The sequence below is a fragment of the Maricaulis sp. genome (assembly GCF_048269565.1).
Classification (GTDB): domain Bacteria; phylum Pseudomonadota; class Alphaproteobacteria; order Caulobacterales; family Maricaulaceae; genus Maricaulis.
In genome coordinates, this window is sequence record NZ_JBLXIK010000010.1 from 1 (window position 1) to 53,360 (window position 53,360).

The following is a 53,360-nucleotide window of genomic DNA, read 5'->3' on the forward strand; positions in this document are numbered from 1 at the left end:
AACCGGATTGCTTTCGGTTTCCGGCATGCCGTCGGCATAGAGATTGTCATCGATGCGCTTGAGGCGGGCATAGAGCGAGCGCGAGCGCTCGACCAGATTGGCCAGGATGTGCGGCGTCGTTTCGCCTTCCGGCCACAGCTGCTCGGTCGGGCGGTCGCTGCCGAGGCGGTATTTGCCGTCGGTGGCATCCTCGGCCGACATTTCGCCCTCGGCCACGGCGCGCTGGGCCAGCAGCCAAGAGGCGGCCTGCATCAGACGCGTGGTCAGCTTCATGCTCTCGGTCGCGTAGGACAGCGCACCGGCGCGGTTCAGCGATTTTGCGTCGTCGCGGCCGGCGCCATCGAGATAGCTCGCCGTCTCCTCGACCAGGTCCATGCCCTCGCGGAACAGCTTGCCGAACATCTCGGATTTGCAGAAGTCCATCGCCCGCGCTGCCGGTGCGGAACCGGCGGGGAAAAGGGTGGGTGTCTGGCTATCGGTCATCATGCGTCCAGTCGTCCGTCTATCATCAGCTTCCGGCGATTCGTAGCAAAGCTCGGGCCAGAGTGGCCCAATTGGTTGATCAAATCTTGAACACGGCGTCCGCAGCGCTCAGTCCGGCCCGTTTTTTCTCAGTGATGGCGTCAATCCGCTCAATTTCGGTCTCAAGCAGGGCGCGGCGCTCGGCAAGGTCCGACAGCGACAGGGCGCTGAGATCGGCGCCGGGAATGATGGCCCCGGTCTTGAGGCGGCTTGCCGCAGGCTCTTCGTCATGGAACATGATGACCTCCATCGCAGTTCTGATCCCAGCATAACCCGAACTCCGGAAGAGTCCCATGCCCGCCACCCAAACAAATCGTATCGTCACCGCCAATCCACCCGGCGGGCCTGAAGTCTTGCGGGTCGAGACGCGGGACATGCCACGGCCCGGGGCGGGCGAGATCCTGATCCGCAACGCCGCCTGCGGCGTCAACCGGCCGGACCAGATCGAGCGCATGGGTTTCTATCCGGCACCGGCCGGGGCGCCTGAAGGGCTGGGGCTGGAAGTGTCCGGCCATATCGAGGCCCTGGGCGAGGGGGTCAGCGGTTTCGTGATCGGCGACCCGCTCTGCGCCCTGGTCGCCGGCGGTGGCTATGCCGACCATGTCCTCGCCCCGGCCGGTTCTGTCTTGCCGCTTCCCGCCGGGATGGAATTGACCGATGCCGCGGGATTGCCGGAAACGGTTTTCACCGTCTGGGCGAATGTGTTCGAGATTGGTGCATTGTTGCAGGGGGAAACCATCCTGATCCATGGCGGGGCGAGCGGAATCGGCACAACCGCCATCCAGATGGCCAAGGCCGCCGGCGCCCGTGTCTTCACGACCGCCGGCACGCAGGAGAAGTGCGATCTGTGCCGCGCCCTCGGTGCCGACCGGGCGATCAATTATCGCGACGAGGACTATGAGGCGATCCTGACAGAGGCTGGCGGTGCCGATGTCGTGCTCGACATGGTCGGCGGCAGTTATGTCCAGAAAAACATCAATCTGGCCCGCCAGGGTGGCCGTCTGGTCTCGATTGCCTTCCTGCAGGGCAGCCGTGTGGAGATTGATCTGATGCGCGTCATGCTCAAGCGCCTGACGCTGACAGGGTCAACCCTGCGTGCCCGGCCTGATGCCGAGAAGGCGCGCCTGGCCGCGGCCGTGCGGCGCACGGTCTGGCCCTGGATCGAGACCGGCCAGCTGCGCCCGGTGATCGACGCCCGCTTCGCCCTTGCCGATGTACGCTCCGCACACGAACGGCTCGATTCGGGGGCGCATTCGGGCAAGATTCTGCTGATCCCCTGATGGGCGGAAGTGTAATCTGCTTTGCAGACCGGAGCGGCTGCGATATAGAAGCGGCAAATCGCTTGGCTGGACTGATACTCAGACCGCTAGCGTCGGAAGCCCAAGCCCGGCACCGCGTCGGGCTTTTTTTATTTCTCCGAAGGAGCAAGACATGACCGAGATCCTGATGCCGAAAGCCACGGCGGTCTGGCTCGTTGACAACACCTCGCTGACCTTTGACCAGATCGCGGATTTCTGCGGCCTGCACCCACTGGAAGTCAAAGGCATTGCCGATGGCGATGTCGCCGTTGGCGTGCGCGGTGCCGATCCGGTTTCGAACGGGCAATTGACCCGTGAGGAAATCGCCAAGGCCGAAGGCAAGTCAACGTTCCGGATGACGCCTGTTCAGCCGAAATACTCCGATCTGCACCAGCCGGCCAAGCGCCGTGGGCCGCGCTACACACCGCTTTCGCGCCGCCAGAACCGCCCGGACGCCATCGCATGGCTCGTGCGCAATCACCCGGAATTGTCCGACCCGCAAATCTCGAAACTGGTCGGCACGACCAAGACGACGATCGCAGCGGTACGGGATCGCACGCACTGGAACTCCGGCGGCATCAAGCCGACGGACCCTGTCTCGCTCGGCCTGTGCAGCCAGATCGATCTTGATGAGCAGGTCAAGAAAGCGTCCTCGCGCCGTCGCAAGATCGAGGAAGAAAGCCCTGAGCTCCTGGCTGACACGCTGAAGCCGCGCGAGCAGCTGGTTGCCGATTCGGATGAGCCGGCCCAGGGCGAAATCAATCTCGAGACCCTGTTCGGCAGTCCCTCGAAAAAGGACGCCGCAGAAGACGAGGAATAGGCCGCTTCAAGACCGGAACGGGCGAGGGCGCTGTGTGCCTCGCCCGTTCGGTCATGTGGCCGGCCCTGATGACTGCATCTAGTGGTCGGCGGGGACGGTGTAGTTGAGCGCCAGCCGTCCGCCATCGGCGTAGATCGTGGTGCCGGTGATATAGCTGGAATCCTTCGAGGCCAGGAATGAGGCCACCGAGGCGATTTCGTCCGGGTCGCCGATTCGATGCATCGGTGTGCGCGACAGGATCTTGTCCATCGCAGCCTTGTCGTCATTCACGGCCTTGAGCACGTCGGTATTGATGCTGCCCGGCCCGATCGCGTTGACGCGAATTCCGTATTTGGCGAGGCCGAGCGCCATCGACTTGGTCAGCTGGTTCAGCGCGCCCTTGCTGGTGCAATAGGCCAGCTGGTCCGGGATCGCCATGATGCCGTTGACCGACGACATGTTGATGATTGCATAGCGCCGGCGGGCATCATCGGTGCGCTCGCCGCTCTCTTCGATCTGCTCGACCATCTGCTTGGCGCATTCGCGGGCGACCAGGAAGGCGCCGCGCAGATTGACGCCGATGACGCGGTCAAACTCCGCTTCCGACAGTTCGAGAATATCGCCCCGCGCCACGACGCCGGCATTGTTGACGAGAATGTCGAGCCGGTCGAAGGCCGAGCGGGTTTCAGCCAGCAGATTGCTCACCGACAGCCGGTCGGAGACATCGCAGGGGACGAAGAGGGCGCGGCCGCGTTCGCCGCCCAGCTCGTTGGCCAGCGCTGTGCCGGCGGCGGTGTCGATATCGGCAATGACGACCTTGCAACCGTCTTCGCTCAGACGGCGGGCGCAGGCCTTGCCGATTCCGTTTGCTCCGCCGGTAATGATTGCGACTCGATCGCCAGAGGCCATGGGAAAAACATCCTGTAAATCCGGCGCATCGGGCGCCAATCAATTGTCTCCAGTCGCACAGGCAGAGGCGTTAGGCAACGCATCAGCCAGGCGGGCGGAATCGGTATCAGGGGTGGTGGGTGCGCTCGAAGTCGGCGGTGATCTCGGGATCCTCGGGGGCGAGCTGATGTGCCCGCTGGTAGAGCGGCAGGGCCTCGTCGAGCCGGCCGACCGCTTCAAGGGCGGTGGCATGCGAGTGGATGATCGCGCCGGTATCGGGTTCGATCGACGCGGCTTCCTCGCACAGCGGCAGGGCGGTGTCCGCGCGTCCGTCCTGGATCAGGGTCCAGCACAGCATGTTCAGGCTCGAACCATTCTGCGGCTCCAGTTCGACCGCCTGGCGCGCATCGGCGACCGCGGCCCCGGTCATGCCGGCGTCCAGCAGGGCGCCCGATCGGTTGAGCCAGGCGCCGACCCATTCCGGCTCAAGCCGGACAATGGCGTCATAGGACACGACCGCATCGGCGTGCCGCTCCATGCGCTGGTAAACGAAGCCCATGTTCAGGAAGGTGAGGACGTCATCGGGCATTTCCAGCGCGGCGTGTTGCAGGTCGTCCAGCGCCGCGTCCAGTTGGCCGAGCTCGGCCCGGGCGATTCCGCGATTGCGCCACAGGATCGGATTGGCGATGGCGGCGTGCTGGGTGTCGGCGATCGCGAAAGCCATATTGTAGGCAGAGAGGGCGTCCTGGAAGCGTTCCTCGGCGAGATAGGCTGCACCAAGCGCGGCATAGGTCTGGACTTCCTCTTCGGGCGCCTGCTCGGCGGTTCCGAGGCATTGTTCAAGCAATTCCGCAGCGCTGCCCGTTTCGCCGGCATCCATAGCCGCCCGGCCGTCAGCGCAGGCGTCGGCAGGTTTTTGCGCGGTCGCGGCGGCTGGCCAGGCCAGACACAGGGTGGACACGATCATGACTAGGATGCGCATTTCGATCTCCGATTCATCGACCGCAATCAATTCCTCCCCATCCTACAACGCAAAAGGGGCGGCCCGAAAGCCGCCCCTGGAGATTCCATCAGCCTGCGAGCGCTTTAAGCTCCGACGTTCGCAGACTTTCTATCTGTTCCTTCAATCGAAGCTTTTCCTTTTTCATCCGTGCGAGTTCAAGCGAATCCGCCGACGGGTGTTTGATCACCTCGTCAATTTGGGCGTCCAGACGCGTATGACGCGCGTCGAGCTCACGAATGCGGGCTGCGATTGGCATGGATAAAACTCCTCTTGGTGAAGTGGATGAATGGATTGAAGCAGGTTCCAGCGTTATGTCTATTCACGAAACGTTTCGGGGTTAGGTGATGGTAAAATCAGACCGCTTGATTGTCGGGGTCTCCGGGGCTTCCGGCATCGTTTATGGAATCCGTGCCCTGGCAGCCCTGCGCGAGCTGGGAGTCGAGAGTCATATGGTCGCCTCGAAAGCCGCCGAAATGACGCTTCACTACGAGACCGGGGTGTCGATTTCCGAGTTTCGCGCCGGCGCCGATCATGTGTACAGGATGCCCGATGTCGGCGCGGCCATCGCCTCGGGGTCTTTCCAGACGCGCGGCATGCTGATCGCGCCCTGTTCGGTCAGGACCATGTCGGAGATCGCCTCGGGCGTGACCTCAAGTCTGCTCACGCGTGCCGCTGACGTCGTCCTGAAGGAGCGCCGTCGCCTGGTTCTGATGCTGCGCGAGACGCCCCTGCATCTGGGACATTTGCGGACGATGACGGCGCTGACCGAGATGGGCGCGATCATCTGCCCGCCGATGCCGGCCTTCTATGCCAAGCCGGTGACGATCGATGATCTGGTCGATCAGTCGGTCGGACGGGCGCTGGATCTGTTTGGTCTCGACTGGGAGGCAACCCGGCGCTGGGGTGAGGATCTTGAAGGCGGACGCCGGCCGGCCCGTTGATAGAATTTCGCCCGAAACCGGCACTCGGCGATTTCATTGATCCGCGAAAAGCGCTATAATGCGTGCTTCGGCGCGACGGCTGCCGACGGACGCCTGGGCCTCCGCAGTATCCGCACGGCCGGTTTGGCCAGAAAAGAGACCGTACAGGAATGGACGGACAATCCTTCGACCCGCAGGAGCTGCGTTCACGCATTTCATCGATGCGCGAGCAGCATGAAGCTCTCAATCATGAAGTTGATGCGCTGGCCGTGAACGGTGTGACCGATCAGCTCAAACTGGCGCGCCTGAAAAAGGAAAAGCTGCGGATCAAGGACCAGCTTGCGGCCCTGAACGACCAGCTCACCCCTGACATCATCGCCTGAACAGCCGATCAGGCTTTCTTGCGCGCGGCGGCCTCGAGCTGGCGTTTCTGGTCCTGCTTGCGCGCATACATGACCGCATCGGCCTCGGCCATGGCTTCGGCGGCATTGCGCCCGGCCTCGAGCGGGTAGGCACCCCAGGCGACGCCAACATACATTTCGCGGCCGTCGTGCACGAAAGGAACCTTCTCCAGCCGGTCGACGAGCTCGCGGGCCTTGGTGTCGGCTCCGGCGGGGCCGGTCAGGGTCAGCACGACACCGAATTCATCACCGCCAAGACGACCGACAGCGTCGGTTTCACGCACATGCGCGGTCAGTTGCGCGGCGACGTGGTGCAGCGCGGCATCGCCGGCGGCGTGGCCATAGGTGTCGTTGATGTCCTTGAAGCCGTTCAGGTCGAGATAGATCAGGGCCGAGGGCGCATTGTGGCGCTCGGCGAGGGCGAGGGCGCGGCTCACTTCGCGCAGGAAGGCGCGCCGGTTCAGCACGGGCAGCAACACGTCGTGATCGGCCAGGGATTCGAGTTCGCGAACCCGGCCACGCAGACGCTCCGTATCCTTGCGCAGCTGGTCGACTTCGCCCATCAGCGACAAGAGTGCGCGCTGGACATTGGGGGTCAGCTCGGCTTCGGGAACACCCATGATCGAGGCCGCATCACGTGGCGCGTCGATCGCGCCAGCCGAGCTGGAACTCTTGGCCGCGCCGGCCTTGCCAGTGCGCGCGACGTCTCGCGCCGTATTTGTGGGTCCGATGCGCATGGAGTGGTTGTCCTGGGCGATTCTGTTCCGCTTCAGGCTCGCGAAGTGTGGTTAAGAAACCCTCAAAAACGAAAAGAAATCCATTGTCACGACTGGCCATCTTGACCTGTGGCCGGTGAAAGCTATGGTCCCGCGCTTCCTTTTCACGCGCAGGAAGCGTCATGAGCGATTTTTCGCCGAATTCTCCCGGTCAACAACCCGATGTCTCCATCATCATGGGATCGCGGTCCGATTGGCCGACCATGAAGAAGACAGCCGATATCCTGGCCGATCTCAATATTCGCCATGAAGTGCGCGTGGTCTCGGCTCACCGGACGCCGGACCGCATGGTCGAGTTCGCGAAGGCGGCCCGCGACCGCGGCATCAAGGTAATCATCGCCGGTGCCGGGGGCGCGGCCCACCTGCCCGGCATGGTCGCCTCGATGACGACGCTGCCGGTGCTCGGCGTTCCGATCAAGTCCAAGGCGCTCAGCGGCAAGGACAGCCTGCTCTCCATCGTCCAGATGCCCGGCGGCATCCCTGTCGGCACCCTCGCCATCGGCGATGCCGGTGCCAAGAATGCCGGCCTGCTGGCCGCATCCATCCTGTCGCTGTCCGATCCGGACATCGCCAACGCCCTGTCCGCCTGGCGTCAGGCCCAGACCGACAGTGTCGCGGAATCGGTCGAGGATTGACCCGGCCATGAGTTCACGCCCGCTCGCGCCCGGCTCGGTGATCGGTATTCTCGGCGGCGGCCAGCTCGGCCGGATGCTGGCGCTGGCCGGAGCCAGGCTCGGCTTCGACATGCATGTGTTCGATCCGGAGCCCGATTGTCCGGCCGCCCGTGTCGCGGCGCGGTCCTGGGCGGCACCCTGGGCCGATGCCGGCGCAGTCGAGGCGTTCGCGGACCGCTGTGACGCCATCACCTATGAATTCGAGAACATCCCCGTTGAAGCGGTCGAGGTCGCCGCGAAGACCGCACCGCTGCGTCCCGGCGCGCGCTCGCTCGAGCTGACCCAGGACCGCATCACCGAAAAGCGCTTCATCAACGCGGCCGGCGTTGCGACGGTGGCCTTCGCGCCCGTCGACAGCCTCGCCGACCTGCCGGATGCCATCGCCGTGACCGGTCTGCCGGCGCTGCTGAAGACCCGCCGCTTCGGCTATGACGGCAAGGGCCAGGCCTGGATCCGTTCGGCTGACGATGCCGCCGCAGCCTGGGGCGCGATTGGCGAACAACCGGCCATCCTCGAGGGCGCTGCCGCCTTCGTGCGTGAATTGTCCGTGGTTGCGGCGCGCTCGGTTGACGGTCAGGTGAAAGCCTGGCCGCTGGCGGAAAATGTCCACCAGGACGGTATCCTCAAGCAGAGCACGGCACCGGCACCCGGCGTCGATGCCGCGCTGCAGGCGCAGGCGCTGGAAATCGCGACGGCGCTCGGCAATGGCATGGCGCATGTCGGCGTGTTTGCGGTCGAGCTGTTTGACCTTGGCGGCGGGCAATTGCTGGTCAACGAGATCGCCCCGCGTGTCCACAATACCGGCCACTGGACGATGGATGCCTGTGGCTGTGACCAGTTCGAGCAGCACATCCGCGCCGTTGCCGGCTGGCCGCTTGGCGACACGGCGCCGCATTCCAGTGCCGTGATGACCAATCTGATCGGCCATGATGTCGATGACTGGCAGGCTCTGGCGTCGGACCCGCAAATGCGCATCCATCTCTATGGCAAGCGCAAGGCCCGCAAGGGCCGCAAGATGGGGCATGTGAACCGGCTCGGGCCGCTGCCGGCGCGGGATTAGGCCCGGTCGGGCCTTGTTCTTGCCCGCCGGTCGCCTTACCTACTGACCAGATGCTGCCCCAAAACACCCTTCACTTTGACCGCCGCCATGATCGCGGCCCATTCGACATTGTCGGCGATGTGCATGGCTGTGCCGGCGAGCTGGAAATCCTGCTGGAAAAGCTCGGCTATCGAATCGAGCGCGACGGCCCGGAGGGCTTTCGCCACTATGATGTCTCGCACCCGCAAGGCCGCCGCGTCGTGTTTCTCGGCGATCTGGTTGACCGCGGCCCGCGCTCGCCGGACGTGCTGCGTCTGGTGATGTCGATGGTCGAGGCGGGCCAGGCGCTGTGCGTCAGCGGCAATCATGACGACAAGCTGCGCCGCTGGCTGCTCGGCCGTGACGTCAAGATCAGCCACGGGCTTGGCGACACCATCGCCCAGATCCAACAGCAGCCGGACGGTTTTCGCGACACGGTGCATGGTTTTCTCGACCAGCTGGCCCATCATCATGTGCTCGACCAGGGCCGGCTGGTTGTCGCGCATGCCGGCCTTGTCGAGGAGATGCACTACCAGACCGGCGGCAAGGCGCGCGGTTTTGCGCTCTATGGCGCCACCACAGGCGAGCATGACGAATACGGTCTGCCCGTGCGGCTGGACTGGGCGCTCGATTATGCCGGCGAGGCGCATGTCGTCTACGGCCATATGGCCGTCACCGAGGCGGTATGGGTCAACCGCACCATCTGCATCGACACCGGATGCGTGTTTGGCGGCCAACTGACCGCCCTGCGCTGGCCGGAACGCGAACTGGTCGACGTCGGAGCCTTGGACACCTATTACGCGTCCCTGCGGCCTCGTTAGCGCCTTGCGGCGTCCTAGATGCGCGGGCCGGGGCCGTAGCGCATCTTGCCGAGCAGGCCGCCGATATCGGGCAGGTCGGCCGTCAGTTTGAGAATCTGGCCCTTGGTCTTCTCGAAATCCATCACATTCTGGATCCGCCGGTCGAGGAAGGCGCGCGCAGCCGGTTTGTCGGCACTGTCCTCATTGAGCCAGCTCGACAGGGTGGTGCCATAGACGCCGGAGAGAATCGCCCGCTTGGAGTAGAAATTGGCGTCGGTCGAGGTATCGCCGATGGCGCGCCAGATCGTGTCGGCCGTGGCCCAGAGCAGCTGCGGTGCCTCGGCTGCTGCATCGGGCAGCAGCAGGCGGGCGCGGGCCCGGCGGGCGGCTTCCTCATGCGGTGCGATGGCTTCCAGCCGGCACAGCACGCCGAATGTCACGCGTTCGCGGATTTTCATCTTGGCGAGTTCGGCCGCAACGATCTTGCGCCCGGCCTCACGGTCAAGCTGACGCGACCAGAAACTGATCAGGCCCAGATCCCCGCCAGGGCAGGCATTTCGGGCATCACCGGACGACAGGCCGATGTCCTCACAGGCCTTTTTGAAGGTCGAGGATGACCAGCCGTCGAAGGCCGCATGGGCCAGGGCAGCCTCGAGCAGCTGCGCGCGGATCGTCTCGTTATGTGTGCGGGGTTCGGTTTCAGCGTTGGTCATGTGCCATATGTACAGGACCGCACGCCCGCCGTCACCCGCGGCGAGTGCGCTGACAGAGTAGACTCTGCTTCGCGGCTCTGGTATCAGCCGCGCCTCTGGCAAACTAGCGACGTGGGGGTGGCCCTCGCGTCCAGCAATATGGAGAGAGAGCCATCGTTCAGATCGTTGTGCGCGATAATAATGTGGAGCAAGCGCTCCGCGCGCTGAAGAAAAAAATGCAACGGGAGGGTACCTTCCGTGAAATGAAGCGTCGGAACCATTACGAGAAGCCCTCGGAGAAGAAGGCTCGCCAGAAGGCTGAAGCCATTCGCCGTGCGCGCAAGCTCGCCCGCAAGCGCGCTCAGCGTGAAGGCCTCGTGGCCGTCCGTGGTGGCACCGTTCGTCGCTAGGGTTCGCCAGAGCCTGTAGAATTCAGGAAAACGCCGCGCCCCTTCAGGGACGCGGCGTTTTCTTTCGTTGCTGATCCGGGTGCGCTGGGCCTCAGCCCGCCTTGCCCTTGCCGCCGAGGCGGAACCAGCCCTTGACCGTGTCCTGGTTGGCCTGGTTGAGCGCGCCCATCCTGAACATCACACCGGCACCCCAGATGACGCCCGCGGCCGTGACAATCATCACCAGCGTCGTGCCGATGACATCGAACAGCGCCGGGTCCTGGGGCAGGCGCGCCAGCATGATGAAGGGCGTCCATAGCGGGATCCAGCTGGCGATGACGATGATCGGCGAATCGGGGGCATCGGCCGCGACCATCACCAGGAAGAGCGGCACCATCATGATCAGCATCATCGGGCTCATCAGGGTCTGGGCATCCTGCAGCGTCTCGCACAGCGAGCCGATGGCGAGGAAAATCGCGCCATACATCAGATAGCCGATGATGAAATAGCCGATCGCCGGGAAGATCAGGGCCGGATCGAGCACGGCGGCCATGATCTCGCCGAGCGGCAGGCCTGCGGCGAAGGCGAATTGCTGCACCACGAGGCCCACCGTGGCGGCCAGTCCGCCCCAGGCCAGCAATAATGTGGTCGACACGCCGGCGACGCCGAGCAGCTTGCCGGTGAGGATTTCATGATGCCGTGACGAGGCGAGCATCATCTCCAGCACCTTGTTGCCCTTCTCCTCGATCATCGCGGTGAGCAGCATGTTGACGACAGAGAAGATCACGATCCACAGCCCGAAAGCGACCGCGATGGCGACAATGATCGGCAGGCGTTCCGCAGTGGTCACCTCGGCAGCCTCGGCGCTGCGCTCGGGATTGAGTTCGCGCACGGTCGGGGTCAGTTCGCCTGCCGCGGCCACCAGTTCGGGCGAAACGCCATTTTCGAGCAGCCGGTTGAGCTGCATGTATTCGCGCAGCGTCCGTCGGATTCCGGATCGCAATTCGCCATCGGTGAGGTTGGTGCTCCAGTATTCGATCTCCACGGCGCCTTCGGCGTCCTGGCGCAGGTAGATGGCAGCAAAGAGCGGTTGCGGGCCCTCGTCGGTCTCAACATTCTGTTCGCCGAGCAGATAGGGCCGCAGGGTTTCGATATCGGTCGCCTCGGGATAGACGCGGATATATTTCTCTGCCGGCGCAGGGGCATTGGCGATTGCAGCCTCGACGGCCGGGCCGTCGCCAAGCATTTCGGTGGCTGCCTGACGGGTCGCCGCGGCCTGGGCCTCGCGCGATGCCGCACCCTGGCTTTCGATCGCCGCATCAAGCACGCCGCCGGACTCATCGATCAGCGCGTAATAGCGCGTCGGCTGTGAGCTCTCGATCAGGGCCGGCAGGCCAAAACCCAGCGCCATGAACATCGGCATCGAGGCCAGCGACAGCCAGAAGCCCCAGGTGGCGACATAGGAGAGGTATTCACGGCGGGCGATGAGATAGATGGCGCGCATCAGACAGCCTCCCCTGCAGGTGTTTCGTTTTCAAACTGGCCACTGGTCTCGACCAGATGGACAAAGGCATCATGCAGATGCGCCCGTGCCGGCTCGAAGCGCAGCAGACGGATATTGCCGTCGACACAGGCCTTGAGCACGTCCTGGGCGTCGATGCCCGGGCCGAGATCAATCTGCCAGCGTCGGGCGCCGTCAGCCGTGCCGGCCTCCTGCACGACGTCACCGAGTGGCGCGAAGGTTGCGGTCAGGTCGTCCTCCGAGACGGTCTCCAGCACGACACGGCGCGGGATCATGCCCAGCGCGGCCTCGACGGTGCCGTCAAACACCTTGCGACCCTTCGCGACCAGCACGATCTTGTCACACAAGCGCTCGGCGTGCTCCATCACATGGGTGGAGAAGAGGATGGTGGCCCCCGCCTCGGCGCGGGCACGGACGATCTGTTCCAGCGCCTTCTGGTTGACCGGATCGAGGCCGGAGAAGGGTTCGTCGAGAATGATGAATTCGGGGTCGTGAATCAGGGTCGAGATGATCTGGATCTTCTGCGCCATGCCCTTGGACAGGGTCTTCACCTTGCTGTCGGCGACATCGGCGAGGCCGAACTCCTCCAGCATGGCGAGGCCCCGGCGGCGTGCCTCATCGGGGGCGACGCCCTTCAGGCGGGCAAAGAAGATGATGACATCGATCACCTTCATCTTGCGATAGATACCGCGCTCTTCCGGCAGAAAGCCGACCCGCTCCAGGGCCCGGGCACGTGGTCGGCCGCCAAACAGGCTCACCTCGCCGGTGTCCGGCGTGAGAATGCCCAGTGCCATGCGCAGGCTGGTCGACTTGCCGGCGCCATTGGGGCCGAGAAAGCCGGTGATTTCGCCGCGCCTGACGGTGAAGCTGAGATCTCGGACGGCAGGCTTGCCGCTGAATGTTTTGGAGACGCCGTCGAGCGCCAGGATGATTTCGGACATGGGACCCCCAAGTGTGAGCCGTGAACTTAGGCAGACAGGTCGTTCCAAGCTACCGGTATTGAGCAGGCGACGATCCCTCGTTTGACACAGCACTGCCGCTGGATCGCGCCGGGCCGCCCACAATGCGCTATGTTGTGCCTGCTGCGCTATCGCCCGCCTGGCGATGATGACGAAAAGTGAGACCCAATGGCGCAAGACCCGCGCGCATGCCTTCTGTCCCTGAAAGCCGAACTGGTCACCCTGTCGCAGGCCACGACCGGTGATCGCGACCCGGTCGAGCTGGACCAGCAATCCATCGGCCGTCTGTCGCGGCTGGACTCAATGCAGGTCCAGGCCATGGCCCGGGCGTCAGATGTCCGCCGCACCCAGGAAATTCGCCGGATCGAGGCGGCGCTGCAACGGGTGGATGAGGGCGAGTATGGCTGGTGCGTCGAATGCGGCGAGGCGATCGACCCAAAGCGGATCGAGATCGACCCGGCTGCGGCACGGTGTGCCGACTGCGCCTGATCCGGTTGCCAGCATCGCCGGCGCTGTGCGAAACCTGTGGGGCCGGGCGAGACGGTCCGGCGCCGATCTGTTGAAGCTTGCCCATGCGATTGTCCGATAAGCTTGATCTTGAGCCGGCCCGCAACGGCTTGCGCGCCGATGGCCGGGCCCGGATATCGAACCTCTTGGCCCCCAAGGCCCTGCGCCAGCTGACCGCAGCGATCGATGATGTCTCGAAATGGCTGCTGGTGACGCGATTGGCCGAGAAGCATCTCAATCTCGATGCCGCCGCGATGCGCGATCTGCCCGCAGCCCAGCGTGCCGAATTTGAAGGGCGGGTCGCCGCGGCCGCGCGGGCCGGGTTTCAATATCTCTACGAGACTTATCCGCTGTACGACAAGGCGCATGCCGGCGTTCTCGAAGGCGAGGCACCGGTGCTGGCCAGGCTGTTTGCATTCCTCAATGGCGAGACCTTCCTGGGCGCGATGCGCGATGTGCTCGACGCGCCGGAAATCAGCTTCGCCGACGGGCAATTGACCTGTTATCGCGGCGGGCATTTCCTGACGCGCCATGATGACGGCGTCGCCGGCAAGAACCGCGTCGCGGCTTTCGTGCTGGGCCTCACCGCCGGCTGGCAGGGCGATTGGGGCGGGCAGCTGCAATTCTACGATCCCGACGGCAATGTCGAGGCCGCCTACGTACCGCGCATGAACACGCTGTCGCTGTTCAAGGTGCCGCAACCGCATGCGGTTTCGATGGTCGCGAACTATGTCACGACGCCGCGCCTGGCGATCACCGGCTGGCTGCGCTCGGGCGAGGATCCGGGTATCGACCTGTAGCGGCGATCAGGCCTTCACGGCGATGCCGGCATAGTTGAACGACGCGAATTTCGGGCTCTTGGGCAGATACATCGCTTCCAGCCTTTCGATCCCGAACCCGGCCGCCTGCATCATGGTGTCGGGATGGCGCGTCAGGTGACAGCCGCCGGCGATCGGTTTCCAGACCGGCTCTATCCGCCGCTGCCACTTCGCGACATCGGCATCGGGTGCGCCGCCATGCTCGGAGAACAACAGCTTTCCGCCCGGCTTGAGCACGCGGCGCATCTGCGCCAGTGCAGCCTCGGCATCGGGAATGGTGCACAGCGTATAGGTCAGCACCACGGTATCGACGCAGGCGTCTTCCAGCGGGATTTCCTCACCCGGCAGATCGATCAGCTCGACGCTCACCGGGCAGGCGGCAATCGCATCGGCCGCCTTGCGCCGCATGCCCTCTGAGGGCTCCAACGCATAGAGATGGGAGACCTTGCCCGGATCATAGAAGGACAGGTTCGGGCCGGCGCCGAAACCGACCTCAAGCACCCGGCCCGTGGCCAGGGGCACGATCTGGGAGCGCTTCTTCATGATCTGCGGCTGGCCGCAGGCAAAGCCGATCAGGTGCGGCAGGATGTGTTCGTGGTAAAAGCTCATGCCCGCCAGCCTAGGGCAGGCCGGGGAAACTCTCCACGTATTTGATCCGCACGTCCGGGAAGCTGTCGACGAACTGGATGGTGAAATCGGCAAAGCTCGTCACATAGGTCCATTCACCGCAGCTGTCGGCGAAGCTGGTGACGCGTTTGACCTTGAGATCGGGAAAGCTCTCGACGATCTGGACGCGGATGTCGGGCAAGCTCTCCACCACCTGGACCTCGCCATAGAGCGGAATGCCGTTCCAGGTGCAGTCCTCGGAAACGGAACCGATCTGGGCAAGGATGAGTTCAGCAAACATGGTCTCACAGTGTGGCGGCGGTGATGAATACAGCTTGAACGTCAAACCCTGGCGGGCGCGAGGGCAAGCCAGGCGCAAGCGAGGCCGAGAATGAGGACGAGCGGCGAAAAATAGGCTGCGTTCAAGGTCGCGAAAGGCTCGGTGGCCCGGCTGAACGGGCCGGGCATATAGGCGTAGATACCGCGTGCCAGCATCACCAGCGCGATCACGGCCAGCGGGATGCGTGTGAAGATCAGGCTGTCAAAGCCAAGCACGCCGCGGACAAACGCGAAGCCGGCAGCCGCGAAAATCAGGAGCGCAACGACAAATGTGGTGGCGCTGGCCGGCATGGTCGGCGACCGGCTGATGCCGATGACGGTCCTGACGAGATCGGCCTCGGTCGCCGCCGGCCATAGCCCGCCCGCACCCCAATAGGCATGCAATGCGGCGATCAGGCTCAGGGTTATGAAGACGAACCATCCGGCCAGCGTTATCAGCATCGACGGTTCACTCCAGCGCGATCAGACCGGTACCGGCTCACCCCATCGCCTTGTTGATCTCTTCCGCCATCTTCTTTGCATCGCCGAGCAGCATCATCGTGTTGTCGCGGAAGAAGAGCGGGTTTTCGACACCGGCATAGCCGGACGCCAGCGAGCGCTTGACGAAGAAGACGGTCTTGGCCTTCCACACCTGCAGCACCGGCATGCCATAGATCGGCGAGGACGGATCATCCTCGGCGGCCGGATTGGTGACGTCATTGGCGCCGATCACGAAGGCGACATCGGCATTGGCGAAGGCCGAATTGATGTCCTCCAGCTCGAACACCTCGTCATAGGGGACATTGGCCTCGGCCAGCAGGACATTCATGTGTCCGGGCATGCGCCCGGCGACCGGGTGGATGGCGTAGGAGACCTCGACGCCCTCTTCCTTGAGGATGTCGGCCATTTCCTTGAGCGCATGCTGGGCCTGGGCGACCGCCATGCCATAGCCGGGCACGATGATGACCTTGCCGGCATTTTTCAGCACGAAGGCGGCGTCTTCCGCCGAGCCCTGTTTGGCATTGCCCTGCGGTCCGGCCAGGGCGGCTGCGCCACCATCATCGCCGAAGCCGCCGAGGATGACCGAGATGAAGGAGCGATTCATGCCCTTGCACATGATGTAGGACAGGATCGCACCGGAGGAGCCGACCAGGGCTCCGGTGACCAGCAGCGCGGTGTTTTCCAGAGTGAAGCCCAGCGCGGCGGCGGCCCAGCCGGAATAGGAGTTGAGCATCGAGACCACGACGGGCATGTCGGCGCCGCCGATCGGGATGATCAGGGTGACACCGAGCACGAAGGCGGCGAGCGCGATCATCCAGAAAGCCACCTTGGCGTCGCCGCCCGAGGCCATCAGGAAGGCGATCATGACCGCGATGAAGACGCCGAGCGCGATGTTGATGGCGTGGCGCATCGGCAGCAGGATCGGCGCGCCGGACATGTTGCCGTTGAGCTTGGCAAAGGCGATCACCGAACCGGAGAAGGTGATGGCACCGATCGCCGTGCCGACGGAAAGCTCGAACAGCGACAGCTTGTGCAGGTTTCCGCTGACCGGGTCGGCAATGTGGAAGGCTTCCGGCGCAAACAGGGCCGCGGCCGCGACCAGCACGGCGGCCATGCCGACGAGCGAGTGAAAGGCGGCAACGAGCTGCGGCATCGACGTCATCGAAATGCGACGTGCGATCACGCCACCGATCCCGCCGCCAACCATCACGCCACCGACGATCAGGGCGATCGAGGCGCCGTCGAGTTGGGCGGCCAGCAGCGATGTGACAATGGCAATCGCCATGCCGGCCATGCCGAAGAAATTGCCCTGACGGGCGGTTTCCGGGCTCGACAGGCCGCGCAGGGCGAGGATGAACAATATCCCCGAAAGGAGGTAAAGCAGTGCGGCGAGATTTGCAGACATGGCGCTCTCTTGCGGGTTGTGGCGATTAGTCGGTGTAGCGGATCGTGTAGCCGTTGATGTCCCGGACGACGATGCCGCCGTTCAGCTCCAGAGGGCCGATCAACAAAATCAGGTTCGCCCCTGGATCATTGCGCGTCATGTTGACCGCCTCGACGAGGCGTTCGGCGCGCACTTGGCGATCCTCATTTGTGCCCGCAGCGTCCTGGGGCGGGAAGGGGTCCATGTCGAGCCAGAGAAAGTAATAATTTTGCCCGTAGGGGTCATTCCTGTCGCAGGTGATCCTGAAATCCGTGACGTCGAAGCGCAATTCGGTCACTGCATGGCACTCGACTTCATAATACAGGGGCCGGGGCCCGGCGGCGCGGCGCCGCTCTTCTTCCTGGGCTTCCCGATACAGTTCGAGGGTGCGCCGAGTCACGACAGGGGCGTTCGATGCCTCGTCCTGGGCTTCCCGATACAGTTCGAGGGTGCGCCGGGTCAGGACAGGGGCGTCCGATGCCTCGTCCTCGTCCTGGCCATCCTGCTCCGCGTCCGGCCGCTGCAGGAGGGCCGGGTTGCGCAGGGTCGGCAAAGTGGTCCGGGTCTGGGGCTGCGGCTGGACCTGAGCCTCGACGCCCGAAATGCCGACGGCAAGCAAGGAGAGGGCTAACAGGGCTCTCATCATGCCTTGCGCTCCTTTTTCTTGTACATCGCCAGCATGCGCTGGGTGACCATGAAGCCACCGAAAATATTGACGCTGGCGAGCACGATGGCGAGCGTGCCGAGGCCGCGCGAGAAGCCGGCCCCGCCGCTGCCATCATCGGCACCGCCAGTCGCTGTCGCGGCCAGCAGCGCCCCGACGATGATCACCGAGGAGATCGCATTGGTGACGGCCATCAACGGCGTGTGCAGGGCGGGTGTGACCGACCAGACGACGTAATAGCCAATGAAGATCGCGAGGATAAAGATCGCGAGGCGAAAGATGACGGGATCTACGGCTTCCATGAGATTCTTCCTCCCTGGTTCAGGGCTCTAGTTTCGCGTCGGTAGGGCGGTGTTGGTCATGATCATATTGAGCTGGCGCACGTCCGGCGAGTCGACCAGCGTGATGCGAACGGCATCGCCGACCGGCTCCACCCGCAACGTGACGCCGAACAACGTGCAGAGCTCGGGGTTTTCGGCCAATGGCTCGCACGCATAGCTTGATGTCAGCCGCTCCGCGTCGATGTATTTTCTGAAGACGGCCTGACCATTGCGCAGTCTTTCAAAGACGATGGTCGAAGTGGTTTCTAGCGCATCGGACGGCTCGACCGGCTCATAGGGCACCGGTACCACGCGATCGAGTGCGTGGACGATATTGGCGAGAAACTGCGTGTTGATGCTGCTGTGCCGGGTCAGATAGCCGCCATCGAAAACGCCGTCATCGTTGAAATCGCGAAAGCATTGTACCCGCGTCACCGGAGCGTTGAAATCGATGCGCGGGCAGTAGGTATAACCACCCGTAACCCGCATGCCGAACAAAAGGCTTCCAGCCGGCACGACCGCACCATGTTCGGGCCGGATCCGTGCCGCGGCATCTCCGAGCAGACGCACGGCATATTGCGGCCGCACGGTTTCCAGCCAGGCGGCCTCGCCGGGATTGACGAGGCGTGGCTGGTCCAGACCTTGCGGCGGATAGGCCAACAGATCGACACGGCCATTTTCTGCGCGGGGGACGCGCTGGGCATCCGCCGTCGGGCCGAAGGTCAGGACGGCAATTAGTGCGACGCCGAGCGCTCCCAGAGCAATCTGGACGTATCCGGCAAGACGGGTCACGCGCTTTCCTTCACCAGGCTCGGATGCACCACCTCGCCGCCCTTGGTCAGCGCCATGCCCTGGATGATTTCATCATCCCAATGCGGCGCCTTTGCCCCATCTTCGCCGACCAGAAGCGGCAGGAGATTGGCGAGGTTCTTGGCGTAGAGGGCCGAACTGTCGGCGGCGAGACGGCCGGGCAGATTGGAGAATCCGGCAATCATCACGCCGTTATGGGTGACGATCTCGTCGGCCTTGGTCAGTTCGCAATTGCCGCCATTGGGTGCGGCCAGATCGATGATCACCGAGCCGGGCTTCATCGCTTCAACCATCGCCTTGGTGATCAGTTTTGGTGCCGGACGGCCCGGGATCAGCGCCGTGGTGACGACAATATCCTGCTTGGCGATATGGGCGGCGACGAGCTCGGCCTGCTTGGCCTGGTATTCCGGCGACATCTGCTTGGCATAACCGCCCGCGGTTTCGGCCTGTTTGAATTCCTCATCCTCGACGGCGACAAATTTGGCGCCGAGCGAGGCAACCTGTTCCTTCGAGGCCGGGCGGACATCGGTAGCCGAAACGACGGCACCGAGGCGGCGCGCCGTGGCGATCGCCTGCAGACCGGCGACGCCGGCGCCCATGATGAAGGCCTTGGCCGGGGCGACGGTGCCCGCGGCGGTCATCATCATCGGGAAGGCGCGGCCATAGATATAGGCGGCTTCGATAATGGCGCGATAGCCGGCGAGATTGGACTGGCTCGAGAGCGCATCCATCGCCTGGGCGCGGCTGATGCGCGGCACGAATTCCATCGCCAGCGCATCAATCCCGGCCTTGGCCAGGGCCTCGGCGCGCGGGCCGGCATTATGGGGATCAAGATGTGCGACCAGCAGGATGCCCTTGGGCAATTTGGCCAGCGTTGCCTCGTCAGGCATCTGGACGGAGAACAGCGCGTCGGCGCCTTTCAGCGTTGCGGCCAGCGTGCCCATTTCGGCGCCCGCGGCGGCATAGGCATCATCGGTCACCGAGGCGGTGAGGCCGGCACTTTTCTCGATCGCGACCGTGTGGCCGGCCCCGACAAATTTCTTGACGGTATCGGGCGTCGCGGCGACGCGTGTCTCGCCCGCATGTCGTTCTTTAAGAATGGCTATTCGCATATTGTCCCACCGCTCAGTCTAGCAGGCGGACACGATGCGCGAATTTGCCGTTAAGGGGAAGGCCTGCGGTAGAAATTCCTGCCGGACAGGCCGGGCCGCAGGGCGGACGAACGCCGCCTGCAGGCGTCAGCCGGCGAGAAAAACGTTGAACAGCTGGGACAGAAGGCCGCAGGCCAGACCGAAGACGAACAGGCCACCGACCGTCACATACCAGCTGGTCTTCATCGAGGTCAGCAGGCCGAGCACAACGCCGATGATCGCAACGCCGAACAGCGAGCCCATCCAGTCCATACCGACGGCGAAGACAAGGGTAAGATAGAAAAGCGTCAGGCCCAGAAGCAGCGAGGACCAGAGGGTGATCGCCATGAAACCGTCAAACGTGCTTTTCTGGCTGGCGATATTCATTTCACCGCGCGTGTAGTCAGCTGCCATGAGGACTGCCCCTGTTTGAGTCACTGATAGTGATCTGCCGATAACACGCGGCGGCGCGCAGGCCAAGATGCGCGACTGCCGCAGTGCAGGCGCGGCGCCGGTCGGGCGCGGCATGATTGTTGCGGCGACGCCACGCTACGGGTTTTTCCCGGGCGGATGGTTGTGACGCGGAACCGGTTTCAGTATGGGTTGCGCCGGAATGGGGGATATATCCGATGCGCATACCCTTTGCAGTCTGGTCCGGCCTGTTGGCCCTGCTGATCTATGCGGGCCTGGCGGGTGTGGAATATCTCAATTTCGGTGCCTTCGACCCGATGTGGCCGGCCGTGCGGCTGATCGGCGGCATCTGGCTGGCCCTTGTGGTACTGGTCGCGATATTCGGAGCGCTGCGCCGCTCGATGACTGTGCGTCCGTCAGCCCTGCCCGAGGATGTCGCCCAGGAATTGCGGCGGCACCAGGACTAACCCCAGCCCGGCCCGGTCAGAACTTCCAGCGCCGCTGCAACGGCGATCGGCTGGTCGAGGATCAGATGGTGCTGGGCGTCGGGGATCGAGACCATGGTCGTATTGGCTCCGAAGGTCTCACGCATGAAGGCCCAGACCTCATCGGTCACCAGCGCTGAATCCGCACCGCGGAACAGCGCGATCCGGCATTTCAGGCTGGCCGCAATCTCGGCCGGCGACTGGCGGTCATAGCGCATCTTGCTCCACAGATGTGGATCGAATTTCCAGGTCCAGCCCTCGCTGCCATCCGGCCGCGCCATCGGCTTCAGCGATTGCCGCGCGATATGGTCCATCAGGAAGGCATTGGCGCATTCCTGTTCGGGCAGGAGGCGGAAGCGCTGCAGCGCATCGTCGAAACTGGCATAGACGCCGCCGCCGCGTCGCGGTGGTGGGGTGTTGCGTTGTTCATTCGGGGGTCTGACAGGGCTGTCGAGCACGGCGATGCCGGCCAGGTCGGCGCCGAACTCTGTCGCCGTCGCCAGCGAGACAAAGCCGCCAAAGGAATGCCCGACCACGAAGGGGGCGCCGGCCGCAAAGGCACCGCCGGCCCGGCCGGCCGCCATGACCTCGAGCGCATAGGTGTCCATGCTGTAGACGTCGCGATGATCGCTATCGCCCATGCCGGACAGGTCCAGCGCCACGACGCGGCGGGTCGCGGCCAGGAATGGACCGATCGAATCCCACCAGTCCTTGTGCGCGACGCCGCCATGCACCAGCACCAGGCCGGGCTGCCCGGTCTCGCCCCAGGCCTTCCAGTGGATCATGGCGTCTTCGACCATCACGGTGCCGGTGTCGGCCGGCACGGCGAGTGCGCGCTCGAACCAGGCTGGTGCGGGTGGCTTGGCGCCTTTGAACTGGACGAGCGGGGCGGGCGGACGTTGCGGCCGCGGGGAGGTCTTTGTCATGATCCAGCGCTAGCGCCGATGCTGCGCTGCGTCAATCTCAACCCGCCTGCATTCCCGTCAGAAACGGGATCGCGAATACAGCCCATGCATTATTGGCGATGTGTCCGAGCACCGATGCGGCCACCCGCCCGGTCCACAGGCGCGCCAGGCCCAGCGCCACGCCCAGCAGCGCGGTCGAGATCATCACCATCAGCCCCTGGCCGATATGGATCGTGCCGAAGGCGGCGGCAGAAATCAGCACGGCAAACAGGCCGGGAACGCCGCGGGCGACCAGCATGGGCAGCATCCAGCCGCGAAACAGGATCTCCTCGACGACCGGCGCCGCGACCAGGGTCAGCAGGATGATCGCCCACAGGGCTGCACCGCCGTGGACGAAATCATCGACATTGGAGACATCCTCCAGCGGCGCGCCGCCGGCCAGCGTCAGGCCCGGGTCGAGCATGGCCAGCTGGTGCAGCCACAGCGTCAACGGACTGGCGGTCGTCAGCATGAAGATCAGCACCAGAAGGCCGGCGAGATAATCGCGCACATGCCCCGGGATCACCGAGAAGGCGGCGCGATGGGCGGCGTAGATCCCGAAATGATGCCACATCAACAGCGCCAGTACGCCATAGGCCATCGCCGAGCCGGCGAACTGGACGGTCTCCACATTCAACCCGGCGCTCTCGCCGTCGAACAGGGTCCAGGCGCCCTGGGCGAGCAACTGGAACAGTATGGCGAGTGCGAACAGCAGGCCGGGCCAGACCAGCATTCCCGGCAGGGAGTGAATGAAGAGCAGGCGTTGATGTTCCTGCAGACCGGCATAACCGTCCTCCGGGGGGAAGGGCCAGCGTACGCTTCGCTCTGCCATTGCGCTCAAAGTGTCGGTCATCTTGTCTCTCGCAGGCCGGAAACGCCCCGTCGGCAAGCTTATGCTTAACCGGACCTTGCCGCCTCTTAAACGTGAAATTTAGAAGACTGTCCCATAACGGTCCGCATAGACGCCCTGTCGGAAACGGCAGCGAGGTCAAAAGACCCGGCGAAAACAATGCGACCGAAAAGGCGTGGGTGTGATGGTGAAATCAGTGCTGATCGTTGATGACGATCCGACGCAACGCCGCCTTCTTCAGGCGGTGATCGAGAAGCAGGGTTATCGCGTAGAGACCGCAGAAAGCGGCGACGCGGCCCTGGACCGGGTGGCTGCATCGCCTGTCGATGTAATGCTGCTCGATCTGATCATGCCGGGGATGGACGGCATGGAGACCCTGGAAGCGGTCAAGAAGCGCTTGCCGGACCTTCCGGTGATCGTGCTGACCGCCAGTGGCGGTATCGAGACCGTCGTTGCCGCCATGCGGGCCGGTGCGTTGGACTTCTTTGTCAAACCGGCCAGTCCGGAACGCATCGCGGTATCGATCCGCAATGCGCTGAAGGTCCAGAATCTCAGCGGCGAAGTGCAGCGTCTGACGCGCAAGGCGGCGAATATGTCCGGCTTTGCCGACATGATTGCCGAGGCCGCCGCGATGCAGCAGGTCGTCCGGCTCGGTGAACGCGCCGCGCAATCGGATATTCCGATCCTGGTCACTGGCGAATCCGGTGTTGGCAAGGAATTGGTCGCCCAGTCGATCATGGCCGCCTCCAAGCGTGCCGGCGGCCCCTTCGTTGCGGTCAATTGCGGCGCCATCCCGGAAAACCTGGTGGAATCAACCCTGTTCGGTCACGAAAAGGGTAGCTTCACCGGCGCGACCGGCAAGCATATGGGCAAATTCCAGGAGGCCGATGGTGGCACGCTTTTCCTGGATGAAGTCGGTGAGCTGCCGCTCGACATGCAGGTCAAACTGTTGCGCGCCCTGCAGGAGGGCGAGGTCGACCCGGTTGGCTCCAAGCGCCCGGTCAAGGTCAATACCCGCATCATTTCGGCGACCAATCGCGATCTCACCGAACGCGTCGCCGCCGGGGCCTTCCGCGAGGATCTGTTCTATCGCCTGAATGTCTTCCCGATCGAAGTGCCCTCCCTGCGCGCACGCCGCGATGATGTGCCCGCCCTGGTGCGTCACTTCATCGGCCGCTTCAATGCCCAGGAGGGCAAGGCGATCGTCGACGCTTCGCCGGAAACCCATGCCATGCTGAGCAGTTTCGACTGGCCGGGCAATGTGCGTCAGCTGGAAAACGCGGTCTTCCGCGCCGTCATTCTCGCCGATGGCGATTATCTGACACCGGCGGATTTCCCGCAGATTTCCGGCCTGGTGCCCAATGTCCAGAGCCAGACGGCGCATTCCGGCGAGATTTCTCCGGCCGCTGTCGAGCTCATGGCCGGGAGCGGCGAAGCCGCTCCGGTCGAGATCATGGATGCCGGCGGCAATCTGCGTTCGCTCGAGGATATCGAGCGCGACCTGATCGAATTCGCGATCGAGACCTATGCCGGCCGGATGAGCGAAGTCGCGCGCCGTCTGGGTGTCGGACGCTCGACGCTGTACCGCAAGGTTCGCGAATACGATCTCGATGTCGACGGCGTCCGCGCCACAGGCTGAGCGTCTCCACAAGCTTCCCAGCCACGGGATGCCGGCTGCGTGTTGTGCGGCGGGCTGTGAAGCGGGCCGGTTCCCCTCGGGGGCCGGCCCGTTTCTATTCCGGTCTGGTCAGGTCGCTGGATAAACAGACAGGCGCACAAACAAAACGGGCCGGATCCTGGGGGATCCGGCCCGTTTTCCGTGTCGCGGCGCAAAGGGGGGAGAAGCGCGGAGACCCGGTGCTCGGGGCTGAATTACATGTGGGAGCTGACCAGACGCAGTGCAAGGGGTGGCGGCGCGTGCATGCCTTCGCGCGCCTGCCAGGCTGCATAGACCGGCATCAGGGCGGCCTCGCGATTGAAGGCGACCCGCAATTGCTGCAGCAATGCCTGCAGTGAATCGCGCATGCCCGTCTCATTGTCGCTTCCGGTTTCGAGGCCCAGCTCGACATGGGTGCGTAGCAGGGATATCCGCGACATCAGGTCCAGCAATTGCTCGTCGAGATGGGCGACATAGTCGCGCGCCAGCGGATCGGCCGATAGTGGCGCATAGATCTGGTCGGCCTTGATCTCGCTCAGCCGGTCGAGCCAGTTGATGCCCTGCTGGAAGGCGGCGGCGCCGCGCACGGTCGCAAGACCGTTCTCCAGCGCACTCTCGAGATATCGCAGCACATCGTCCTGCAGGACTTCAATCTGGACCATCGGGTCGAAGGTGGTGTCGAACATGGTATCGGGCATCGCTCTGATCTCCTCGGATCTAAGGGCGATGATACGCATTTGCCGCTGCGGCGCGCGCAGTGATTGGGAACAGATTTAACGCCGCGATAACAGGATCGCTCAAAGGCGAGGTTTGCCGCCTTCGATCACGCGTGGCGTAAAGCCGCTGGCCGGGCGTGGCGCCGGTTCCGCCGGCGCGTCGGATGGCGTGTCCACCAGCCTGGGCGCGGCGGGCGGCGCGGCGGGCGGGGCAGGCTCGATATCCTCGTGGATATCGCGCGAACGGGGGCCCGGGCCCGGTGTTTTTCGTTTGAAACCCTTGCCCTGCGACATCGGTTTGCGCGCCTTGCCGGCAGCTTTTTTCTCGATCTCACGCAATTTCAGGGCCTGGCGCGCCGAGAGCGCTTCTTCGGTATCGCCCTTTCCCGGATCATTGAAGGCTGAGCCATAGGTCTCCAGCCTTTCTTCCAGCGAGCCGAGAAACTCGCCCTCCCAATCCGACAGTGAGGCGTCAGGCGTGTCGGCCTGCTCGGCGGCGCGTTTGGCACGCTCCAGCCGGCGCAGGGCCTTGCGGGTCTTTTTCTCGTCGATCTTGCGGGGCACGCAATCCTCCGTAAGGGGAGGCTCGTAGTTTAGCTCTCGACAGCGCCGAGATACAATTCCAGAAGCGCTTCCATTTCCTGGCGCTCATTGCGGTCGATCTTGCGCAGGGAGATCACCTTGCGCATCACCTTGGGATCGAAGCCCATGGATTTGAGCTCGGCGTAGACTTCCTTGATGTCGGCCATGACATTGGCCTTGTCTTCTTCAAGCCGCTCGATCCGCGCGACAAAAGACTTCAGATGGTCGCGCGCAACCCCTCCCATGGCGTCAGAATCGTCAATCGGGCCAGTCGGGGCGGTGTCGGTGAAAGCCATGTCGGTAACCTTTGCTGCGGCGGAGCGCGACACTAGGCTGGCCAGGCGAAGGCCTCAAGCCGGTCGGCCAGTGATTTCCACCGGATTTCTCAGTTATTCCGCGCGTTCGCGGACGGTGATGACCGCTTCGAGCACGGCTTGCGGATGGTGGTGGTGGAGATTGTGTCCGGCGCCGGAAATCAGGCGCAGTTCGGCATTGGGCATGCGCGCCGCGACCTGGCCGGAATGGCGATGGGTCCACAAGACGGTGTCGGCCTTGCCGGCCAGGAAAACCGTGTGCAGCGCGATGTCCTGATAGTGCACCTCCTGCGCTTCCAGATGCGTATTGACCTGTGTCATGTCGCGCGCATTGGCGATCCAGTTGCCCGGACGCAGGATCAGCGGCAGGCGCGAGGCGGCGACATAGTCTTGGGGCACGGGCTCGGGGTGGAAGGCCTTGGCCGCGCCGCTCTCGAGCTGGCCCGGGCCGACCAGCGGGATGATGATCCGGGTCAGAATAGGTCCGAGCAGGGGCCAGCCACTGGCCGCATTGAACCAGGCCGCCTCGCCGATCCAGGCCGACAGTGCCGGCGCGATCAGCACCAGGCCGCTGACCCGTTCGGGATGGTCCATCGCCAGCCGCATCGCGATCGCACCGCCCCAGGAATGGCCAATCACCACCGCCTTGCGGATCTCAAGCCTGTCGAGGACTTTGACGATCAGGGCTGCTTCCCCGGCCGGCGACCAGCGTTTTGACTTCGGCCGCCCGCTCCAGCCAAGCCCGGGCCGGTCGAGCCAGATGACATGCTCCTGCGCCAGCGCTTCGCCCAGTGCCAGGCGGGGTTCTTCAAGATTGGAGGCCGCGCCGTGCAGGACCAGGATGGCAGGCCGGGAGGGGTCGCCGCTGCGGCGGTAGTGCAGCCGGGTGCCGTCAATCTCGAGGAATTCGCCTTCCGGCGGGTGTGCCCGGGCAATCCGCTGCGAGACCAGCCAGCCGCCAAACGCGCCGAGCAACAGCCCGGCCAGCGCGATGATCGCGGCGATTGCGGCTGGCGTCACGGGTCAGAGCGCGCGGCCGGCCTGCGCCGCGTCGATGCGCGCCTTGGCCTCGACCGCTGGCGCATAGGTCGGATGGATGGCCAGCGCCTCTTCATAGGCATCGAGCGCCGCGCCGATCGCCTGGGCGTTTTCCAGCACCCGGCCGAGCGTGACATAGGCGTCGAACCGGCGTGGCTCGAGCGTCAATGCGGTGTTGAGGGTCTCGAAGGCATAGGTCCAGTCTTCCAGCTGCGCCGCGACACGGCCGGCAGCCAGCCAGCCCTCGGCGAATTCCGGCGCCAGTGCGGTGACATGGTCATACATGCGCGCCGCGATATCGAGATCACCGGCCGCTTCGGCGGCATGGCCGCGATCCATCAGCAGCGAGATCGTGTCGCTGCCCGAATGCGACCAGAGCGCAAAGATCTCGTCGACCAGCGGCCGCGCCTGCGCCTCATCAGCGGTGGCCAGCGCATCGAGCCGGGCCGTCAGCCGCTCCTGCGGTGTCTGGAACTCGACCTGCGGCGCGATCTCCAGCGGCTCCGCCAGGGGCGGCGTCTCCTGCGCGGCGGCAGTGGCAAGCAGGGCTGAGGCGAGCAGGATCATCATGGTCACAAGGATAGAGGCTCTTGCGGCGGCGTCCAGAGGCCGCCACCGCATCTTGCCAGGATTTAAGATCGAAGCGTCGCCGCGATCAGCCCGTGAACAGGCCCCACAGGATCAGGCCGGTCGAGATCAGGAAGGGGATCACCAGGGCGGCGAAACCGATCAGGAAGCCGACAGTGCGCTTGGCAGGGTCAGCCATATAGGCCGCGCTGTAGAGCACGCGCCCGATCACCCAGACCAGCGCCGCGATGCCGGCCGCGAGATCGCCCATCTGGTTGGCGAAGATCCACAGCACGGGCAGGAACATCACCAATTGCTCGACCGTGTTGAGGTGGACCCGGTTGGCGCGCTCGAACTCTTCAGAGCCGGACATCGCCGGCGCCTTGACGCCGGTCTTGCCGCGCGCCTGCCCGGTGCGGGCCGCGAAGATCAGGGTGATCAGGACAACGGCGAGCGTGCCGAGCATGGTGAGGGGGTAGGCTGCCATGGAAGCTCTCTTTTTGATGGCTGGATAGTGGTCTGGACGATGAGAGTTCTAGCTCTGCCCTGCGCGTCGGGGAAGGTCAATTCGACCATTGGCCCCTTCGCGGATCATGATGGGGCTCCCGATGCAGCGGAGCCCAGCAATGCCATCACTTCCGCGTCGGAAACCTGGCCAAAATCGCGATAGTACATGCCGATGGCCCCGAAGCCGTCCGGCTGTTCCAGACACACCAGATCGTCGACCTCGCGCCGCAGCTGCGCCACCATGTCGGGCGGGGCGACGGGGATGGCGAGGACGATCTGTTTCGGGCCTCGCAGGCGAAGGCCCTTGAGTGCGGCGCGTACGGTGGCACCGGTGGCAATGCCGTCGTCGACGATGATGGCGATGCGGTCCTTGATCCCTATGCCGGGGCGGTCGCCCAGATAGGCTTCGCGCCGGCGTTCCAGTTCGATCAGTTCGCGCTCGCGGACCTCTTCGAACACATCCTCGGAAATCCGGCACATCCGGATCACGTTTTCATTGCGCACGATAACTGGATCGCTGCCATCGAGAATGGCGCCCATCGCCAGTTCCGGCTGCATGGGCACGCCGATCTTGCGCACCAGCAGCAGATCGAGCGGCGCGCCCAGATACCGTGCCACCTTGGCTGCCACCGGCACGCCGCCGCGCGGCAGTGCCAGCACGATGACATCCTGCCCCTTGTACAGCGTCAGCGCCCGGGCCAGCTGTTCGCCGGCATCGGTTCGATTTTCAAACGGCATTGTCTCGACCTTTTCTGCCAATAGCTGGCCCTGCAAGATGGTCCAGGAACCAGTCGCGCGTCGCTGCGACTACGGCATCGAGTGCGCCCGGCTCCGGGAAAAGATGTGTCGCGCCGGGAATGATGGTCAGTCTAGCGATATCCCCGAGCTGTGCGGCGGCAGCTTCATTCAATGTCACGACCTCGCCATCGGCACCGCCGACGATCAGCAGGGTCGGGGCGCGAACCGCCGGCAGTGCATCCCGGGCCAGATCCGGCCGCCCGCCGCGCGAGACGACGGCAGCGATCCGGTCGGGGCGCTTGGCAGCGGCCATCAAGGCGGCGGCACTGCCGGTGCTGGCGCCGAAGAGGCCGAGGGGCAGGTTGGCCATTTCCCCGATTCCGCCAGTCCAGTTGATCACATCCGTGAGCCGACCGGCCAGGACCGGGATGTCGAACACATTGGTACGGTCGGCCTCTTCGGCCGGGCTCAAGAGGTCGAACAGCAGTGTCGCCAACCCCGCCTCACTCAGTGCCTCGGCAACATGGTTATTGCGCGGGCTGAGCCGGCTGGAGCCGCTCCCATGGGCGAAGATCACCAGGCCAACGGGATTGTCCGGCCAGCGCAATATGCCGCGCAGGCCCAGTGGCGGAATCGTGACCTCCGCAGTGGCACTCGCCGCCGTGCGATGGGGGTGAGGTGAGGGTGTCATGGTGCCGTTAACCTTAGATGGGTCACGTCCGGATTCCAAACGGAAGCGGGCGGCACGGTCAAAAGGTCGCGCTTGCGGGAGCGTGTTGCCGGCCCGACATCCCTTCCAAGGCGGCGTTGCAGGATGTTACCATCGCTGTCTGTCTCATGAAGAAACTCAGGGAGGATGGCATGGACACTCCGCTGCAGATCGACTTCCAGGGCATGGAGCCAGACCCGAAATTGCAGGCGAGCATTCACGAGCGCGTCGGCGAACTGGAAACACGGTTCGGGCATATCATCGCGGCGCGGGCCGTACTCAAGGGCCCCGGCGGCCACCACCGCACTGGCACGGCTTATGAACTCAATATTCATCTCTCCCTGCCCGGCGGACATGAGGTCAATATCAGCCGCACGCCGAATCTTGACGAGCGCTATGGCGATGTGACCTTTGCGATCAATGACGCCTTCAAACGCGCCCGGCGCCGGCTGCAGGACCGCGCGCGCAAGATCCGCGGCGATGTCAAACACCACGAGCCCGCGCCGGCGGCCACTGTGCGCAATATCGATGCCTCGGGCGATTTCGGCTTTCTCGACACCGATGACGGGCGCGAGATCTATTTTCACAGGAATAGTGTAGTGAACGGCCAGATGTCCGATCTGGAGCCCGGTGTCCGCGTCACCTTTGCCGAAACCGTCGGCAACCAGGGCCCGCAGGCCAGCACAGTAAAAGTCAGCGGCTGACGGTGCGGCGGGGTGCGCCGCTTGTCGTCCTAGACTTGCGCCGCGTCCAGCCGTGCCAATTGCTCCGCGCTCAGCTGCAGCGTCAGCGAGCCCAGCAATTCGTCGAGCTGTTCGAGACTGGTGGCGCTGGCGATCGGGGCGGTGATGCCGGGCTGGGCGGCGATCCAGGCGAGGGAGATCTGCGACAGGCTGGCGCCGGTCTCGGCCGCGATATCGTCCATCACGGCGAGCACGGCCATGTGCGCATCGGTAAAATAGGCGGTCATCCGGTCGCCGCGCGAACTTTTGCCGAGATCGGCCTTTGAGCGGTATTTGCCGGTCAGAAACCCCGAGGCGAGGCCGAAATAGCTCAGCACGCCGATATTCTTCTCGATGCACAGATCGCGCAGCGCACCGGCAAAGCGGTGACGGCTGATCAGGTTGAATTCCGGCTGCAGCACCGAATACGCCGCCCAGCCGCGCGCCGCGCTCATCTCCAGCGACTGCCCCAGTCGCTCCGCCGTGAAGTTCGAGGCCCCGAGCGCCTTGACCTTGCCGGCATCAACCAGTTCGGAAAACGCGTGCAACACCTCGTCCATCGGCGTGTCGGGGTCGTCCTGGTGGGCGTAATAGAGGTCGATATAGTCCGTCTGCAGCCGGTTCAGCGACGCCTCGACATGGCGCGCGATCAGGTCCGGGTCGAGCGGTTTGGGCCCGTCGATCGGCAACATGCCGACCTTGGTCGCGATCAATACATCATCGCGCCGCCCGCGCCGCTTCAGCCATTCCCCGATCACCGTCTCGGATTCGCCGCCAACATGGCCCGGCACCCAGGCCGAATAGACATCGGCGGTGTCGATCATCGTCCCGCCGGCCTCAATGAAACGGTCGAGCACGTCGAAGGCCTTGGGTGTCTGCAGCGTCCAGCCAAACACATTGCCGCCGAAGACGAGGGCCGGCGTGGACAGGCCGCTGGAGCCGAGGGGGCGGAGCTGGGTCATGGCGGAGGTCCTGTGCGGCCGGGGATAGGGACATGTACCTCTGGTACGTGTCGCGGGGAAGACTCCCCGCTATTCGCTGCGCCGGATGCGGTGAATAGAGGTGCGATTTGCCGCATCGACCGGCGGGCGGGACGAGGATCTGGCAGTCGTGTCGGTTGCCCCGCATTCTCCGCCGGCCTGTGTCGACGGCAACCACCCTTTCTTCCCCCGTTTACGGGGGAAGTGGCCGCGAAGCGGCCGAAGGGGGCCGAAGGCCGCGCAAATCGGCTGCGCCGCCCCTCCACCACTGCGTGGTCCCCCTCCCCGGTGAACCGGGGAGGAAAGTGCGCCAAGATCGGGTTGAGCTTGGTGTATGACCCGCCCTAGGCCGCCATCAGCTCCATCACCCGGCGCAGCTGGTCTTCCGTATCGCCCAGCTGGGCGTCGACCATGATCAGGCGTTTGGCGTAGTGGGAGCCGGCATATTCCCAGGTCATGCCGATACCGCCATGCATCTGCACGGCTTCCTCGCCGACCAGCTTGCCGGCGCGGCCGATCAGGTTTTTCGCTTTCGCCACGGCCAGGGCGCGGCCCGGCGTGTCGAGGGCGCCGGCGGCGTGGATGACGATGGAACGCGCCTGCTCGATCTCGATCGACAGGTCGACGAGGCGGTGTTGCAGCGCCTGGAAGGTCGCGATCGGGCGGCCGAATTGCTGGCGCTGCATCAGATAGTCTTTCGTCATCTCCTTGAGCACGTCCATTGCGCCGACGGCTTCGGCGCAGAGCGCCAGGCGGCCGGCATCAAGGGCGGCTTCGATGGCCTCGCCTGCGTCCTCGGAGAGACAGGTGGCGGCGGTGTTGTCGAGCCCGACTTCCGCCGCGCCGCCGCCATCAATCATGGCATAGCCGTGGATATCGGCCGCCGCAGCATCGACCTCGAACAGGCCGATCTTGCCGGCCGGCGTGCGGGCCGCGACCAGGAGCGTATCAGCGGCATGCCCGCCATAGACCAGGCTCTTGCGGCCGCTCAGCGTCCAGTTGTCGCCGGATTTGGTGGCGGCATTGCTGATCTCGCTGATATCGGTAAAGGCTTCCGGCTCGAACACGGCCAGCGCGGTGCGCGCAGTGCCGGCGATGATAGCCTCGACCTTGTCGGACTGGCCGAAGGCGCCATAGAGGCGCAGGCCCATCAGATTGCCGAGCATGGGCTCCGGGCACAGCGTGCGGCCGAATTCCTCGAACACGACGGCGATGTCGAAACCTTCGCCGCCGAACCCGCCCTGGTCTTCCGGGATCAGCGCCCCGAGAATGCCGAGCTCGGCCAGTTCGCCCCACTTTTTGGGATCGTGGAAGGGCGCGTCATAGGCGATCTTGATACGGTGCTCGACGGGATACTGGTCGGCAAGATAGCGGCGCAGGCTGTCGGAGATCATGCGCCGGTCGTCGGTTTGATTGAAATTCATGGCTCAGGCTCCGAAAATGTCTTTGGCGATGATATTGCGCTGGATCTCGTTGGACCCACCGAAGATCGAAAGCTTGCGATTGTTGAAATAGCTGGCGGCACTGGCGGCCGCTTCCGGCGGCGCGACAGTGAGGTTGCCGGCCAGTGCGTCCATCGGGAAGGGCGCTGCAGCCGGGCCGAGGGCGCGGCGGGCGAGGTCGTCGAGATTTTGCCGGATCACCGTGCCCTTGATCTTGAGCATGGAGGCGATGGTGTTGGAGGCGGCACCACCGGAAGCATCGACCAGCACCCGCAGATTGGTCATGCGCAAGGCTTCCAGATCGATCTCGGCCTCGGCGATGCGCGCCGCGAAGAGCGGGTCCTCGATCAGCGGCTTGCCGCGGCGTTTCAGCTTGCGCGCCAGCGCCTTGAGTTCGTGCAGCGCCTGGGTCGAGGCGCCGACGCCGGCAATGCCGGTGCGCTCGTGGGTCAGCAAGAATTTGGCGATGGTCCAGCCTTCATTCTCGACCCCGACCAGATTGGAGACCGGCACGCGGACATCGGAGAAGAAGACCTCATTCACCTCATAGCCGCCCTCGATCAGCTTGATCGGGCGCACTTCAATGCCGGGCGTCTTGATGTCGACCAGCACGAAGGAAATCCCTTCCTGGCGCTTGCCCTCGGTGGAGGTGCGCACGAGGCAGAAGATCTTGTCGGCATACTGGCCGAGCGTGGTCCAGGTCTTCTGGCCATTGATGATGTAATCATCGCCCTCGCGGATGGCGCGGGTCTTCAGGCTGGCGAGATCGGAACCGGCACCGGGTTCGGAATAGCCCTGGCACCACCAATCCGTGCCGTCGAGAATGCGCGGCAGGATGTCGGCTTTCTGTTTTTCGGTACCGAATTTGATCAGGACCGGGCCGAGCATCCCCAGACCGAAGGGCACGATGCGCGGCGCATTCGCCATGCAGCATTCCTCGTCGAAGATATGGCGTTGTACGGCATTCCAGCCGGGGCCGCCATATTCGACCGGCCAGGTCGCGGCGAGCCAGTTGCGGCTTTGCAGCGTCGCGTGCCAGCTTTCAATATCGGCCTTGCCGAGTTCCTCGCCATTGCGAACCTTGGTCGCAAGCTCTTCAGACAGATTGTCCTTGAGAAAACTGCGGACTTCCGCGCGGAAGGCGTCTTCCTCGGGCGTGAAGTTGAGATCCATGGTGTTCTCCTCGATATCGACCAATGGGCGGGGCCGGTCTGGTGCCGGTCTCCGGTGCTTTCGTGTTTTCGGTATGTATTTAAAGCCAAGCGGGGCGGGATGGATAGGGGGTTGCTGATTCTCGCGGTCTGGAATCTTGTCGCACCGGTCGAGTGCTAGAGCAGGCCGCGGGCCGCCAGGTCTGAGCGCAGCTTGGTTTCGTCAGTGAACAGCTCGGAATCAAAGCCGAATTCGCGCGCTGCGATGACATTGGCCTCGCGGTCGTCGAAGAAGATCACATCGGCTGGATCATGCGGCAGACGCGCGGCAGTGATCTCGTAAATGCGCCGGTCGGGCTTGATCACGCCCTCATGCGCCGACACGATCGTGTCGCGCATATGGCGCATCGCCGGGTAGAGCCGGTTGACGGGCTCTACCCATTCGGCGGGAAGATTGGTGAGGGCGTATTGCGGCACACCGCGTGCGGCGAGGGCGTCGATCACTTCGGCGGTGCCAGGGACTAAGCCATTGAGCATTTCCGGGAAACGCGTTTCCCAGGCGGTGATGGCGGCCTCATGCTCGGGGTATTGCGCAATCAGGGCGCGGCGATTCTCGGCCATCGGCACGCCGCGATCATGCGCGCCATGCCAATCCATCGTGCAAACACGGCCCAGGAAGTCCTGGACCGCGTCTTCAGTGTCGAAAATCTTGCGATAGAGATAGGCGGGCGACCAGTCCAGAAGGACATTGCCCAGATCCCACAGGACAGCCTTGCGAGCCATCGACTGTGAAAGCCTAGCCGGCACGGGCTTTGAAGCGCGGGTCGGTCTTGTTGATCACATAGACACGGCCGCCACGTTTCACGACCTTGCAATCACGGTGACGATTTTTCAGCGACTTGAGAGAGCTGCGGACTTTCATGACAAGGCCTTCGTGTTGACACGCATTGAATAAGGAGGGCGCGGAGTAGCGGAGGGGCGTGGCAGTGTCAACGGGGACGTGCCGTTTCGGGCGGTGCAGCGCAGGAAACCGGCCGCTTGCCGCACCTGCGATGCCGCAGATGCGAAAATTATTACACATGGTTAAGAAAACTGCATTACGGAGCCGCAAAATCTGCTATGTGAGTAGCGTCACAAGGAGAATGACATGCGTTTTGAAATGATGATTGCGGCATCTGCCGCTGCACTGCTGCTGGCTGCCTGTTCCGATGGCACCGGCGATACCGCTGAAGACCAGATGGATTCGGCTGCCGAGCATATGGAAGACGCCGCTGATGCAATGGGCGATGCTGCTCAGGACGCCGGCGATGCCATGGGCGACGCCGCCGATTCAACCGGCGACGCTATCCAGGGCGCGGCTGACGCAACTGGCGATGCCATGGGCGACGCCGTCGATGCTGCTGGCGATATGGTCGACGACGCGGCTGATGCGGTCGGGGACATGATGGACGATGCGTCTGACGCCGCCGACGATGCTGCTGACGCTGTTGAGGATGAAGTCGAGTCAAACGACCCGCAATAAGCTGGTCCTGTGTCTTGAATTCTGCTCGTTCACGCCCGGTGCTGTTCGCCCGGGCGTGAATTGGCGGTTGATGGCGAGTCCGTCCGATGCGGCGGACGGGTTTCGCCGATTGGTCTGAGCCGGTCTCGAAAATTCCGGCCGACTGGAATCTCGGTCCCGTCAGTGAGCGTGATCTTGCGCGAATTCCCCTCTGCAATCACCTCTTGAATGTCGTGTAAATTGATCATGTGCGAGCGGTGTACACGCCGGATCGCGGTGCCCTCAAGTTCGCGCTCAAGCGTAGCCATGGTGGTTCGCACCATGTGTTTTCGTTGATCGGTGTGGATGAAGACATAATCCTTGCACGCCTCAATGCGCCGGATGCTCCTGACGTTGATGCGCAGGGCGCGATTGCCGACCTTGGCCCAATAGACCTGATCCGGCTCCGGAGTTTGCGCGGTGTCCGGCGCGGCTGGCAGCGCATGGCGCGCGGCGTCGTGTACCGCGTTCATGATCGGTGCGACGAGCAAGCGCTGCCGGGCGCGCTCAACGGCATCGCCGAGCCGTACCGGCTCGACCGGTTTGAGTACAAAATCCGTAGCCTCGACATCGAAAGCCCTTGATGCAAAGCGGTCGAATGCGGTGACGAAAATAATCTGTGGCCTGCCGCGACAATTCAGTTCATGCGCGAGGGAAAGCCCGTCCATGCCAGGCATGTCTACATCGATCAGAAGGAGGTCGGGCTTGCGGGCTTCAAAGGCGTGCAGTGCCGCAAGCCCGGTCTTGGCTGTTCCCACGACAGAGATCCCCTGGATATCCGAGAGAATGTGCTCGAGATTGGCGATGGCGAGAGGTTCGTCGTCAACGATCAGGACTTTCATCACACGGGCTTCCCTGGCTTGCTGTCGCCAACCTTCGGAGTGAAGGGTATGCAGAGTTTGCATTCATAATGTTGGTCATCAGCTGGCCCACAGATTAATTTCCCGACAGCCGGGAAAAGGATCTCCGTGCGCCGTTTCAGATTGGCGATCCCGAGGCCGGTGGGTCCGGAAGTGTCGGAGGGGGCGGACACCGGCGGCTTGTAGCGGTCATTTCGAACCGAGATGCAGCAGGTGGAGCCGGGTCCGTCTGTGGCTTCGACGGTCGCCGTGACGAGCTGGTCCGTCTTGGAAACGCTGTGCTTTACGACGTTCTCCATCAGTGTCTGAAGGGCGAAGCGGGGAACAAGTACGTGCCGGAAGCGGTCATCGACCCTCCATTCAACGCGTAGCCGCTCGGGAAATCGTAACGCTTCGATCTGCAGATAGACCCCGGCGGACTCCATCTCATCGGCGATCGTTGTGACCGGGTCTGCATCGTGTTTCAGGCTGCGCCGCAGCAGGTCGCCGAGCGCGACCACGGCGCCGCGGGCTTCCGGCTTGCGATCAAGATTAATCAACGCACCGAGCGTATTCAGTGCGTTGAACAGGAAGTGCGGGTTGATCTGGCTCTCCAGCTGCGACAGGTGAGCCTGCGTGACAGCGGCCTCAAGATCGCGAAGCCGGTCACGTTCATGCTGCCGTCTGAGTTGATGAATCAGCACCAGCATGACTGCGAGCCAGAGCACGACCCGGGGGCCGCCGGTGGCGAGCAGGCTGAACAGAACGGAGCGCCCAAACCCGGCTGCCGAGTCCATCACATCGGGACTGATCGTGAGCCAGAACAGGAAAGCCTCGGAGAAGCCGTTGACCAGGACCGCTGCGGCGGCGGTCAGGAGGCCGCGGGTGACTGACACGCCCGCGATGAACGGGGTAAGCGCGAGTTGGCAAATGGTCAGGCTGGCCAGCATGTAAAGACCGCTGAACATCAGATAGTCGAGATCGAACCGCTTCACGTCGAACTCGAAACCGCTCAATACGCTCAACGAGTCGGTGATTGTGAGCGTGAGCGTCAGCCCAGCGCCCCATAATCTTAGCTGCACGAATGGGTCGAGCCGCCGCAGTGCGGACGGGATTCTGCTTGGCAAGGTCGTTGTCACTGGCGTTTATCTCATTGCTGCCGTCCCTCGAATCTACAGCAATCCGGCGCGAATGGATGGGTGTTCGTGCGCCAGGCGCGCGATTTGTCGAAAAAGCCGACCATCTGTCCCGTCATTCATCGATTCCGTCGCAGGCCCCGCTGACGCGAATATTGCTGTCTCTACGAAGGCTCCTCTTCATCGCCCGCAATTGTTTCGTGCGGGCATTACGCAAGGGGAATTCAATGATCCGCATCAAGAAGGTTTTGCTAAGCTCGACCGCCTACGCAATGGCATTGGCGACGGGGGTTGTCGCGGTGCCGATGCTGGCGCCTGTTGCCAGCGCACAGGATTATACGACGGGCGCTATTTCCGGGACGGTCACCACGCCGAGTGGCGAGCCGGTAGCCGGAGCAAGTGTGACGATGGTGTCGCAATCCCAGGGGTTCACGCGCGAACTGACCACCGGTGCCAATGGCGTGTTCCGCGCGACATTGCTGCCGCAGGGCGATTACACGGTCATGATCACGGCGCCGGGATATTCCGACATGTCGGACACGGTCCGCATTACTGTCGGCGGCCAGTCGAACTACAGTTTTCAGGCCATGCCGGCCGGCTCGTCCGATGTGATCACGGTTACCGGAACCGCTGTTCAACAGCTTCAGTTCCAGCAGACCACATCAGGTCTCAACATGGATGTCGGCGAGATGCTGGCGACCATGCCGATTGGTCGGAATATCGAGTCCCTGGTCCAGTTGACGCCGACGGTCGTCCAGGGCGACGGGGCATTTGAAACGGTCGGCGGCGGCGGGGCGTCTCCGGCGATCGGCGGTGGCTCGGCTGCAGAAAATGCCTTCTACATCAACGGCCTGAACATCACCAACTTCGATACCTATCTGGGTGCTGCGACAGTGCCGTTTGATTTCTACCAGACGGTGGAAGTCAAGAATGGCGGCTATCCGGCTGAATTCGGTCGCGCAACGGGTGGCGTTGTGAACGCTGTCACCAAGTCGGGCACCAACGAGTTCATGTTCGCTGTGCACGGCAACTGGGCACCGGGTGATCTGGCATCCAACAGTCCGGACACATACCTCGAACGCAATGAACTGGCCGATGGCAATTCATGGGATGTCACTGTGGAGGCAGGCGGGGCGCTGATTCCCGATCGCCTGTTCGCCTACGGGCTCTACCAGTTCCGCGACACCCAGTCTGACACTGCGTCCATTGCCGACGGCGCTGTTCATCTTGATGAGTCCGATTCTCCATTCTTCGGCTTCAAGCTGGATGGCTATGTCACCGACGACCATCATCTCGAGTTCACCTATTTCGATACGACTCGGGAAACAACCCGCTCCGATCTCGCCTTCGACGGTGTTGATATGGTCGGGGGTCCGATCGGCGGTGAGGTGTATGAGAATGGCGGTGCCAGCTATGTCGCCAAATACACCGGCAACATCACCGATTTCTTCACACTGTCGGCGGCTTATGGTGTCAGCGAAGACCGCAATTCGACGGTCGCTCTCGATCCGGACACGCCCTACATTGTTGACCAGCGCTCCGGTACGGCCGTGCGGGTCGGGCCGCAGACCTCCGCTTCAAATGATCTCAACGAAACACGACGGGAATTCTACCGGATCGATGGAGATTTCTTCTTCAACGTGATGGGCGAGCACCATCTGCGCGTCGGTTATGATAACGAGCAGCTTTCACTCGCTCACGTCTCCGCCCGGACCGGCGGGGCCGACTGGCGCGCCTATACGGTGTCGACCAGTACGGAAGCGATCTATGGCCTGCCCGCGGGATCGGAGATCATCCGTTCGACCATCGCCCGCTTCGGCGGCAGCGTGGAAGGCGAGAATGAATCCTTCTACATTCAGGATTCCTGGGACGTCTCTGACCGGCTCAACCTGCAGATCGGCCTGCGCAACGACCGGTTTGTCCTTCACAACCTGGTCGGCGAGACACCGGTTGATCTCGACAATAACTGGGGCCCGCGTTTCGGCTTCAATTACGACATTTTCGGCGATGGCACGACGCGGCTCTTCGGGAGCTTCGGGCGCTATTACATCCCGCCGGCTCTGAATATGAGCTACCGCGGAGCCGACTACTATGTCCGCGAGTATCACGAGCTCCTCTCGCTCGACACGACCGCCGGCACCTTTGTGCTCGGCGACACCCGCACCGACGCCAATTCCGGCATCACTGCGCTGGGTGCCAGTGCCTGTCCGGGCGGGGCGATCTCGCCGGCCGGCGATGTGGCCTGTATTGTCTACGGCGCAGGCATTCAGGAACCGGCGATCTCGAAAACCTCGCTTGGTCTTGAAGCGACCAATGAGGATGAATTCTCGATCGGGATCGAACACCAGGTTGATGATCTGTGGACCCTGGGTCTGCGGGCAACTTGGCGGGTGCTGGATAATGTCTCCGAGGACGTCTCGATCGATGCTGCCCTCGTGGCCTATTGCGACGAGAACGGCATCGCCGGATGTTCGGACACCTGGTACGGCGATCACCAGTACGTCATCATGAATCCCGGCGAGGGTATTGATGTCTGGACGCGTGGTGCGCTTCCGGGCGACAGTGATATCAGCCTGATTCACCTGACGGCCGAGCAACTCAACATTCCCGTTGCGGAACGGGAATACGCAGCGCTCGAATTGTCCTTCAGCCGTGAGTTTGACGGTGTGTGGGGCCTGCGCGGTTCCTACGTCTGGTCAACCTCGATCGGCAATTATGAGGGCACCGTCCTGTCCGACAATGGTCAAACCGATGCCGGCACCACGATCCTCTATGATCACGCCGGTCTGACGGACAATACCTACGGCTTCCTGCCGAACCACCGTCGTCATGCACTCAAGCTGTGGGGATCCTACCAGCTGACCGAGGATGTCTTGCTCGGCGCCAATTTCGCGGTGACTTCGCCGCGTCAGTTCGGTTGCCGCGGTGTTCACCCGACAGACTCGGCTGCAGCGGCTTATGGCGCATCATCCTGGTACTGCCAGGGCGTTGCATCGCGTCGGGGGTCCGAGTTTGAGGCTGAATGGGAGACGCGCCTCGACATGTCCGCGCGCTACACAGTGCCGAATGCCCAGTTTGGCAATCTGGTACTGCGGGCTGATGTGTTCAATCTGCTCAACAGCAGTGCGGCAGTCGACTTCAACGAGAATGGTGACACCGGAGCCGGCACGCCGAATCCGAATTATCAGTCGCCAACGCGCTATCAAGCCCCGCGCTCTGTGCGGATTGGTTTCGACTGGGCGTTCTAGACAGCGCTGCCGCCGGAAACGGTTGGCGGATGCGTGAGAGAGGGCGGGCCATAACGGTCCGCCCTTTTTTGTGCACTGTTCGGCAGAGGGCCGCGGCGCTCGTCGCGCAATCCTGTTGCCGGTCGCGGCACCGTCGCATGCAGATCGCCGCGTGGTTAGTTACGGGGCGTGAGAATTGGACACACGAGGTTGGTCCCTGCCTGGTCCAGTCCGCGAAGGGCCCGATGCTTCCACCTCACAGCAGTCCTCCGAGACGGATTGGCCGGCGTTCGCGCCGGCCAATTTTCTCTCTTACAACATCGTCAGTTGCCCTCGCCCTGCAGCGCCCATAGTTTCGCGTCCATGACACATCTGGGTAATTGCGTTTCGGCCGCACTCGCGGCCGTTTGTGTGACCGGGCTGGCGGCCAATGCCGCAGCACAGGATGGCCGTGTCGATGTCGATGTCGAGCTCGTGCTGGCCGTCGATATCTCCTATTCCGTCGATGAGGAAGAGGCGCATCGCCAGCGCGAGGGCTATGTTGCGGCGCTGGCGCATGAGGACGTGATCCGTTCCATCCAGGGCGGCCCGCTGGGGCGGATCGCCGTCACCTATGTCGAATGGGCCGATACCGGCTTCCAGCGCGCCGCCGCCGACTGGACCGTGATTGCCAGCGAGGATGACGCGCTCGACTTTGCCGCCCGTGTGGCCTCGGCGCCCTTCGAACGCGGCCACTACACCGCGATCGGCTCGGCCATCGCCGATGGCGTGCGCCGGATCGACGAGAATGATTACACCGCGCCGCGCCTGATTATCGATATTTCCGGCGATGGTCCGCAAAACCAGGGCCTGCCGCTGGACAGCGCCCACGCCCTGGCCGACCGGTCGAACATTGTCGTCAACGGACTGCCGGTGATCTCGTCCAGCGAAGGGCGCTGGGTGCGGCCGGTCGAGGTCAATCTCGAGGGCTATTTTCGCGAGAATGTCATCATCGGGCCGGGCGCCTTCGTACTGCCGGCGCGGACCGAGGATGAATTCCGCGTCGCCATCCTGCGCAAGCTGGTGCTCGAGATCGCCGGCGCCATGCCCTCGGGTCCCGAACTTGATGTTTCCGGCCTCGGACGGGCGCCGTGAAACCGCTCATTGCCCTGGCCTGCCTGGTGATGGCACCGCTTCTGTCCGGCGCCAGCAGTGCGCCACCGGAGGAGCTCGTCCGCCCGATCGAATACACGGTCGATGGCCGCGAATATGTTGATCTCGAACTTGTGCTTGCCGTCGATGTCTCCTCCTCGATCGACGAGGTCGAGGCGCGGCGCCAGCGCGAGGGCCATGTTGCGGCGCTGGCCGATCCGGAAGTGATCTCGGCGATCCAGGGCGGCGGCTATGGCCGCATCGCGGTGATCTATCTGGAATGGGCCGATGGCGATTTCCAGCGCGTTGTCGCGCCCTGGACGGTGATCGCGACCGAAGCCGATGCACGGATATTCGCGGCCAGCCTGGCGACGGCGCCCTTCATTTCCGGCCGCCGCACGGCGATCGGCGCCGCGATCAACAGCTCCATCACCCTGATCGAGGACAATGCCTATGAGGGCATCCGCCAGGTCATCGATCTGTCCGGCGACGGGCCGCAAAATTCCGGCGCCTCGCTGTCGGAGGCGCGCAGCCGTGCCGAAGCGGCGCTGATCACCATCAATGGCCTGCCGATCCAGTCGGAGCGGCAAAGCCCGTTCCGGCCGTCGGTCAGCATTGATGTCGCCGATTATTTCGAGAAGCAGGTGATCGCCGGGCCGGGCGCCTTTATTTCGCCCACAAATGAGCATGAGGATTTCGTGGACGCGCTGACGCGCAAACTTATAATCGAAATCGCCGGGCTCGATCCGGCGCAATTCCTCAGGAGGGGATAATCCGCGCGCTTCTTATTGGCCTGATGGCCCTGATGTTTGCCCCGTCCGTTCACGCCCAGCCCGAGGGCGAGACATTCGATGCCTGGCTGTCCGGCTTCCGGGTTCGCCTGGCTGACTCCGGCGCACAGCCGGAGACTGTCGCCGCCATGCTCGACGGTCTGGCGCCGCAAATGAGCATTATCGAGCGCGATGGCAGCCAGCCGGAATTCGTGCGTCCGATCTGGTCCTATCTCGACATCGCCGCCTCCGACCTGCGCATCGCCAATGGCCGCGCGGCCTATGAGGACAACCGCGCTTTGGTTGATGCTGTCGCAGCGCAATATGGCGTGCGGGCGCAAACCCTGATCGCGATCTGGGGGCTGGAAAGCTCTTATGGTCAGATACCCGGCAATAATGACGTCATCCAGGCCCTCGCCACCCTGGCCTGGGAAGGCCGCCGCCGTGACTGGGCCGAGGGCCAGCTGATCGCCGCCGCCCACATGATCGATAATGGCTATGCCACGCGCGACCAGCTCACCGGCTCCTGGGCCGGCGCCATGGGCCAGATGCAATTCATCCCGACCACCTATCTCGAGCGCGCCGTCGATTTCGATGGCGATGGCCGCCGCAATATCTGGACGAATAACGGTGATGCGCTCGCCTCGGCCGCCAATCTGCTCGCCCGTGCCGGCTGGCAGACCGGTGCGCCGACCGTGATCGAGGTCTCGGTGCCGGATGATTTTGACGTCTCGCGCTGGAATCCCGACCGGAACCGCCTCGTCAGCGAGTGGGCGATGCGCGGTATCGCCCCGGCCGATGGACACGCCTGGAGCGCCGACGGCCTGATGCTGACGGCACGCCTGGAACTGCCCGCCGGCATTGCCGGGCCGGGCTTTCTGACCTTCCCGAACTTCCGCGTCATCAAGCGCTACAACAATTCCACCGCCTATGCCCTCGGCGTCGCCCATCTCGCCGACCGCATCGCCGGCGGCAGCCCCTTTATCGGCCCCTGGCCGGTCGATGACGTACCGTTGACGCGCACCCAGACCCGCGAAATGCAGGCAGCGATGAATGCACTCGGCCATGACAGCGGCACGCCCGACGGCCTCGCCGGCCCGCGCACCCGCAACGCCCTGCGCGCCTTCCAGCGCGCCCATGGCCATGCCGCGGATGGCTATGCCGGCCGGGCGATGTATGATGCGGTGATGGCCGCGAGCGTGGCGGTGCCGGCCGGCGAGTAGCGTCGCTGCACCAATCGGCGGCTGTGGCATTGACGCGGACGGCTGCTCATATTCTCTTGTCCGCGACGATGCTCTGGCGATGGCGCGCCTGACGGTCAGGAGAAAATTGATGCAGGATTCCATTGGCACCGATCGCGAAGGCGAAGCGACACGTATCACCCGGGACGATGACATGCGCAGCCGGCTCGTCTTCCCTGACGCCGTGACGCCGGATGCCGGCGTCGTTGTCACTGGCGATGATGGCGATAATATCCTTGTCGGCGGCGCGGGCGATGACAGCCTCGCAGGCGGTGGCGGCAATGACACGCTCACCGGCGCCGGCGGGGCAGACAGTCTCGATGGCGGTTCCGGAACGGATCTGGCGGATTATTCCGACTCCGCCAGACGCGTTGTGGTCGACCTTGCGGCAGGCACGGGCAGCGGCGGCGATGCCGCCGGCGATACCCTGACCGGAATTGAAAACCTGCTCGGTTCAGGCTCCAGCGACATCCTCACCGGCAATGGGTCGGCCAACACGCTCACTGGCGGCGGTGGCCGTGACGAGATTTATGGCGGGGACGGCAATGACACGCTGGAGGGCGATTCCGGCGCGGACTGGCTCTATGGCGGTCTGGGCAATGATGACATCGACGCCGGGACCGAGAACGACCTGGTCTATGGCAATGAAGGCCATGATGTGATCCATGGCGGCGACGGGTATGACCGGCTGTATGGTGGTGATGGCCGCGACGAGATTTATGGCGATGCCGATGACGATACGATCGAGGGCGGCAGTGGTGCTGACTGGCTGTATGGCGGCCTCGGCAATGACGAGATCGATGCCGGCACCGAGAATGATTTGGTCTACGGCAATGAAGGCCACGATCTGATCCGCGGCGGTGAGGGCAATGACCGGCTGTACGGCGATGGCGGTCGCGATGAAATTTATGGCGATGCCGGTGACGACAGGATTGAGGGCGGTGCCGGTGCCGACTGGATCTATGGCGGCGAAGGCCGGGATACGATCGATGGCGGCTCCGAGAATGACCAGCTGTCGGGCGGAATCGGCAATGATGTCATGTCCGGCGGCCTCGGCAATGATCGTCTTCTCGGCGAAGCCGGCAATGATCAACTCTCCGGTGATGACGGGCATGACTGGCTCTATGGCGGTGACGGCCGCGATGATCTGTCCGGCAATGATGGCCGCGACCGGATCTATGGCGAGGCTGATGACGACACCCTGGCCGGCGGCGGTGGCGCTGACTGGCTTTATGGCGGTCTCGGCAATGACGATATCGCTGGCGGTACCGAGAATGACCAGATCTATGGCAATGAAGGCCACGACCTGATCCATGGCGATGAGGGGCATGACCGTCTGTATGGCGGAGACGGCCGCGATGAGATCCATGGCGATGCCGGCGATGACACGATCGAAGGTGGCGCCGCGGCCGACTGGATTTATGGCGGTACCGGCAATGACACGATCGATGGCGGCACCGAGAATGACGAGTTGTCGGGGAATGACGGCCACGATGAGATCCGCGGCGGCGCGGGCAATGACCGGCTGTATGGAGGCGATGGCCGCGACGAGCTCTATGGTGATGCCGGAATCGATATTCTTGAAGGTGGTGCGGGCGCGGACTGGCTCTATGGCGGAGACGACCGCGACACCCTGAATGGCGGCTCGGAAAACGACCAACTGACCGGTGGGCTTGGCAATGATGTCATTGACGGCGGCGATGGCACCGACACGGCCGTTTTCTCCGGCAATTACGCCGATTATACCGTTGAGATAAACGGTTTGACGGCGACGGTTACCGGCGCTGATGGCGTCGATACGCTGACCAATATCGAGGCGCTGCAATTCGACGATCAGCTGGTGCGTATCGTGCTCGAGCCGGTGAATGACAATCCGCCGGTGATCACCTCGGCTGCCGTCGCCGACGCCGCCGAGAACCAGACTGCTGCCTATACCGTGGTCGCGACTGATGGCGATTCCGGCGCCGCGACACTGAGCTATTCGCTGGCCGGTGCTGATGCGGCATTCTTTGATATCGACTCCGCGACGGGCGTTGTGACCTTCAAGACCGCTCCCGATTACGAGACCCCTGAATCCGCCGACGGCGACAATGTCTACGACATCACTGTCAGCGCCAGCGACGGCAGGTTTGCCACTGATCAGACTGTGGAAATCCGGGTCACCAATGTCACGGATACCACGCCGGTCATTACCTCTGACGACCAGTTCACCGTTCCGGAGAACCTGACCGACGCGATCTCCATCTACGTCTCGGACAGCAATCCGGAGGTTCATACCTACACGCTGTCTGGAGCGGATGCGGACCTGTTCCGGATGGCGGGTGACTGGGGTGGGCTGTTGTTCGTGACACCCCCGGATTATGAGGCGCCTGCCGATGCCGGTGGCGACAATGTCTACAATATCACCGTGGAAGTCTCCAATGGCGTTAATTCAACCACGCAGGACATAGCGATCACGGTTGAGAATGTGAATGATATTGCGCCGGTATTCACCTCGCCGACGACGGTGTCGGTGGAGGAGAACCAGATCGCCGTTGGCAGGGCGCGGGCGACCGATGCCGAGGGTGATACCCTGAGCTTCGCGTTGGGCGGCGATGATGCTGACCTGTTCCGGATTGACAGCGTGACCGGGATCATCCGCTTCCTGTCCGCCCCCGATTTTGAAGCCCCGGGCGATACCGATTTCGACAATGTCTATCAACTGGATGTCGTTGCGAATGACGGCTCGAACAGTACTGTCCAGTCGCTCGCGGTGACCGTGACGAATGTCGTCGAGGCTGTGGAGGACGTGCCTGGAGACCCCTCGACGCAGGTCGAGATCGCGCTCGGTGAAACCTATACCGGGGAGTTGGAGGTCGTCGGGGACCGTGACTGGATCCGCGTCGAGCTGACGGCCGGGCAGCGCTATGCGATTTCCCTTGATGGTGTCGGCTCGAATCCGTTGTCAGACCCTCTGGTGCGCCTCTATGACGCGTCCGGCAGTCTCGTTGCCTCCAATGATGATGGCGGGCCGGGCCTGAACTCGCTTCTGACCTATACGGTCAGCAGCAGCGGCACCTACTACATCGAAGCGGCGGCCTGGGATGACACCGTGGCCGGGCTCTACCAGGTCGGACTGGAGACAGCCGAGCCGCTCGAGGCCTATACCAATGACCAGATCGCCAACTTCCTGCAGTCGGGCTACTGGGTGGGCAATGGCCAGACCGCCCGGCAGTGGAGTGCCAGCGAAGGCGGCACGATCACGGTCAACCTGGTCGATCTGACGGCGGATGGTCAGACCCTGGCGCGCGCCGCCCTGCAACTCTGGTCGGACCTGACGGGTATTGAATTCGATGAAGTCCCGTTTGGCGGATCGCTGGTGTTCGACGATGACGAGGAGGGGGCATTCTCGACCTCGTCTGTCTCCGGCGGCGTGATCCAGTCGGGAACCGTGAACGTCTCCACCGACTGGCTCTCCAACTACGGCACCGAACTCGACACCTATTCCTTCCAGACCTATATCCACGAGATCGGTCACGCGATGGGTCTCGGACATGCTGGCCCCTATAATGGTGCGGCTGACTACGGGGTTGATGCGGCCTATCTCAACGATTCCTGGCAAGTGTCGATCATGTCCTATTTCAGCCAGACCGAGAACACCTATGTCGACGCGTCCTTTGCGCTCGTCCTCTCACCGCAGATGGCGGACGTCCTCGCCATCCAGAACATGTACGGCCTGGCCAGCAATATTCGCGGCGGCAATACCGTCTACGGTTTCGGGTCGACCGCCGGTAATGCGATCTATGATGCGACCTCCTTCAGTTCGATCACGAGCTATACGATCGTGGATACGGGCGGAACCGACACGATGGATTATTCCGGGTCCGCCGCGAACCAGACCATCGATCTGCGGGCCGAGCATTACTCAAGCCTGCAGGGCGGCACCGGCAATGTCGGTATCGCCCGCGGGACCGTGATCGAGAACGCCATCGGCGGAACCGGCAATGACACCCTGATCGGCAATGACGCCGACAACGAATTGTCGGGTCGCAATGGTGCCGATATTTTCTACGCCAGCGGCGGGTCGGATGTGCTCGACGGCGGCAGCGGTGCGGATCGGGTCATATTCACGGGTCAGGCCGGTGATTACACCATCACGACCAACGGGTCGGGCAATACCGTCGTCACCGATAACCGCTCCGGATCGCCCGATGGTGTCACCGAGCTGATCAGCGTCGAGACGCTGGTCTATGGCGGCGAGGCTCCCGCCTCGCTGCTTGTCTCGGACGGGGCCGGGGGCGATGCGACCGGATCCCTTGCCTGGCTCTCCGGCTCCAGTGAATCCGGGCTGGGTAGTGTGCCGGTTATGGCTGTGCTCGATCCGTCAATCCAGCCTGACCTGATTGATGCCGGTGACAAGCCGGAGGTGGCCGATGTCATGGACGCCATTGATGGCTGGGAGTTGCTCACAGGCTCCGCAGTGGGCATCGCGCCTGATCAGGCCATTCTGCCGGGGCAGGAATTGCTCGATGCGGCCTGGGCGGATTTTCACGACTTCCGCGATCTCGCCTTGCGGAACGGTAGTGACGGCCGGTATCCGGCGATCCGTGACGGGGATTTCCTCTCCGTATCCGCCGAAGGCGCAACGCCGCTTTCTGCGCCGGGGCAGCTGGCCGCCATCGATGGTGACGCCGTTGAGTTTGCTCCGGATCTGCTGACGTCCGGTTTCGGTAGTGAAGCGGGCATTCCCGCGCTGGCGGACCCGGTGCCGCCGACGCCGGACGGCCAGCTGATCGGGCCGGATGCACCGCTCTATCCAATCTGGGTTGAGGACACACCGCTTCCCGAGCAGGTTTTCGAATTGCCACCAGCCTTCGATACTCCCGAAGGCTGGTAACCGCCGGCGCCGCGCGGGAGGCGGGCTGATATCCGTCCCCGCCGATCCGTTGTGGCCTGGCCGGCTCTGCCGGCGAGTAGCGTCGCTCGTCCTAGGGTTCGGGCTTCACTGTCACGACGCTGGTCACCCGCGCAATTCCGGGATGAAGCCAGGCCAGGGCCAGCGCGATGATGCTCAGTCCGGCGGCAGCGATGTAGGGGCTGTGATGGCCGAGTTGATGGTACATCATCAAGCCGCCCACCGGCCCGATGATGAAGCCAAGACCGGCCGTCGCGGTGGTCAGGCCGGCGGCGCGGCCCTGTTCTTCCGGAGTGACGGCAATCGAGGCGCCGCCGACAAAGCCGGAGCGGGCCAGGCCGAAGGCAAAGCTGGTCATCAGATAGGCGAAGACAATACCGGCATAATTCGGCGCGATCAGCATGACGCCGCTGCCGAGCGCGGTGATCAGTCCGCCCAGTGACATCAGCACGCGCGGGCTGGCCTTCAACGCCGGGATCACGATCAGCTGCGCCACGATCAACGCCCCCGCGCCAGCGGCCAGGGCGATCGCCGACATCTGCAGGCCCTGACTTTCATCCAGCCCGAGCGCATCCATGATGAAGAAGGAGAGCGTTGCCAGGCTGAGCGATTGCGTGATCCAGATCAGGGCGCCGTAGATCATGAAGGGCGCGATGCGCCGGTCGGCGGCAAAGCCGAATTGTCTTAGCGGATTGAGCGGGCGTTGCTGAACGCGCGGCGGCGTCTGTTCCGGCAACAGTTTCCACACCGCCACGGCGCTCACCGCCACCGAGGCCGAGATCATCACCATGAAGACCGGCACACCCACAATATCGACGAAGGCGGCCGCCAGCGTCGGGCCGATGACGGCACCGAGGCCAAAGGCTGCGGTCAGGCCGGCCAGCGCTTCGGTGCGTTCCTCCGGACTGGTGCGGTCAGCGACATAGGCCTGGGCGGCCGGATTGGTGGCCGAGCCGAGCGAGCCGAACAGGGTGCGTGCCAGCGCCATGGCGAAGATCGCGGCGAGCGGCGGCACCCAGCCGGATTCGCCGGCCCAGGCCGCGCCGCCAAACATCAGTGTCGAGCCGGCAAAGGCCGTCAGGCCGAAAATGATCAGCGGCTTGCGGCCGCGTCGGTCGGACAAGGCGCCCCAGATCGGCGTCATCGTCATGAAGAGTGTCGCCGAAACCGTGTAGATCGCGCCGACCCAGTATTCCGGCACCGCCAATTGCCGCGCCAGCGGCGGCAGGATGGCGAACAGCATATTGTTGCCGATGCCCGTGGCCATCAGGCAGAGGAACAACAGGCGGAAGGCGGCGCTGCGCTGTTTCGGGCCGGATGGATTGGTGGGGTCGTAGAGCGGGATCATCGGAGCGCCAGCTTTAGAAGCTTCGCTCCAATTGGCAAGCGGCTGTTCCGTAAACCTCCCGATAACCCTTATTCAACCGGACATTAAGCTTGACGCGTCATAGTGCACTCAAATCGGGCGGCATCAATGTCCGGATGTGGAACAGGTGGACGGGTTTATGTTTCAGATAATCGGCATCGTGGTTGTGTTCGTGATGGTGTTCGGGGGCTTCACGCTCTCGGGCGGGCATTTCGACGTCATCCTGCACTCCCTGCCTTATGAGATGATGATGATCGGCGGCGCTGCCACAGGGGCCTTCCTGATCGGCAACAAGCCCAAGACCGTGATCAAGACGCTGGGGGATCTGTCGAAGGTCTTCACCGGGCCCAAATGGAAGGGTTCGGACTATACCGACCTGCTTTCGCTGCTCTTCCTGCTGACCAAGATGATGAAGACCAAAGGCGTGATCGCGCTCGAGGCGCATATCGAGAATCCGGCGGAGAGCGCGATCTTCAAGCGCTATCCACGCATTCTGAAGGATCATTTTGCGACGGACTTCATCTGCGACACGCTGCGGATGATGACGATGAACCTGGAAGATCCGCACCAGGTCGAAGACCATATGGACAAGCAGCTCGAGAAACATCACCACGAGGTGGCCGACCCGGCGCACGCGATGCAGGGCATGGCCGACGGCCTTCCGGCCCTGGGCATTGTTGCTGCCGTGCTCGGCGTGATCAAGACCATGGGCGCGATCGAAAGCCCGCCGGCCGTGCTCGGCGGATATATCGGCGGGGCGCTGGTGGGAACCTTTCTCGGCGTGTTTATCGCCTATGGTTTTGTTGGTCCCTTCGCGAGCTATCTCCAGTCCGTCTATGACGAGGAAGCGCAATTCTACAAGATCATCCAGGATGTGCTGGTCGCCCATCTGCACGGCAATGCCGCACAGATCTCCGTCGAGATCGGCCGCGGCGGCGTGCCGACCAAGATGCAGCCCTCCTTCCTGGAAATGGAAAAGACGCTCGACGAGATCCCGGCCGAAGTCGGCTAGAACCGGCCCACCGGTTTCGAATGCAAGCGCGCAGCTCACAAGGCTGCGCGCTTTTGCGTTGAGGTGCCGGATATCTGTGTTGAACGGGGCGAAATTGCAGCCAGGCCGGACCAATTTCACACGCAATCGGTGCAATCAATGTTATGCCGCCTATATTCGGGATACATGCTGACCCGCCCGGCGCCGGACGACCCGCCCACGCGCCCGGGACGCATAGTCCGGTCGGCATCTCGCCAGTAGCCCGAATGCAATTGTCACAACCAAAAGGATGGATCGCACGCTTTGGACTGGACCGCCCTCATCAAAGAATTTGTAACCCTGCTGGTGGTCATCGACCCTGTCGGATCCATTCCGGTCTTCCTGTTCGCAGTCCAGAACGTCCCGCGCCACCTGCACGGTCGCTTTGCGCTGTGGGCGACCATTATCGCCGCTCTGGTCTTGCTGGGATTTCTGGTCGCGGGGCAGATCCTGCTGGAGACGATGGGGCTCCGGCTCGGCTCGTTCCAGACCGCCGGCGGTGTCATCCTCTTCCTGTTCGCGCTGACGATGATATTCGGCGAATCCAAGCCGGCCCGCGAGATCGGCGAAGCCGAGGGCGAGCACCTGGCCGGCGCGGTCTTCCCGCTGGCAATGCCATCCATCGCCTCGCCCGGCGCGATGCTGGCGATCGTGATCCTGACCGACAATCACACCGAATCCATCGCTGACCAGGCGATTACCGCCGGTCTGCTGGTCATCGTCCTCGCCCTCACCCTGGTGCTGCTGCTCGCCGCCAGCGCCGTGCACCGGGTGATCGGCAATACCGGCGCCAGCATCATCAGCCGCGTGATGGGGATTGTTCTCGCCACCATCGCGGTCGATGCGATCATCGGCGGCCTCGACGGTCTGGGCGTCCTCGATGTAGCGCCGGCAAGCACGGACAGCCTGTTGATGTAGCCGGCCTGCGGCGGCAGGGGCAACACCCTGCCGCCCCGGCCAGCCGTTGCATCACCGCCCGGGAGGCGGTGGCAGGGCTTCGCGCAATTCGCTTTCAGTGATGCCGAGCCGGGCGGCTGCGGCCGCCAGGTCGGGGCGACCACCGCGCGGATCGCCCAGCGCCTGCATCAGCGCCTGCGTGCTGACGCCCAGCGAGGCGGCAGCGTCATCGAAGCCGGGGGGAAGTCCGCCCGGACCGCCAGGCCCTCCACGACCGCCACCGGGACCACCATTCATCGGGCCACCATTGCCAGGACGGGGCGGTTCATTGCGACCGTCTTCGCCGGCGCGCGTTGCACCGATGCCGGCCGTCGCCGTGGTCGAGAAATTATTGCGCGCCTGGACGCCGATCAGACAGGCCGGCAGGTTCGGGAAGTCTTCGGACGCATGATAGTGATAGGTCTCGCCGCGCACCGTCATGCCGACATGGCCGTTGCAGTCATCGAGATCGATTGCGGGGGCGCCATCAGCCTCGGTGCTGCCGAACATCGGAAATCCGTCAAAGGCATAGCCGAACTGGGCCGAACTGTCCTGCGGCAGGGCGCAATGCGCGGCGACGTCAGCGCCTTCGAACACGGTGTCGATATCGCTCGCGGTCGCGTGCCAGTGATACCAGCCGCCCGGATCGATATGGCCACCACAAGTGTCGAGCGCCGGCATGTGGCCTGTGGCCTGCACGCTGGGGGCGTCGGAGAAGATCGGTACGCCATCGAGCGCGACGCCGATCTTGTTGACGACGCCCAGCCGGCTTGGCGCATCGGCCATCACCGGATCGACCGGCAGCAGCATGGTAATGGTGACGCTCTCATCGGCCGAGACATTGATACAGGCATGGTCAACGGTCGGCCGCCGGGTCGCATTGTCGACGACATGCACCGTGCCGTCATCGTCGTAGAAGCGGTAACCAAGCGAATCCAGCATCAGCAGAAAGGCGGCATCGACGCGGTAGAGCTTGCCGTTCTCGCCGGTCCAGTCCCAGATCCCGCCAACATCATCGAGCGTCGCCGGGCAGAAGGGACCGATTTCCAGCCCCTCGGGCATATAGTTGACGGTGAATTGATTGCACGTCGCCGCGTCGCCATTTTCCAGCGTGCAGTCCACGGTCACCGGCTCGACCGCGAAGATATTGTCGTCAAATGCCGTCATGTCCGGGTGCGCGGCCGCATGGCCCGGTAGCAGCAAGGCGCCCGCCAGGGCCAGGGCGCAGGCGGCGCGGGTCGGATATGGCATGGATGTCCCTTTCGGTGATGGTCGTCCGGATGTGCGAGCGTCGGAGGGTTGGCGCAAGGCATTGCAAAACACGCCATGCCCTGCGTGGACAGTCGCCACCAACGCTCGCAGCTCTTATACGTGGCAGGTCGGAATTTCCGTCTCGTGACCGCTGCGCGGCTTGCCATCGGGGCCGCAATGTCGGGGACATCAGGCATTTTGCGAAATTGATTTATTGAATGCATGGCCGCATTCGCAAATTTGAGAGTGAGCGGCCCCGACGGCGAGCGGCGCGGCGGTCGGCAGATGGCGACTTATCCCCCACCGCCGACAATTATCCCACGTCATCCCGGCGAAGGCCGGGACCTCGACATGGCAGGGTCGGAGCC

General features: G+C 63.6%; 58 protein-coding genes. 21 read left to right on the top strand and 37 right to left on the bottom strand.

Annotated elements, in window-relative coordinates; all coding sequences use genetic code 11:
- The coding region (locus ACN0YL_RS13805; RefSeq protein ID WP_417498407.1) for a DUF1465 family protein at window positions 1-483 on the bottom strand (483 nt) is incomplete at its 3' end.
- Between the two features lie 79 nt (window positions 484-562).
- Complete coding sequence (locus ACN0YL_RS13810) at window positions 563-760, bottom strand: DUF1192 family protein (RefSeq protein ID WP_417492697.1); 198 nt, start codon at window positions 758-760, stop codon at window positions 563-565.
- Window positions 761-815: 55 nt separating this feature from the next.
- Between ACN0YL_RS13810 and ACN0YL_RS13815 the strand changes: the two genes are divergently transcribed.
- Entirely contained in the window at window positions 816-1,802 is a 987-nt protein-coding gene (locus tag ACN0YL_RS13815; protein WP_417498369.1) for an NAD(P)H-quinone oxidoreductase, read from the top strand.
- A 151-nt stretch (window positions 1,803-1,953) separates the two neighbouring features.
- The gene (locus tag ACN0YL_RS13820; protein WP_417467493.1) at window positions 1,954-2,640 is read left to right on the top strand and encodes a DUF1013 domain-containing protein; all 687 of its coding nucleotides are present in this window, start codon (window positions 1,954-1,956) and stop codon (window positions 2,638-2,640) included.
- Between the two features lie 78 nt (window positions 2,641-2,718).
- On the opposite strand, the gene ACN0YL_RS13825 is transcribed toward ACN0YL_RS13820, so the two are convergent.
- The 3 genes from ACN0YL_RS13825 to ACN0YL_RS13835 form a co-directional block, all read right to left on the bottom strand.
- Window positions 2,719-3,528, bottom strand: coding sequence for an SDR family NAD(P)-dependent oxidoreductase (locus tag ACN0YL_RS13825; RefSeq protein ID WP_417492694.1), 810 nt, complete (start codon window positions 3,526-3,528; stop codon window positions 2,719-2,721).
- A gap of 106 nt (window positions 3,529-3,634) precedes the next feature.
- Complete coding sequence (locus ACN0YL_RS13830; protein WP_417498370.1) at window positions 3,635-4,489, bottom strand: tetratricopeptide repeat protein; 855 nt, start codon at window positions 4,487-4,489, stop codon at window positions 3,635-3,637.
- Between the two features lie 88 nt (window positions 4,490-4,577).
- Entirely contained in the window at window positions 4,578-4,766 is a 189-nt protein-coding gene (locus tag ACN0YL_RS13835) for a YdcH family protein (RefSeq protein WP_417467487.1), read from the bottom strand.
- Between the two features lie 88 nt (window positions 4,767-4,854).
- Between ACN0YL_RS13835 and ACN0YL_RS13840 the strand changes: the two genes are divergently transcribed.
- Together ACN0YL_RS13840 and ACN0YL_RS13845 are read left to right on the top strand one after the other, a co-directional pair.
- Window positions 4,855-5,451 carry a UbiX family flavin prenyltransferase gene (locus ACN0YL_RS13840; RefSeq protein ID WP_417498371.1) on the top strand — a complete coding sequence of 199 codons (597 nt, stop codon included), beginning with the start codon at window positions 4,855-4,857 and terminating at the stop codon, window positions 5,449-5,451.
- Window positions 5,452-5,600: 149 nt separating this feature from the next.
- Complete coding sequence (locus ACN0YL_RS13845; protein WP_417467485.1) at window positions 5,601-5,813, top strand: YdcH family protein; 213 nt, start codon at window positions 5,601-5,603, stop codon at window positions 5,811-5,813.
- Window positions 5,814-5,821: 8 nt separating this feature from the next.
- On the opposite strand, the gene ACN0YL_RS13850 is transcribed toward ACN0YL_RS13845, so the two are convergent.
- Complete coding sequence (locus tag ACN0YL_RS13850; RefSeq protein ID WP_417467483.1) at window positions 5,822-6,568, bottom strand: GGDEF domain-containing protein; 747 nt, start codon at window positions 6,566-6,568, stop codon at window positions 5,822-5,824.
- A gap of 161 nt (window positions 6,569-6,729) precedes the next feature.
- Here ACN0YL_RS13850 and purE point away from each other — a divergent pair, with 161 nt between their 5' ends.
- Genes purE through ACN0YL_RS13865 form a run of 3 tightly spaced genes read left to right on the top strand, consistent with a single transcriptional unit; the run spans window position 6,730 to window position 9,180 of the window.
- Window positions 6,730-7,242, top strand: a complete 513-nt coding sequence (purE, locus tag ACN0YL_RS13855; protein WP_417467481.1) for a 5-(carboxyamino)imidazole ribonucleotide mutase — start codon at window positions 6,730-6,732, stop codon at window positions 7,240-7,242.
- Window positions 7,243-7,249: 7 nt separating this feature from the next.
- Window positions 7,250-8,341: a 5-(carboxyamino)imidazole ribonucleotide synthase gene (locus tag ACN0YL_RS13860; RefSeq protein ID WP_417498372.1), complete on the top strand. Its 1,092-nt coding sequence runs from the start codon at window positions 7,250-7,252 to the stop codon at window positions 8,339-8,341.
- Between the two features lie 50 nt (window positions 8,342-8,391).
- Window positions 8,392-9,180, top strand: coding sequence for a metallophosphoesterase (locus ACN0YL_RS13865; RefSeq protein ID WP_417498373.1), 789 nt, complete (start codon window positions 8,392-8,394; stop codon window positions 9,178-9,180).
- Window positions 9,181-9,194: 14 nt separating this feature from the next.
- Here ACN0YL_RS13865 and ACN0YL_RS13870 read toward each other — a convergent pair whose 3' ends face one another.
- The gene (locus ACN0YL_RS13870) at window positions 9,195-9,872 is read right to left on the bottom strand and encodes a COQ9 family protein (RefSeq protein WP_417498374.1); all 678 of its coding nucleotides are present in this window, start codon (window positions 9,870-9,872) and stop codon (window positions 9,195-9,197) included.
- A gap of 152 nt (window positions 9,873-10,024) precedes the next feature.
- Between ACN0YL_RS13870 and rpsU the strand changes: the two genes are divergently transcribed.
- Window positions 10,025-10,261, top strand: coding sequence for a 30S ribosomal protein S21 (rpsU, locus tag ACN0YL_RS13875; protein ID WP_091768260.1), 237 nt, complete (start codon window positions 10,025-10,027; stop codon window positions 10,259-10,261).
- 91 nt (window positions 10,262-10,352) lie between these two features.
- Here the strand turns inward: rpsU and ACN0YL_RS13880 are convergent, their stop codons facing one another.
- Together ACN0YL_RS13880 and ACN0YL_RS13885 are read right to left on the bottom strand one after the other, a co-directional pair.
- Window positions 10,353-11,744 carry an ABC transporter permease gene (locus ACN0YL_RS13880; RefSeq protein ID WP_417498375.1) on the bottom strand — a complete coding sequence of 464 codons (1,392 nt, stop codon included), beginning with the start codon at window positions 11,742-11,744 and terminating at the stop codon, window positions 10,353-10,355.
- The gene (locus tag ACN0YL_RS13885) at window positions 11,744-12,703 is read right to left on the bottom strand and encodes an ABC transporter ATP-binding protein (protein WP_417498376.1); all 960 of its coding nucleotides are present in this window, start codon (window positions 12,701-12,703) and stop codon (window positions 11,744-11,746) included. The genes ACN0YL_RS13880 and ACN0YL_RS13885 overlap by 1 nt, the downstream gene beginning before the upstream one ends.
- 186 nt (window positions 12,704-12,889) lie before the next feature.
- On the opposite strand from ACN0YL_RS13885, the gene ACN0YL_RS13890 reads away from it, so the two are divergent.
- Together ACN0YL_RS13890 and ACN0YL_RS13895 are read left to right on the top strand one after the other, a co-directional pair.
- Window positions 12,890-13,210 carry a TraR/DksA family transcriptional regulator gene (locus ACN0YL_RS13890; RefSeq protein ID WP_417498377.1) on the top strand — a complete coding sequence of 107 codons (321 nt, stop codon included), beginning with the start codon at window positions 12,890-12,892 and terminating at the stop codon, window positions 13,208-13,210.
- A gap of 89 nt (window positions 13,211-13,299) precedes the next feature.
- Entirely contained in the window at window positions 13,300-14,028 is a 729-nt protein-coding gene (locus tag ACN0YL_RS13895) for a 2OG-Fe(II) oxygenase (protein ID WP_417492685.1), read from the top strand.
- A 6-nt stretch (window positions 14,029-14,034) separates the two neighbouring features.
- Here the strand turns inward: ACN0YL_RS13895 and ACN0YL_RS13900 are convergent, their stop codons facing one another.
- From ACN0YL_RS13900 to ACN0YL_RS13940, 9 genes are all read right to left on the bottom strand, one after another.
- Window positions 14,035-14,655 carry a methyltransferase domain-containing protein gene (locus ACN0YL_RS13900; RefSeq protein WP_417492684.1) on the bottom strand — a complete coding sequence of 207 codons (621 nt, stop codon included), beginning with the start codon at window positions 14,653-14,655 and terminating at the stop codon, window positions 14,035-14,037.
- A 10-nt stretch (window positions 14,656-14,665) separates the two neighbouring features.
- Entirely contained in the window at window positions 14,666-14,953 is a 288-nt protein-coding gene (locus ACN0YL_RS13905) for a hypothetical protein (RefSeq protein ID WP_417492683.1), read from the bottom strand.
- A 41-nt stretch (window positions 14,954-14,994) separates the two neighbouring features.
- The gene (locus ACN0YL_RS13910) at window positions 14,995-15,432 is read right to left on the bottom strand and encodes a DUF3995 domain-containing protein (protein WP_417492682.1); all 438 of its coding nucleotides are present in this window, start codon (window positions 15,430-15,432) and stop codon (window positions 14,995-14,997) included.
- A gap of 37 nt (window positions 15,433-15,469) precedes the next feature.
- Window positions 15,470-16,876: an NAD(P)(+) transhydrogenase (Re/Si-specific) subunit beta gene (locus ACN0YL_RS13915; RefSeq protein ID WP_417498378.1), complete on the bottom strand. Its 1,407-nt coding sequence runs from the start codon at window positions 16,874-16,876 to the stop codon at window positions 15,470-15,472.
- A gap of 25 nt (window positions 16,877-16,901) precedes the next feature.
- Entirely contained in the window at window positions 16,902-17,540 is a 639-nt protein-coding gene (locus tag ACN0YL_RS13920) for a hypothetical protein (protein ID WP_417467465.1), read from the bottom strand.
- Window positions 17,537-17,860, bottom strand: a complete 324-nt coding sequence (locus tag ACN0YL_RS13925; RefSeq protein ID WP_417498379.1) for an NAD(P) transhydrogenase subunit alpha — start codon at window positions 17,858-17,860, stop codon at window positions 17,537-17,539. The genes ACN0YL_RS13920 and ACN0YL_RS13925 overlap by 4 nt, the downstream gene beginning before the upstream one ends.
- 27 nt (window positions 17,861-17,887) lie before the next feature.
- Entirely contained in the window at window positions 17,888-18,670 is a 783-nt protein-coding gene (locus tag ACN0YL_RS13930; protein ID WP_417498380.1) for a hypothetical protein, read from the bottom strand.
- Window positions 18,667-19,800, bottom strand: a complete 1,134-nt coding sequence (locus tag ACN0YL_RS13935; RefSeq protein WP_417498381.1) for a Re/Si-specific NAD(P)(+) transhydrogenase subunit alpha — start codon at window positions 19,798-19,800, stop codon at window positions 18,667-18,669. The genes ACN0YL_RS13930 and ACN0YL_RS13935 overlap by 4 nt, the downstream gene beginning before the upstream one ends.
- A 126-nt stretch (window positions 19,801-19,926) precedes the next feature.
- Window positions 19,927-20,232: an aa3-type cytochrome c oxidase subunit IV gene (locus tag ACN0YL_RS13940; protein WP_417498382.1), complete on the bottom strand. Its 306-nt coding sequence runs from the start codon at window positions 20,230-20,232 to the stop codon at window positions 19,927-19,929.
- A 215-nt stretch (window positions 20,233-20,447) separates the two neighbouring features.
- Between ACN0YL_RS13940 and ACN0YL_RS13945 the strand changes: the two genes are divergently transcribed.
- Window positions 20,448-20,696, top strand: coding sequence for a hypothetical protein (locus ACN0YL_RS13945; RefSeq protein WP_417498383.1), 249 nt, complete (start codon window positions 20,448-20,450; stop codon window positions 20,694-20,696).
- On the opposite strand, the gene ACN0YL_RS13950 is transcribed toward ACN0YL_RS13945, so the two are convergent.
- Window positions 20,693-21,640 (bottom strand): alpha/beta fold hydrolase, encoded by a 948-nt coding sequence (locus tag ACN0YL_RS13950; RefSeq protein WP_417498384.1) that lies wholly within the window; start codon window positions 21,638-21,640, stop codon window positions 20,693-20,695. The genes ACN0YL_RS13945 and ACN0YL_RS13950 overlap by 4 nt on opposite strands.
- Before the next feature lie 37 nt (window positions 21,641-21,677).
- A complete protein-coding gene (locus ACN0YL_RS13955) occupies window positions 21,678-22,511 on the bottom strand; it encodes a CPBP family intramembrane glutamic endopeptidase (protein ID WP_417498385.1) in 834 nt (277 codons plus the stop codon).
- 181 nt (window positions 22,512-22,692) lie between these two features.
- Between ACN0YL_RS13955 and ACN0YL_RS13960 the strand changes: the two genes are divergently transcribed.
- Window positions 22,693-24,147, top strand: a complete 1,455-nt coding sequence (locus tag ACN0YL_RS13960; protein ID WP_417498386.1) for a sigma-54-dependent transcriptional regulator — start codon at window positions 22,693-22,695, stop codon at window positions 24,145-24,147.
- A 233-nt stretch (window positions 24,148-24,380) separates the two neighbouring features.
- On the opposite strand, the gene ACN0YL_RS13965 is transcribed toward ACN0YL_RS13960, so the two are convergent.
- From ACN0YL_RS13965 to ACN0YL_RS14000, 8 genes are all read right to left on the bottom strand, one after another.
- Complete coding sequence (locus ACN0YL_RS13965) at window positions 24,381-24,863, bottom strand: hypothetical protein (RefSeq protein WP_417498387.1); 483 nt, start codon at window positions 24,861-24,863, stop codon at window positions 24,381-24,383.
- 99 nt (window positions 24,864-24,962) lie between these two features.
- Window positions 24,963-25,445: a hypothetical protein gene (locus ACN0YL_RS13970; RefSeq protein ID WP_417498388.1), complete on the bottom strand. Its 483-nt coding sequence runs from the start codon at window positions 25,443-25,445 to the stop codon at window positions 24,963-24,965.
- A gap of 29 nt (window positions 25,446-25,474) precedes the next feature.
- Window positions 25,475-25,759, bottom strand: a complete 285-nt coding sequence (locus ACN0YL_RS13975) for a DUF2312 domain-containing protein (RefSeq protein WP_417467446.1) — start codon at window positions 25,757-25,759, stop codon at window positions 25,475-25,477.
- A 93-nt stretch (window positions 25,760-25,852) separates the two neighbouring features.
- Window positions 25,853-26,797 (bottom strand): alpha/beta fold hydrolase, encoded by a 945-nt coding sequence (locus tag ACN0YL_RS13980; protein WP_417498389.1) that lies wholly within the window; start codon window positions 26,795-26,797, stop codon window positions 25,853-25,855.
- Window positions 26,798-26,800: 3 nt separating this feature from the next.
- The gene (locus ACN0YL_RS13985) at window positions 26,801-27,385 is read right to left on the bottom strand and encodes a hypothetical protein (protein ID WP_417498390.1); all 585 of its coding nucleotides are present in this window, start codon (window positions 27,383-27,385) and stop codon (window positions 26,801-26,803) included.
- Between the two features lie 85 nt (window positions 27,386-27,470).
- Window positions 27,471-27,869: an MAPEG family protein gene (locus ACN0YL_RS13990; RefSeq protein ID WP_417498391.1), complete on the bottom strand. Its 399-nt coding sequence runs from the start codon at window positions 27,867-27,869 to the stop codon at window positions 27,471-27,473.
- Between the two features lie 104 nt (window positions 27,870-27,973).
- The gene (locus ACN0YL_RS13995) at window positions 27,974-28,627 is read right to left on the bottom strand and encodes a phosphoribosyltransferase (protein WP_417498392.1); all 654 of its coding nucleotides are present in this window, start codon (window positions 28,625-28,627) and stop codon (window positions 27,974-27,976) included.
- Complete coding sequence (locus ACN0YL_RS14000; protein ID WP_417498393.1) at window positions 28,617-29,318, bottom strand: dienelactone hydrolase family protein; 702 nt, start codon at window positions 29,316-29,318, stop codon at window positions 28,617-28,619. Before ACN0YL_RS14000 ends, ACN0YL_RS13995 begins: the two co-directional genes overlap by 11 nt.
- Before the next feature lie 170 nt (window positions 29,319-29,488).
- Between ACN0YL_RS14000 and ACN0YL_RS14005 the strand changes: the two genes are divergently transcribed.
- Window positions 29,489-30,040, top strand: a complete 552-nt coding sequence (locus ACN0YL_RS14005; protein ID WP_417498394.1) for a cold shock domain-containing protein — start codon at window positions 29,489-29,491, stop codon at window positions 30,038-30,040.
- Between the two features lie 29 nt (window positions 30,041-30,069).
- Here the strand turns inward: ACN0YL_RS14005 and ACN0YL_RS14010 are convergent, their stop codons facing one another.
- The 5 genes from ACN0YL_RS14010 to ykgO all read right to left on the bottom strand — a co-directional run bounded on the left by ACN0YL_RS14010 (window position 30,070) and on the right by ykgO (window position 34,553).
- Window positions 30,070-31,020, bottom strand: coding sequence for an aldo/keto reductase (locus ACN0YL_RS14010; RefSeq protein ID WP_417498395.1), 951 nt, complete (start codon window positions 31,018-31,020; stop codon window positions 30,070-30,072).
- Window positions 31,021-31,382: 362 nt separating this feature from the next.
- Window positions 31,383-32,462, bottom strand: a complete 1,080-nt coding sequence (locus ACN0YL_RS14015; RefSeq protein ID WP_417498396.1) for an acyl-CoA dehydrogenase family protein — start codon at window positions 32,460-32,462, stop codon at window positions 31,383-31,385.
- A gap of 3 nt (window positions 32,463-32,465) precedes the next feature.
- A complete protein-coding gene (locus tag ACN0YL_RS14020; protein ID WP_417498397.1) occupies window positions 32,466-33,653 on the bottom strand; it encodes an acyl-CoA dehydrogenase family protein in 1,188 nt (395 codons plus the stop codon).
- 155 nt (window positions 33,654-33,808) lie between these two features.
- Window positions 33,809-34,414: an HAD family hydrolase gene (locus ACN0YL_RS14025; RefSeq protein WP_417498398.1), complete on the bottom strand. Its 606-nt coding sequence runs from the start codon at window positions 34,412-34,414 to the stop codon at window positions 33,809-33,811.
- A gap of 13 nt (window positions 34,415-34,427) precedes the next feature.
- Complete coding sequence (gene ykgO / locus ACN0YL_RS14030; RefSeq protein ID WP_091768343.1) at window positions 34,428-34,553, bottom strand: type B 50S ribosomal protein L36; 126 nt, start codon at window positions 34,551-34,553, stop codon at window positions 34,428-34,430.
- Window positions 34,554-34,778: 225 nt separating this feature from the next.
- Between ykgO and ACN0YL_RS14035 the strand changes: the two genes are divergently transcribed.
- Window positions 34,779-35,153, top strand: a complete 375-nt coding sequence (locus ACN0YL_RS14035; RefSeq protein WP_417492665.1) for a hypothetical protein — start codon at window positions 34,779-34,781, stop codon at window positions 35,151-35,153.
- A 29-nt stretch (window positions 35,154-35,182) separates the two neighbouring features.
- Here ACN0YL_RS14035 and ACN0YL_RS14040 read toward each other — a convergent pair whose 3' ends face one another.
- A complete protein-coding gene (locus ACN0YL_RS14040; protein ID WP_417498399.1) occupies window positions 35,183-36,013 on the bottom strand; it encodes a LytR/AlgR family response regulator transcription factor in 831 nt (276 codons plus the stop codon).
- Window positions 36,013-37,149, bottom strand: a complete 1,137-nt coding sequence (locus ACN0YL_RS14045) for a sensor histidine kinase (protein ID WP_417498400.1) — start codon at window positions 37,147-37,149, stop codon at window positions 36,013-36,015. Before ACN0YL_RS14045 ends, ACN0YL_RS14040 begins: the two co-directional genes overlap by 1 nt.
- A gap of 224 nt (window positions 37,150-37,373) precedes the next feature.
- Between ACN0YL_RS14045 and ACN0YL_RS14050 the strand changes: the two genes are divergently transcribed.
- The 5 genes from ACN0YL_RS14050 (at window position 37,374) to ACN0YL_RS14070 (ending at window position 48,391) form a co-directional block, all read left to right on the top strand.
- Window positions 37,374-40,394: a TonB-dependent receptor gene (locus tag ACN0YL_RS14050; protein WP_417498401.1), complete on the top strand. Its 3,021-nt coding sequence runs from the start codon at window positions 37,374-37,376 to the stop codon at window positions 40,392-40,394.
- Between the two features lie 342 nt (window positions 40,395-40,736).
- Complete coding sequence (locus ACN0YL_RS14055; RefSeq protein WP_417498402.1) at window positions 40,737-41,507, top strand: DUF1194 domain-containing protein; 771 nt, start codon at window positions 40,737-40,739, stop codon at window positions 41,505-41,507.
- Window positions 41,504-42,277 (top strand): DUF1194 domain-containing protein, encoded by a 774-nt coding sequence (locus ACN0YL_RS14060; RefSeq protein WP_417498403.1) that lies wholly within the window; start codon window positions 41,504-41,506, stop codon window positions 42,275-42,277. The genes ACN0YL_RS14055 and ACN0YL_RS14060 overlap by 4 nt, the downstream gene beginning before the upstream one ends.
- A 32-nt stretch (window positions 42,278-42,309) precedes the next feature.
- Window positions 42,310-43,497 carry a lytic murein transglycosylase gene (locus tag ACN0YL_RS14065; RefSeq protein WP_417498404.1) on the top strand — a complete coding sequence of 396 codons (1,188 nt, stop codon included), beginning with the start codon at window positions 42,310-42,312 and terminating at the stop codon, window positions 43,495-43,497.
- Between the two features lie 109 nt (window positions 43,498-43,606).
- Window positions 43,607-48,391 carry a M10 family metallopeptidase C-terminal domain-containing protein gene (locus tag ACN0YL_RS14070; RefSeq protein WP_417498405.1) on the top strand — a complete coding sequence of 1,595 codons (4,785 nt, stop codon included), beginning with the start codon at window positions 43,607-43,609 and terminating at the stop codon, window positions 48,389-48,391.
- Between the two features lie 91 nt (window positions 48,392-48,482).
- Here the strand turns inward: ACN0YL_RS14070 and ACN0YL_RS14075 are convergent, their stop codons facing one another.
- Window positions 48,483-49,757: an MFS transporter gene (locus ACN0YL_RS14075; RefSeq protein ID WP_417498406.1), complete on the bottom strand. Its 1,275-nt coding sequence runs from the start codon at window positions 49,755-49,757 to the stop codon at window positions 48,483-48,485.
- A gap of 157 nt (window positions 49,758-49,914) precedes the next feature.
- Here ACN0YL_RS14075 and motA point away from each other — a divergent pair, with 157 nt between their 5' ends.
- Together motA and ACN0YL_RS14085 are read left to right on the top strand one after the other, a co-directional pair.
- Entirely contained in the window at window positions 49,915-50,787 is an 873-nt protein-coding gene (gene motA, locus ACN0YL_RS14080; RefSeq protein WP_417467414.1) for a flagellar motor stator protein MotA, read from the top strand.
- 282 nt (window positions 50,788-51,069) lie between these two features.
- Entirely contained in the window at window positions 51,070-51,723 is a 654-nt protein-coding gene (locus ACN0YL_RS14085) for a MarC family protein (protein WP_417492656.1), read from the top strand.
- A 51-nt stretch (window positions 51,724-51,774) separates the two neighbouring features.
- On the opposite strand, the gene ACN0YL_RS14090 is transcribed toward ACN0YL_RS14085, so the two are convergent.
- Window positions 51,775-52,992 carry a YHYH protein gene (locus ACN0YL_RS14090; protein ID WP_417492655.1) on the bottom strand — a complete coding sequence of 406 codons (1,218 nt, stop codon included), beginning with the start codon at window positions 52,990-52,992 and terminating at the stop codon, window positions 51,775-51,777.
- Window positions 52,993-53,360: the final 368 nt, after the last annotated feature.

Coding starts and splice junctions, on each gene's coding strand:
- ACN0YL_RS13985 (WP_417498390.1), bottom strand. CDS start 27,385: ATGATGATCCTGCTCGCCTCAGCCCTGCTTGCCACTGCCGCCGCGCAG.
- ACN0YL_RS13960 (WP_417498386.1), top strand. CDS start 22,693: ATGGTGAAATCAGTGCTGATCGTTGATGACGATCCGACGCAACGCCGC.
- ACN0YL_RS13955 (WP_417498385.1), bottom strand. CDS start 22,511: ATGACCGACACTTTGAGCGCAATGGCAGAGCGAAGCGTACGCTGGCCC.
- ACN0YL_RS13840 (WP_417498371.1), top strand. CDS start 4,855: ATGGTAAAATCAGACCGCTTGATTGTCGGGGTCTCCGGGGCTTCCGGC.
- ACN0YL_RS13995 (WP_417498392.1), bottom strand. CDS start 28,627: ATGCCGTTTGAAAATCGAACCGATGCCGGCGAACAGCTGGCCCGGGCG.
- ACN0YL_RS13920 (WP_417467465.1), bottom strand. CDS start 17,540: ATGATGAGAGCCCTGTTAGCCCTCTCCTTGCTTGCCGTCGGCATTTCG.
- ACN0YL_RS13820 (WP_417467493.1), top strand. CDS start 1,954: ATGACCGAGATCCTGATGCCGAAAGCCACGGCGGTCTGGCTCGTTGAC.
- ACN0YL_RS14070 (WP_417498405.1), top strand. CDS start 43,607: ATGCAGGATTCCATTGGCACCGATCGCGAAGGCGAAGCGACACGTATC.
- ACN0YL_RS13865 (WP_417498373.1), top strand. CDS start 8,392: ATGCTGCCCCAAAACACCCTTCACTTTGACCGCCGCCATGATCGCGGC.
- ACN0YL_RS14050 (WP_417498401.1), top strand. CDS start 37,374: ATGATCCGCATCAAGAAGGTTTTGCTAAGCTCGACCGCCTACGCAATG.
- ACN0YL_RS13825 (WP_417492694.1), bottom strand. CDS start 3,528: ATGGCCTCTGGCGATCGAGTCGCAATCATTACCGGCGGAGCAAACGGA.
- ACN0YL_RS13885 (WP_417498376.1), bottom strand. CDS start 12,703: ATGTCCGAAATCATCCTGGCGCTCGACGGCGTCTCCAAAACATTCAGC.
- ACN0YL_RS13965 (WP_417498387.1), bottom strand. CDS start 24,863: ATGCCCGATACCATGTTCGACACCACCTTCGACCCGATGGTCCAGATT.
- ACN0YL_RS13815 (WP_417498369.1), top strand. CDS start 816: ATGCCCGCCACCCAAACAAATCGTATCGTCACCGCCAATCCACCCGGC.
- ACN0YL_RS13810 (WP_417492697.1), bottom strand. CDS start 760: ATGTTCCATGACGAAGAGCCTGCGGCAAGCCGCCTCAAGACCGGGGCC.
- ACN0YL_RS14040 (WP_417498399.1), bottom strand. CDS start 36,013: ATGAAAGTCCTGATCGTTGACGACGAACCTCTCGCCATCGCCAATCTC.
- ACN0YL_RS14055 (WP_417498402.1), top strand. CDS start 40,737: ATGACACATCTGGGTAATTGCGTTTCGGCCGCACTCGCGGCCGTTTGT.
- purE (WP_417467481.1), top strand. CDS start 6,730: ATGAGCGATTTTTCGCCGAATTCTCCCGGTCAACAACCCGATGTCTCC.
- ACN0YL_RS13870 (WP_417498374.1), bottom strand. CDS start 9,872: ATGACCAACGCTGAAACCGAACCCCGCACACATAACGAGACGATCCGC.
- ACN0YL_RS13905 (WP_417492683.1), bottom strand. CDS start 14,953: ATGTTTGCTGAACTCATCCTTGCCCAGATCGGTTCCGTTTCCGAGGAC.
- ACN0YL_RS14020 (WP_417498397.1), bottom strand. CDS start 33,653: ATGGATCTCAACTTCACGCCCGAGGAAGACGCCTTCCGCGCGGAAGTC.
- ACN0YL_RS13950 (WP_417498384.1), bottom strand. CDS start 21,640: ATGACAAAGACCTCCCCGCGGCCGCAACGTCCGCCCGCCCCGCTCGTC.
- ACN0YL_RS14000 (WP_417498393.1), bottom strand. CDS start 29,318: ATGACACCCTCACCTCACCCCCATCGCACGGCGGCGAGTGCCACTGCG.
- ACN0YL_RS13860 (WP_417498372.1), top strand. CDS start 7,250: ATGAGTTCACGCCCGCTCGCGCCCGGCTCGGTGATCGGTATTCTCGGC.
- ykgO (WP_091768343.1), bottom strand. CDS start 34,553: ATGAAAGTCCGCAGCTCTCTCAAGTCGCTGAAAAATCGTCACCGTGAT.
- ACN0YL_RS13940 (WP_417498382.1), bottom strand. CDS start 20,232: ATGGCAGCTGACTACACGCGCGGTGAAATGAATATCGCCAGCCAGAAA.
- ACN0YL_RS13900 (WP_417492684.1), bottom strand. CDS start 14,655: ATGAGCTTTTACCACGAACACATCCTGCCGCACCTGATCGGCTTTGCC.
- ACN0YL_RS13890 (WP_417498377.1), top strand. CDS start 12,890: ATGGCGCAAGACCCGCGCGCATGCCTTCTGTCCCTGAAAGCCGAACTG.
- ACN0YL_RS13880 (WP_417498375.1), bottom strand. CDS start 11,744: ATGCGCGCCATCTATCTCATCGCCCGCCGTGAATACCTCTCCTATGTC.
- ACN0YL_RS13915 (WP_417498378.1), bottom strand. CDS start 16,876: ATGTCTGCAAATCTCGCCGCACTGCTTTACCTCCTTTCGGGGATATTG.
- ACN0YL_RS13845 (WP_417467485.1), top strand. CDS start 5,601: ATGGACGGACAATCCTTCGACCCGCAGGAGCTGCGTTCACGCATTTCA.
- ACN0YL_RS13925 (WP_417498379.1), bottom strand. CDS start 17,860: ATGGAAGCCGTAGATCCCGTCATCTTTCGCCTCGCGATCTTTATCCTC.
- ACN0YL_RS14025 (WP_417498398.1), bottom strand. CDS start 34,414: ATGGCTCGCAAGGCTGTCCTGTGGGATCTGGGCAATGTCCTTCTGGAC.
- ACN0YL_RS14010 (WP_417498395.1), bottom strand. CDS start 31,020: ATGACCCAGCTCCGCCCCCTCGGCTCCAGCGGCCTGTCCACGCCGGCC.
- ACN0YL_RS13850 (WP_417467483.1), bottom strand. CDS start 6,568: ATGCGCATCGGACCCACAAATACGGCGCGAGACGTCGCGCGCACTGGC.
- ACN0YL_RS14035 (WP_417492665.1), top strand. CDS start 34,779: ATGCGTTTTGAAATGATGATTGCGGCATCTGCCGCTGCACTGCTGCTG.
- ACN0YL_RS13935 (WP_417498381.1), bottom strand. CDS start 19,800: ATGCGAATAGCCATTCTTAAAGAACGACATGCGGGCGAGACACGCGTC.
- ACN0YL_RS13910 (WP_417492682.1), bottom strand. CDS start 15,432: ATGCTGATAACGCTGGCCGGATGGTTCGTCTTCATAACCCTGAGCCTG.
- ACN0YL_RS13990 (WP_417498391.1), bottom strand. CDS start 27,869: ATGGCAGCCTACCCCCTCACCATGCTCGGCACGCTCGCCGTTGTCCTG.
- ACN0YL_RS14005 (WP_417498394.1), top strand. CDS start 29,489: ATGGACACTCCGCTGCAGATCGACTTCCAGGGCATGGAGCCAGACCCG.
- ACN0YL_RS14015 (WP_417498396.1), bottom strand. CDS start 32,462: ATGAATTTCAATCAAACCGACGACCGGCGCATGATCTCCGACAGCCTG.
- ACN0YL_RS14090 (WP_417492655.1), bottom strand. CDS start 52,992: ATGCCATATCCGACCCGCGCCGCCTGCGCCCTGGCCCTGGCGGGCGCC.
- ACN0YL_RS13830 (WP_417498370.1), bottom strand. CDS start 4,489: ATGCGCATCCTAGTCATGATCGTGTCCACCCTGTGTCTGGCCTGGCCA.
- ACN0YL_RS13835 (WP_417467487.1), bottom strand. CDS start 4,766: ATGCCAATCGCAGCCCGCATTCGTGAGCTCGACGCGCGTCATACGCGT.
- ACN0YL_RS13975 (WP_417467446.1), bottom strand. CDS start 25,759: ATGGCTTTCACCGACACCGCCCCGACTGGCCCGATTGACGATTCTGAC.
- motA (WP_417467414.1), top strand. CDS start 49,915: ATGTTTCAGATAATCGGCATCGTGGTTGTGTTCGTGATGGTGTTCGGG.
- ACN0YL_RS14065 (WP_417498404.1), top strand. CDS start 42,310: ATGTTTGCCCCGTCCGTTCACGCCCAGCCCGAGGGCGAGACATTCGAT.
- ACN0YL_RS14075 (WP_417498406.1), bottom strand. CDS start 49,757: ATGATCCCGCTCTACGACCCCACCAATCCATCCGGCCCGAAACAGCGC.
- ACN0YL_RS13945 (WP_417498383.1), top strand. CDS start 20,448: ATGCGCATACCCTTTGCAGTCTGGTCCGGCCTGTTGGCCCTGCTGATC.